At 72.6% G+C, this 56,012-nt stretch carries 53 protein-coding genes (1 of these 53 running past the window's edge); 20 read left to right on the top strand and 33 right to left on the bottom strand.

Going from position 1 to position 56,012, the window contains the following annotated elements:
- Together IE124_RS34890 and trpS are read left to right on the top strand one after the other, a co-directional pair.
- The coding region (locus IE124_RS34890; RefSeq protein WP_229832465.1) for a hypothetical protein at positions 1–274 on the top strand (274 nt) is incomplete at its 5' end.
- A 410-nt stretch (positions 275–684) separates the two neighbouring features.
- Positions 685–1,683, top strand: a complete 999-nt coding sequence (gene trpS / locus IE124_RS14535; RefSeq protein WP_189508173.1) for a tryptophan--tRNA ligase — start codon at positions 685–687, stop codon at positions 1,681–1,683.
- On the opposite strand, the gene IE124_RS14540 is transcribed toward trpS, so the two are convergent.
- On the bottom strand, positions 1,650–2,648 hold the full coding sequence (locus tag IE124_RS14540; protein WP_189508174.1) for a GlxA family transcriptional regulator: 999 nt from the start codon (positions 2,646–2,648) through the stop codon (positions 1,650–1,652). The two genes, trpS and IE124_RS14540, sit on opposite strands and share 34 nt — an antisense overlap.
- Before the next feature lie 75 nt (positions 2,649–2,723).
- On the opposite strand from IE124_RS14540, the gene IE124_RS14545 reads away from it, so the two are divergent.
- Positions 2,724–3,314, top strand: a complete 591-nt coding sequence (locus IE124_RS14545; RefSeq protein WP_189508175.1) for a cysteine hydrolase family protein — start codon at positions 2,724–2,726, stop codon at positions 3,312–3,314.
- Position 3,315: 1 nt separating this feature from the next.
- Here the strand turns inward: IE124_RS14545 and proC are convergent, their stop codons facing one another.
- From proC to IE124_RS14570, 5 genes are all read right to left on the bottom strand, one after another.
- Positions 3,316–4,125: a pyrroline-5-carboxylate reductase gene (gene proC / locus IE124_RS14550; protein WP_189508176.1), complete on the bottom strand. Its 810-nt coding sequence runs from the start codon at positions 4,123–4,125 to the stop codon at positions 3,316–3,318.
- Between the two features lie 84 nt (positions 4,126–4,209).
- Positions 4,210–4,947 (bottom strand): ABC transporter permease, encoded by a 738-nt coding sequence (locus IE124_RS14555; protein ID WP_189508177.1) that lies wholly within the window; start codon positions 4,945–4,947, stop codon positions 4,210–4,212.
- Complete coding sequence (locus IE124_RS14560) at positions 4,944–5,825, bottom strand: ABC transporter ATP-binding protein (RefSeq protein WP_229832466.1); 882 nt, start codon at positions 5,823–5,825, stop codon at positions 4,944–4,946. The genes IE124_RS14555 and IE124_RS14560 overlap by 4 nt, the downstream gene beginning before the upstream one ends.
- 70 nt (positions 5,826–5,895) lie before the next feature.
- Entirely contained in the window at positions 5,896–6,426 is a 531-nt protein-coding gene (locus IE124_RS14565) for a hypothetical protein (RefSeq protein WP_189508178.1), read from the bottom strand.
- Between the two features lie 35 nt (positions 6,427–6,461).
- Positions 6,462–6,767: an SH3 domain-containing protein gene (locus IE124_RS14570; protein ID WP_189508179.1), complete on the bottom strand. Its 306-nt coding sequence runs from the start codon at positions 6,765–6,767 to the stop codon at positions 6,462–6,464.
- A gap of 156 nt (positions 6,768–6,923) precedes the next feature.
- On the opposite strand from IE124_RS14570, the gene IE124_RS14575 reads away from it, so the two are divergent.
- Entirely contained in the window at positions 6,924–9,089 is a 2,166-nt protein-coding gene (locus IE124_RS14575; RefSeq protein ID WP_189508180.1) for a serine/threonine-protein kinase, read from the top strand.
- 174 nt (positions 9,090–9,263) lie between these two features.
- Here IE124_RS14575 and ilvD read toward each other — a convergent pair whose 3' ends face one another.
- From ilvD to IE124_RS14595, 4 genes are all read right to left on the bottom strand, one after another.
- Positions 9,264–11,117, bottom strand: a complete 1,854-nt coding sequence (gene ilvD, locus IE124_RS14580; RefSeq protein ID WP_189508181.1) for a dihydroxy-acid dehydratase — start codon at positions 11,115–11,117, stop codon at positions 9,264–9,266.
- A gap of 158 nt (positions 11,118–11,275) precedes the next feature.
- Positions 11,276–11,887, bottom strand: coding sequence for a TetR/AcrR family transcriptional regulator (locus IE124_RS14585; RefSeq protein ID WP_189508182.1), 612 nt, complete (start codon positions 11,885–11,887; stop codon positions 11,276–11,278).
- On the bottom strand, positions 11,884–12,732 hold the full coding sequence (locus IE124_RS14590) for a sugar phosphate isomerase/epimerase family protein (RefSeq protein WP_189508183.1): 849 nt from the start codon (positions 12,730–12,732) through the stop codon (positions 11,884–11,886). Before IE124_RS14590 ends, IE124_RS14585 begins: the two co-directional genes overlap by 4 nt.
- Positions 12,733–13,005: 273 nt before the next feature.
- Positions 13,006–13,938, bottom strand: coding sequence for a Ppx/GppA family phosphatase (locus IE124_RS14595; protein ID WP_189508184.1), 933 nt, complete (start codon positions 13,936–13,938; stop codon positions 13,006–13,008).
- Positions 13,939–14,123: 185 nt separating this feature from the next.
- Here IE124_RS14595 and IE124_RS14600 point away from each other — a divergent pair, with 185 nt between their 5' ends.
- On the top strand, positions 14,124–14,918 hold the full coding sequence (locus IE124_RS14600) for a DUF3109 family protein (RefSeq protein WP_229832505.1): 795 nt from the start codon (positions 14,124–14,126) through the stop codon (positions 14,916–14,918).
- Between the two features lie 120 nt (positions 14,919–15,038).
- On the opposite strand, the gene IE124_RS14605 is transcribed toward IE124_RS14600, so the two are convergent.
- Positions 15,039–16,886, bottom strand: a complete 1,848-nt coding sequence (locus IE124_RS14605) for a BACON domain-containing protein (protein WP_189508186.1) — start codon at positions 16,884–16,886, stop codon at positions 15,039–15,041.
- A gap of 183 nt (positions 16,887–17,069) precedes the next feature.
- On the opposite strand from IE124_RS14605, the gene radA reads away from it, so the two are divergent.
- Entirely contained in the window at positions 17,070–18,473 is a 1,404-nt protein-coding gene (gene radA, locus IE124_RS14610; protein WP_189508187.1) for a DNA repair protein RadA, read from the top strand.
- Between the two features lie 315 nt (positions 18,474–18,788).
- Positions 18,789–19,913, top strand: a complete 1,125-nt coding sequence (disA, locus tag IE124_RS14615) for a DNA integrity scanning diadenylate cyclase DisA (RefSeq protein WP_055642806.1) — start codon at positions 18,789–18,791, stop codon at positions 19,911–19,913.
- Between the two features lie 227 nt (positions 19,914–20,140).
- Here disA and IE124_RS14620 read toward each other — a convergent pair whose 3' ends face one another.
- The gene (locus IE124_RS14620) at positions 20,141–21,043 is read right to left on the bottom strand and encodes a hypothetical protein (protein WP_189508188.1); all 903 of its coding nucleotides are present in this window, start codon (positions 21,041–21,043) and stop codon (positions 20,141–20,143) included.
- A gap of 225 nt (positions 21,044–21,268) precedes the next feature.
- Between IE124_RS14620 and IE124_RS14625 the strand changes: the two genes are divergently transcribed.
- From IE124_RS14625 to cseC, 6 genes are all read left to right on the top strand, one after another.
- Positions 21,269–21,970: a phosphatase PAP2 family protein gene (locus tag IE124_RS14625; protein ID WP_189508189.1), complete on the top strand. Its 702-nt coding sequence runs from the start codon at positions 21,269–21,271 to the stop codon at positions 21,968–21,970.
- A 33-nt stretch (positions 21,971–22,003) separates the two neighbouring features.
- Positions 22,004–22,930: an iron-sulfur binding domain-containing protein gene (locus IE124_RS14630; protein ID WP_229832467.1), complete on the top strand. Its 927-nt coding sequence runs from the start codon at positions 22,004–22,006 to the stop codon at positions 22,928–22,930.
- A gap of 256 nt (positions 22,931–23,186) precedes the next feature.
- Positions 23,187–23,759, top strand: coding sequence for a SigE family RNA polymerase sigma factor (locus tag IE124_RS14635; protein WP_189508190.1), 573 nt, complete (start codon positions 23,187–23,189; stop codon positions 23,757–23,759).
- Complete coding sequence (locus IE124_RS14640; RefSeq protein WP_189508191.1) at positions 23,747–24,514, top strand: hypothetical protein; 768 nt, start codon at positions 23,747–23,749, stop codon at positions 24,512–24,514. Before IE124_RS14635 ends, IE124_RS14640 begins: the two co-directional genes overlap by 13 nt.
- Before the next feature lie 147 nt (positions 24,515–24,661).
- Positions 24,662–25,366 carry a two-component system response regulator CseB gene (cseB, locus tag IE124_RS14645; protein WP_189508192.1) on the top strand — a complete coding sequence of 235 codons (705 nt, stop codon included), beginning with the start codon at positions 24,662–24,664 and terminating at the stop codon, positions 25,364–25,366.
- Between the two features lie 26 nt (positions 25,367–25,392).
- Positions 25,393–26,715 carry a two-component system sensor histidine kinase CseC gene (gene cseC, locus IE124_RS14650; RefSeq protein WP_189508506.1) on the top strand — a complete coding sequence of 441 codons (1,323 nt, stop codon included), beginning with the start codon at positions 25,393–25,395 and terminating at the stop codon, positions 26,713–26,715.
- A gap of 109 nt (positions 26,716–26,824) precedes the next feature.
- Here cseC and IE124_RS14655 read toward each other — a convergent pair whose 3' ends face one another.
- The gene (locus IE124_RS14655; protein ID WP_189508193.1) at positions 26,825–28,408 is read right to left on the bottom strand and encodes an MDR family MFS transporter; all 1,584 of its coding nucleotides are present in this window, start codon (positions 28,406–28,408) and stop codon (positions 26,825–26,827) included.
- 101 nt (positions 28,409–28,509) lie between these two features.
- Between IE124_RS14655 and IE124_RS14660 the strand changes: the two genes are divergently transcribed.
- A complete protein-coding gene (locus IE124_RS14660) occupies positions 28,510–29,067 on the top strand; it encodes a TetR/AcrR family transcriptional regulator (RefSeq protein WP_189508194.1) in 558 nt (185 codons plus the stop codon).
- Between the two features lie 23 nt (positions 29,068–29,090).
- Here the strand turns inward: IE124_RS14660 and IE124_RS14665 are convergent, their stop codons facing one another.
- Entirely contained in the window at positions 29,091–29,804 is a 714-nt protein-coding gene (locus IE124_RS14665; RefSeq protein WP_189508195.1) for a M23 family metallopeptidase, read from the bottom strand.
- A 475-nt stretch (positions 29,805–30,279) separates the two neighbouring features.
- Between IE124_RS14665 and IE124_RS14670 the strand changes: the two genes are divergently transcribed.
- A complete protein-coding gene (locus IE124_RS14670) occupies positions 30,280–32,850 on the top strand; it encodes an NACHT domain-containing protein (RefSeq protein ID WP_189508196.1) in 2,571 nt (856 codons plus the stop codon).
- Positions 32,851–32,922: 72 nt separating this feature from the next.
- Here the strand turns inward: IE124_RS14670 and IE124_RS14675 are convergent, their stop codons facing one another.
- Positions 32,923–35,445 carry an ATP-dependent Clp protease ATP-binding subunit gene (locus IE124_RS14675; RefSeq protein WP_189508197.1) on the bottom strand — a complete coding sequence of 841 codons (2,523 nt, stop codon included), beginning with the start codon at positions 35,443–35,445 and terminating at the stop codon, positions 32,923–32,925.
- A 537-nt stretch (positions 35,446–35,982) separates the two neighbouring features.
- On the opposite strand from IE124_RS14675, the gene IE124_RS14680 reads away from it, so the two are divergent.
- Positions 35,983–36,579: an SCO3374 family protein gene (locus tag IE124_RS14680; RefSeq protein ID WP_189508198.1), complete on the top strand. Its 597-nt coding sequence runs from the start codon at positions 35,983–35,985 to the stop codon at positions 36,577–36,579.
- On the opposite strand, the gene IE124_RS14685 is transcribed toward IE124_RS14680, so the two are convergent.
- The 10 genes from IE124_RS14685 to IE124_RS14730 all read right to left on the bottom strand — a co-directional run bounded on the left by IE124_RS14685 (position 36,558) and on the right by IE124_RS14730 (position 44,693).
- Positions 36,558–36,890: a histone-like nucleoid-structuring protein Lsr2 gene (locus tag IE124_RS14685; protein WP_017240029.1), complete on the bottom strand. Its 333-nt coding sequence runs from the start codon at positions 36,888–36,890 to the stop codon at positions 36,558–36,560. The genes IE124_RS14680 and IE124_RS14685 overlap by 22 nt on opposite strands.
- A 156-nt stretch (positions 36,891–37,046) precedes the next feature.
- Entirely contained in the window at positions 37,047–37,592 is a 546-nt protein-coding gene (locus IE124_RS14690; RefSeq protein ID WP_150269000.1) for an amino-acid N-acetyltransferase, read from the bottom strand.
- Between the two features lie 9 nt (positions 37,593–37,601).
- Positions 37,602–38,036, bottom strand: coding sequence for a BlaI/MecI/CopY family transcriptional regulator (locus tag IE124_RS14695; RefSeq protein WP_189508507.1), 435 nt, complete (start codon positions 38,034–38,036; stop codon positions 37,602–37,604).
- Between the two features lie 139 nt (positions 38,037–38,175).
- Positions 38,176–38,355, bottom strand: a complete 180-nt coding sequence (locus IE124_RS14700) for a hypothetical protein (protein WP_189508199.1) — start codon at positions 38,353–38,355, stop codon at positions 38,176–38,178.
- Between the two features lie 14 nt (positions 38,356–38,369).
- A complete protein-coding gene (locus tag IE124_RS14705) occupies positions 38,370–38,969 on the bottom strand; it encodes a hypothetical protein (RefSeq protein ID WP_189508200.1) in 600 nt (199 codons plus the stop codon).
- Between the two features lie 139 nt (positions 38,970–39,108).
- Positions 39,109–39,915: a type III pantothenate kinase gene (locus tag IE124_RS14710; protein WP_189508201.1), complete on the bottom strand. Its 807-nt coding sequence runs from the start codon at positions 39,913–39,915 to the stop codon at positions 39,109–39,111.
- Positions 39,915–40,949 carry a carboxylating nicotinate-nucleotide diphosphorylase gene (nadC, locus tag IE124_RS14715; protein ID WP_229832468.1) on the bottom strand — a complete coding sequence of 345 codons (1,035 nt, stop codon included), beginning with the start codon at positions 40,947–40,949 and terminating at the stop codon, positions 39,915–39,917. Before nadC ends, IE124_RS14710 begins: the two co-directional genes overlap by 1 nt.
- Positions 40,946–42,643, bottom strand: coding sequence for an L-aspartate oxidase (locus IE124_RS14720; protein WP_189508202.1), 1,698 nt, complete (start codon positions 42,641–42,643; stop codon positions 40,946–40,948). The genes nadC and IE124_RS14720 overlap by 4 nt, the downstream gene beginning before the upstream one ends.
- Positions 42,640–43,737: a pantoate--beta-alanine ligase gene (panC, locus tag IE124_RS14725; protein ID WP_189508203.1), complete on the bottom strand. Its 1,098-nt coding sequence runs from the start codon at positions 43,735–43,737 to the stop codon at positions 42,640–42,642. Before panC ends, IE124_RS14720 begins: the two co-directional genes overlap by 4 nt.
- Positions 43,734–44,693, bottom strand: a complete 960-nt coding sequence (locus IE124_RS14730) for a Rossmann-like and DUF2520 domain-containing protein (protein ID WP_189508204.1) — start codon at positions 44,691–44,693, stop codon at positions 43,734–43,736. The genes panC and IE124_RS14730 overlap by 4 nt, the downstream gene beginning before the upstream one ends.
- Before the next feature lie 126 nt (positions 44,694–44,819).
- On the opposite strand from IE124_RS14730, the gene IE124_RS14735 reads away from it, so the two are divergent.
- Positions 44,820–46,007: a threonine aldolase family protein gene (locus IE124_RS14735; RefSeq protein ID WP_189508205.1), complete on the top strand. Its 1,188-nt coding sequence runs from the start codon at positions 44,820–44,822 to the stop codon at positions 46,005–46,007.
- A 121-nt stretch (positions 46,008–46,128) separates the two neighbouring features.
- On the opposite strand, the gene IE124_RS14740 is transcribed toward IE124_RS14735, so the two are convergent.
- On the bottom strand, positions 46,129–46,347 hold the full coding sequence (locus tag IE124_RS14740; RefSeq protein WP_189508206.1) for a hypothetical protein: 219 nt from the start codon (positions 46,345–46,347) through the stop codon (positions 46,129–46,131).
- A gap of 147 nt (positions 46,348–46,494) precedes the next feature.
- Between IE124_RS14740 and IE124_RS14745 the strand changes: the two genes are divergently transcribed.
- The gene (locus tag IE124_RS14745; RefSeq protein WP_229832469.1) at positions 46,495–47,583 is read left to right on the top strand and encodes a DUF5937 family protein; all 1,089 of its coding nucleotides are present in this window, start codon (positions 46,495–46,497) and stop codon (positions 47,581–47,583) included.
- Between the two features lie 278 nt (positions 47,584–47,861).
- On the opposite strand, the gene IE124_RS14750 is transcribed toward IE124_RS14745, so the two are convergent.
- Together IE124_RS14750 and IE124_RS14755 are read right to left on the bottom strand one after the other, a co-directional pair.
- The gene (locus IE124_RS14750) at positions 47,862–48,545 is read right to left on the bottom strand and encodes a response regulator (protein WP_189508207.1); all 684 of its coding nucleotides are present in this window, start codon (positions 48,543–48,545) and stop codon (positions 47,862–47,864) included.
- A gap of 17 nt (positions 48,546–48,562) precedes the next feature.
- The gene (locus IE124_RS14755; RefSeq protein WP_189508208.1) at positions 48,563–49,765 is read right to left on the bottom strand and encodes a sensor histidine kinase; all 1,203 of its coding nucleotides are present in this window, start codon (positions 49,763–49,765) and stop codon (positions 48,563–48,565) included.
- A 97-nt stretch (positions 49,766–49,862) separates the two neighbouring features.
- Here IE124_RS14755 and IE124_RS14760 point away from each other — a divergent pair, with 97 nt between their 5' ends.
- On the top strand, positions 49,863–50,867 hold the full coding sequence (locus IE124_RS14760) for an SAM-dependent methyltransferase (protein ID WP_229832470.1): 1,005 nt from the start codon (positions 49,863–49,865) through the stop codon (positions 50,865–50,867).
- A gap of 40 nt (positions 50,868–50,907) precedes the next feature.
- Positions 50,908–52,050 (top strand): NADH-quinone oxidoreductase subunit D, encoded by a 1,143-nt coding sequence (locus IE124_RS14765; protein WP_141300557.1) that lies wholly within the window; start codon positions 50,908–50,910, stop codon positions 52,048–52,050.
- 19 nt (positions 52,051–52,069) lie between these two features.
- On the opposite strand, the gene IE124_RS14770 is transcribed toward IE124_RS14765, so the two are convergent.
- From IE124_RS14770 to IE124_RS14790, 5 genes are all read right to left on the bottom strand, one after another.
- Positions 52,070–52,573, bottom strand: coding sequence for a GNAT family N-acetyltransferase (locus IE124_RS14770; protein ID WP_189508209.1), 504 nt, complete (start codon positions 52,571–52,573; stop codon positions 52,070–52,072).
- Entirely contained in the window at positions 52,570–53,811 is a 1,242-nt protein-coding gene (locus IE124_RS14775) for a hypothetical protein (protein ID WP_189508210.1), read from the bottom strand. The genes IE124_RS14770 and IE124_RS14775 overlap by 4 nt, the downstream gene beginning before the upstream one ends.
- Positions 53,812–53,941: 130 nt before the next feature.
- A complete protein-coding gene (locus IE124_RS14780) occupies positions 53,942–54,931 on the bottom strand; it encodes an ABC transporter substrate-binding protein (protein WP_189508211.1) in 990 nt (329 codons plus the stop codon).
- A 113-nt stretch (positions 54,932–55,044) separates the two neighbouring features.
- Entirely contained in the window at positions 55,045–55,713 is a 669-nt protein-coding gene (locus IE124_RS14785) for an ABC transporter permease (RefSeq protein WP_189508212.1), read from the bottom strand.
- 1 nt (position 55,714) lies between these two features.
- Positions 55,715–56,012: the 3' portion of an ABC transporter permease gene (locus IE124_RS14790; RefSeq protein WP_189508213.1), read on the bottom strand. The gene runs 389 nt beyond the window's last position; 298 of the gene's 687 nt are visible here — the last part of the coding sequence; the start codon falls outside the window, past its right edge — the gene reads right to left on this strand; it ends in the stop codon at positions 55,715–55,717.

The raw sequence follows: 56,012 nt of genomic DNA on the forward strand, positions 1-56,012 counted from the left end.
ATCAACTAATCTGGCGTTGATTTTTGGCACGCTGTTGAGTTCTCAAGGTGCGGACGCTTCCTTCGTACTCACCCTCGCGGGCTTTCCTCCGGGCTTTTCCTTCGTTCCGAAGCTTATCAGATGTTTTCCATCCGATTTCCTCGGCGCTTTCCGGTCCGTTTCGCTTTCGCTCCGCGGCCCTTCCGGCGGTTCCGACTCTATCAGATCCTTTCGGCGTCTGATTCCCAGTCAGCGGGGTTTGTCTTTCCGGCTGTTGGGCCGTTCCGACGAGTGAGACTTTAGCGAATTCCTGCCTCCGACGCTAATCGGGCGGCTTGCGTTCAGACCTTCGAACGCGGATTCCTCATTTCGCAAATACACACGGAAAGCCGGACGGCGCGGCAAAGCGTCGTCAGCTTCTGTGGGTCTTGCGGAATGGCTGTCCGGGGCCGATGGGGGTCGGTGCTCACGTCGGACAACTCGGAGAACACTACGGACCGGGTAATCCCGTGTCAACCCCGGTCCTCGGGCGTAGCCTCTCCGTATGACTACGCATGCGCACGCCACCCAGTGGTGGGCCGCCTGACCGGCGGCCCGCACTCGCGCATGTACCAAGCGGCCGCCGTTCCGGCGGCCGTTCGCGTATCCCCCTCCGGGAACCGGGCCGTCGGGCCGGCGGCCCGTAGCTGAGGGAGAAGGAACGCGATGACGAGGATCTTCAGCGGGATCAAGCCCACCGGGCATCTGACGCTGGGCAACTACCTCGGGGCCGTACGGCGGTGGGTCGAGGTGGATCAGCACAGGGCGGAGGCGCTGTTCAGCGTCGTGGACCTGCACGCGCTGACCGTGGAGCACGATCCGGGGCGGGTGCGGCGGCTCAGTCGGCAGGCGGCGACGTTGCTGCTGGCCGCGGGGCTGGATCCGGAGCTCTGCACGCTGTTCGTGCAGAGCCATGTGGACGAGCACGCGAGGCTCTCGTACCTGCTGGAGTGCACAGCCACGGACGGCGAGCTGCGGCGGATGATCCAGTACAAGGAGAAGAGCGTGCTGGCGCGGGCCGCCGGGGAGGGTGTGCGGCTGTCGCTGCTCACCTATCCGGTGCTGATGGCCGCGGACATCCTGGCGTACGGGGCGGACGAGGTGCCGGTGGGTGAGGACCAGACCCAGCACGTGGAGCTGACGCGGGACCTGGCGGTGCGGTTCAACCAGCGGTACGGGCACACCTTCACCGTGCCGCGGGCCACGGCGCCGAAGGTGGCCGCTCGGGTCATGGACCTGCAGGACCCCACGTCGAAGATGGGGAAGTCGCATGCGAACGGGGCCGGGATCGTCTATCTGCTGGACGATGCGGAGACCGTGCGGCGGAAGATCATGCGGGCCGTGACCGACAGCGGACGGGACGTGGAGTACGACCGGGAGGCCAGGCCGGGGGTCGCGAATCTCCTCGATCTGATGGCAGCCGCGACGGATGGGAACCCGGAGGAGCTGGCCGGTGTATATCAATCGTACGGAGCGTTGAAGAAGGACACGGCGGACGCGGTCGTCGAGCTGCTGAGGCCGCTGCGGGAGCGGCATGCCGAGCTCGCGGCGGATCAGGGCCATGTGGATCAGGTGCTACGGGACGGGGCCGAGCGGGCCCGGGGGGTGGCGCGGCCGTTGGTGGACCGGGCCTATCGGGCGATCGGGTTGTTGCCCGCGGGGTGACGGAAGGCGTTGCGGTAGTCGCGCGGGCTGGTGGCGAGGTGCGAGGCGAAGTGCTGGCGCATCGTGACCTCGCTGCCGAAGCCCGCGCGGCGGGCCACCTCGGGGAGGGGGTGGTCGGTGCGTTCGAGGAGTTTCTGGGCGGCGGCGACGCGCTGGGTGATGAGCCAGTGCAGGGGGGTGGTTCCGGTGGTGGCCTGGAAGTGGCGGGCGAAGGAGCGGGGTGACATTCCTGCGTGGGCCGCGAGGCTCGCGACGGTGTGGGGTTCGTCGAGGTGGGCGAGCGCGTGGGCTCGGACGGTGGCGAGGGCGTCGGCGTCGCGGTCGGCTCGTGGTGTGGGGTGCTCGATGAACTGGGCTTGGGTGCCCGTGCGGAAGGGGGCGGTGACCATGGAGCGGGCGACGGAGGCGGCGGCTTCGGCTCCGTGGGCGGTGCGGACGAGGTGGAGGCAGAGGTCGATCCCGGCGGCTGTGCCGGCGGAGGTCCAGATGCCGGTGTCCTCGACGAAGAGCGCGTCGGGTTCGACCTGGATCTCGGGGTGGCGGTCGGCGAGCGTCTGGGCCAGGTGCCAGTGGGTGACGGCCCTGCGGCCGTCGAGGAGTCCCGCGCGGGCGAGGACGAAGGCGCCCGCGCAGAGCGAGGCGACGGGGATGCCCGCGGTGTGGGCACGGCGGAGGGCTCCGAGGAGAGGGGCCGGGAGGTCGGCGTCGGGGTCCTCTATACCGGGGACGAGGATCAGGTCCGTGGTGCTGAGTTCGTCGAGCCAGGCCAGGGGGCGGTCGGGGGTGAGGGTGAGTCCGCCGCGGAGGGGGATCGGGGTGTGCGGGTCGGTGGCGACCCTGTGGAGTTCGAAGGGTGGGACGCCGCGCAGTGTGCGGTCGCTGCCCCAGACCTCCGTGATGACGGAGACGTCGAAGGCGCGGATGCCGGGGAAGGAGAGGAGGGCGATGCGCTGGGGGGCGGCCATGGCTGGCAGTAAAGCATCGATCGCCGGCTTTTCTCCCTCTGGGGCAGTCGGCTGCGCGGCGTCAGGATCGTGGGTATGGAGATCAACGAGAACGCAGCGCTGGTGGTCGTCGACGTGCAGAAGGGCTTCGAGCTGGACTTCTGGGGGCGGCGGAACAATCCGGAGGCCGAGGGGAACATCGCGGCTCTGATCGATGTGTGGCAGGAGACGGGGCGGCCGGTCGTCTTCGTGCGGCACGACTCGGTGCAGGAGGGTTCGCCTTTGGAGCCGGGGACGGAGGGGAACGCGTTCAAGGACTTCGTCGAGGAGCGGCGGGGGAAGGGGGCCGGGCCGGAACTGCTGGTCACGAAGAGCGTGAACTCGGCGTTCTACGGGGAGCCGGATCTGGACGCCTGGCTGAAGGGGGCGGGCGTCGGGCAGATCGTGATCGTCGGGATCCAGACGAACATGTGCAACGAGACGACGGCCCGTATGGGCGGGAACCTCGGGTACGAGGTGCTGTTCCCCTTGGACGCGATGCACACCTTCGACCTGGAGGGGCCGTTCGGCTGGGTGCAGACGGCGGAGGAGCTGACCCGGGCGACGGCGGTGTCGCTGCACGGTGGGCGGTTCGCCCGGGTCGTGGCCACGGAGGACGTGGTGCAGGGCGCGGTCTCGGCCGGTTAGGTCAGCCGTTGCCGGAGGCGAGTTCGCGGCTGCGGTCGCGGGCGGCTTCGAGGGCGGCGATGAGGGCGGCCCGTACGCCGTGGTTCTCCAGCTCGCGGATGGCGCTGATGGTGGTGCCGGCCGGGGAGGTGACGGCCTCGCGGAGCTTGACGGGGTGCTCGCCGCTGTCGCGGAGCATCACGGCGGCGCCGATGGCGGCCTGGACGATGAGGTCGTGGGCCTGGGCGCGGGGGAGGCCGAGGAGGATGCCTGCGTCGGTCATGGCCTCGACGAGGAAGTAGAAGTAGGCCGGGCCGGAGCCGGAGAGGGCGGTGGCGGCGTCCTGCTGGGACTCGGGGACGCGGAGGGTCTTGCCGACGCCGCCGAAGATCTCCTCGGTGTGGACGAGGTGCGCGGGGGTGGCGTGGCTGCCGCCGGAGATCACGGACATGCCTTCGTCGACGAGGACGGGGGTGTTGGGCATGACGCGGACGACGGGGGTGCCGGTGGTGAGGCGCTCCTCGATGAAGGAGGTGGGGATGCCGGCGGCGGCGCTGATGACGAGGCGGTCGGCGGCGACGTGGGGGGCGAGCTCGTCGAGGAGGCGGCCCATGTCCTGGGGCTTGACGGCCAGGATGAGGGTGTCGGCGCGCTTGGCGGCCTCGGCGTTGGTGACGGCTTCGACGCCGTAGCGGGCGTGGAGTTCGTCGGCGCGTTCGGTGCGGCGGGCGGTGACGAGGAGGTTCGCGGGGCGCCAGCCGGCGCGGATCATGCCGCTGAGGAGCGCTTCGCCGATCTTGCCGGTGCCGAGGACTGCGACGGTCTGGGTCATGGGTCTTTCACCTCGCCGAAGGGGGTATGTGTCGTCATCCTCGCACCGGCGGGACGGGGTGCGTGTTCGGTGTCCGAGGGGCGGTCACGCGGTACGGCGGCGGAGGGTGGCCGCGCCGAGGGCGAGGACGAGGACGGCGCAGCCTGCGACGACGAGGGCGTCGCGGACGAAGTCGGGGGTGATGTCGGGGTTGCGGAGGACTTCGTTCATGCCGTCGACGGCGTACGACATCGGGAGGACGTTCGAGAGGGCTTCGAGGGCGGGGGCCATCTGGTCGCGTGGGGTGAAGAGGCCGCAGAGGAGGAGCTGGGGGAAGATCACGGCCGGCATGAATTGGACGGCCTGGAACTCGGAGGCGGCGAAAGCGGAGACGAAGAGGCCGAGGGCGGTGCCGAGGAGGGCGTCGAGGAGGGCGACCAGGAGGAGGAGCCAGGGGGAGCCGACGACGTCGAGGCCGAGGAACCAGACGGCGAGCCCGGTGGCGAGGGTGGACTGGAGGACGGCGAGGAGGCCGAAGGCGAGGGCGTAGCCGGCGATCAGGTCGGCCTTGCCGAGGGGCATGGCGAGGAGGCGTTCCAGGGTGCCGGAGGTGCGTTCCCTGAGGGTGGCGATGGAGGTCACCAAGAACATCGTGATGAGCGGGAAGATGCCGAGGAGGGAGGCGCCGATGTTGTCGAAGGTGCCGGGGCTTCCGTCGAACACGTACCGGAGCAGGAAGAGCATCAGGCAGGGGACGAGGAGCATCAGGGCGATCGAGCGGGGGTCGTGGCGCAGCTGACGCAGGACGCGGGCGGCGGTGGCGAGGGTGCGGGCGCTGTTCATGAGCGGGGCTCCTCGTGGGTGGTGCGGGGGTGCCCGGCTGCGGGGTGTCCTGCTTCTGGGGGTGCTGTTTCCGGGTGGGTTGCGCGGGTCGCTGCGGCGTCGACGAGGTGGAGGAAGGCCTCTTCGACGGTGGCGGTGTCGTTGCGGCGGCGGAGGGCTTCGGGGGTGTCGTCGGCGAGGATCTCGCCCTCGCGCATGAGGAGGAGGCGGTGGCAGCGCTCGGCCTCGTCCATGACGTGGGAGGAGACGAGGAGTGTCGTCCCGCGGTCGGCGGCGATCTGGTGGAAGAGGTTCCACAGGTCGCGGCGGAGGACGGGGTCGAGGCCGACGGTGGGTTCGTCGAGGACGAGCAGTTCGGGGGTGCCGAGGAGGGCGACGGCGAGGGAGACGCGGCTGCGCTGGCCGCCGGAGAGCCGGCCGGCGAGGGAGTCGGCGTGCGAGGTGAGGTCGACGTCGGTGATGGCCCGGGCGACGGCGGTGCGGCGGTCGTGGCGGCGGGCTCGGCCGGGGAAGAGGACGGCGGCGAAGTAGTCGAGGTTCTGGCGGACGGTGAGGTCGTCGTAGACCGAGGGGTCCTGCGTGACGTAGCCGATGCGGGAGCGGAGGGTGGGGTCGCCCGCGGGGCGGCCGAGGACCTGGAGGGTGCCGCCGACCTGGGCCTGGGTGCCGACGATCGCGCGCATGAGGGTGGTCTTGCCGCAGCCGGAGGGGCCGAGGAGGCCGGTGATGCGGCCGGACGGGATGGTGAAGTCGAGGCCGCGGAGGACGGTGCGCCCACCTCGTACGGCGGTGAGGCCTTGGGCGGTGACGGCGGCGGTGTCGTCGGCTGCCCGGGCCGGTTCCGTCGAGGCTGTCGCGCCCGTCGGGGAATTCATCATGTGATGAATAGTGCTCCTGGGGGTGCCGGCCGTCAAGGACGCGGACAGGCTGGGTGGAATGCCGGGCGGGCTACTTGCGCTTGGGCTTGGGCTTCCTGCGGGCGGCCGGGTTGCCCGTGCGGGCGTTGCGGCGCTTCTCGTACTGGGCGCTGGACGTCTCGTACTCCGTGCGACGCAGCTGCTCGCCGGGCGCCTCGGTGAAGCAGCGGAAGAAGTAGGCCAGGAGCGAGCCGATGAAGCCGATGGCCTTCAGGCTGCGCAGGGACTCCTCGCGGCGCGGGTCGGTGGGCCTGCGCGTGAAGCCTTCCCAGGTCTTGCGGAAGGCGATGGCGCTGCAGACCGCGAACATGACGACGACCAGCATGTTGACGAAACCGCCGATGTCCGCGATCTCCAGGCCTTCGTAGGCGAAGCGCAGCACGAAGCAGGCCGCGACGGCGGCGGCCAGCGAGCCGACGGCCACGCCGACGCGGCGCAGCACGTAGTGACCGGTGTGGTCGACCCAGGTCGTACCGAAGAAACGGATCTCCTCGGGCTGCGGCCCGCCGGCCGTCGCGCTGGGGGTCTGCTCCGTGCCGGGGGTCTGCTCTTCGTCGCTCACAGAGTCGATTATCCCCGGAGCGGCGGAGGAGGACCTCAGGCGCAGCGCGGTGCGACGTAGCCGTCGCTGCCCGTCTTCACGTAGGCGTCGGAGACGTACTCGCCCGGGGCGATGCTGTCCCAGAGGTTGGTGGTGCCGTACGGGCCGTTGATCCATTCGCCGGGCTTCTGGCAGTAGACCGGGACCGTGGAGCCGGCGGCCAGCGACCGGACGATCGAGTACTGGGTGCTGGGGCCCGAGCGCACGTTGACCCGGTACCCCGGGGCTATCGCGTAGCGCTTCACCGCGCTCGTCGCCGTCGTCGCCACGTCCGCCGTGGGCTGCTTCTCGTCGGTTCCCATGGTGTCCTCCCCCTGTGGCGCAAAAGCGCTACGCCGAGTTTCACTCTCTGCGACGCGCAGGCTAGCAAGCTCCTCCGACTTCGCGGGCACCATGGACTAGGCTCCGTCGGGTCGCGCAGGCGCGTGATGTGACGGGGAATCACACGGGGGTGGGCGATGCCACCGTTGCGCAGTACCGGCGCCGACCGGGATGCGGAGGGGCCCGAGTACGCGGGCGGCTACCGCCTCCAGGCATGTCTCGGGTCCGGCGGCATGGGGGTCGTCCATCTCGCCGCCTCGGCCTCCGGCCTGCGGCTCGCGGTCAAGGTCGTGCACGCTCGGTATGCGGAGGACCCGGAGTTCCGGGCCCGTTTCCGCCAGGAGGTCGCGGCCGCCCGACGGGTGAGCGGAGCCTTCACCGCGCCGGTCGTCGACGCCGACCCCGAGGCCGTACGCCCCTGGATGGCCACGCTCTACGTGCCCGGGCCGACCCTCGCCGACCAGGTGAAGCGGAACGGCCCCCTGTCCCCCGCCGAACTGCGGCGGCTCACCGCCGGGCTCGCCGAGGCGCTGCGGGACATCCACCGTGCCGGGGTCGTCCACCGGGACCTCAAGCCGAGCAACGTCCTGCTCACCGACACCGGACCGAAGGTCATCGACTTCGGCATCTCCCGGCCCGTGGACAGCGACCTGCACACGGAGACGGGGAAGCTGATCGGCTCGCCGCCCTTCATGGCGCCCGAGCAGTTCCAGCGGCCCCGGGAGGTCGGGCCCGCGGCGGACGTCTTCGCGCTGGGCTCGGTCCTCGTGCACGCGGCGACCGGGCACGGCCCGTTCGACTCCGACAGCCCGTACATCGTGGCCTACCAGGTCGTCCACGACGAGCCGGATCTGAGCGACGTGCCGGCGGAGCTGGCGCCGCTCCTGGCGCGCTGCCTCGCCAAGGATCCCGCCGAGCGGCCGACCCCCGCCGAGATCATGTCGGCGCTGCTGCCGCCCTCGTACGAGGCGGAGGCGTTCATACCGGCCCAGCGGCGGCGCCCCACCCTGCCGGAGAGCGAGCCCGGCAGCTGCCCCGCCTGGGACGCGGACACCCGCGTCCGGGCGACCACCGTCGCTCCCCCGGCCCGTCGGCGCCTCCGGATCCGTCCGAGGGTGACCGCCGCCCTCATCGCCGTGCTCGCGCTGACCGGCGCCGGGCTGTACGGCGCGCTCAGCGCTCCCGCGGAGGGCGGGCACGAGGCTCCCGCCCGCCCGGACGAGGTCGCCACGGCCTTCGCGGGCTGGCGGACGCCGCTCCAGGAACGGGGCCCGACGGCCGCTCCCGCCTGTGTGCACGGCGGCGGCGCGCTGTACTGCGTCGCCCGGGGCGTCGGCATCGCCCGGCTCGACCCGGTCACGGGGCAGGTCCTCTGGTCGCGGACCACCCCCATCGACTCGGAGACCCCGACGGCTCCCGCCCTCCTGGCCGAGGGCACCGTCGGCGCCGCCGCCCCCACGGGCCCGCTCCGGGCCTACGACGCCGCGGGCGGCACGCCCGGGTGGGGTGCCGGCCAGACGGGGACCGCGCCCGAGCTGTACCGGCCCGCCGGCACCGCCGTCGTCCTGGCCGACGGGCGGGGCGGGCTCCGGGCTCTCGACAGCCGCAGCGGCAAGGAGCTCTGGCGGCACGGCCTGGCCGGTTTCTCGGTCCCGCGGCTCGGCGCCTACGACGCGCCGTCCGGGCTGCTGGCCGTCTCCGAGACCTCGGCCGACGGGTCGAGCACGCGGGTCGGCACGGTCCGGCCCCGGACCGGCGAGGTGGTCTGGCAGCGGACCCTGGAGGGGGACCTCGCCCCGCTGGGCCGCACCGGCGACGGAGCGTTCGTCCTCGGCGACCACTACCAGGACCCGCTGATCGACGGACTGGTGCTGCTGGGCCCCGACGGCTCGGCGGACTCCGTGCGGCGGCTGGCGCTGCCCCACCGGATCGACGTCCGGGGGGTCGCGGTGCGCGGCGCGGTCGTCCACATCCTCGACGCGAACGGCCACCTCACCGCCTTCGACACCGCCGCGCCGAAGGGGCGGGTGCTCTGGGAGCTGGAGACGGGCGCCGGAAACGTCTCCGAACCGGTGCTCGGTGGCGACGACCGCCTGTACTTCTCCGTCCAGGACGGCCGGCTGCTGGCCGTCAACACCGCGCGCGGGGCGCTGATCGGCCAGACCAGGCCGCGGCTGCGGAACGGGCGGCTCGGTTACGCGCCCATGGTCCCCGAGCCTCAGGTCGCCGGGGACCGGGTGTTCGGGACGGCGCCCGACGGCTCGGTCTTCGCGGTCGACGCGCGCGAACCCGAGTCCTGGTGAGCGCGTCGCGGGCATCGTGATCCTCGCGAGCCCCGGGGGCCTCGTGAGCCCCGTAAGCCACATGAGGTCTGTGTGAGCCCCGTGAGCTGAAGACAGGCGGTGGCGTACGACGGCGGGGAGCAGGCTGTGTGCCCGCTCCCCGCCGTCGTACGTCCGCCCGTTCGACCGCCGGGCTCAGCCCAGCTTCGTCACGTCCCGGACCGCGCCCTTGTCCGCGCTCGTCGCCATCGCCGCGTACGCCTTCAGCGCCGCCGACACCTTGCGCTCACGGTTCTTCGGCGCGTACACGCCGCCCAGCGCCTCGCGGCGGGCCGCCAGGGTGGCCTCGTCGACGAGGAGCTCGATCGAGCGGTTCGGGATCTCGATGCGGATCCGGTCGCCGTCCTCGACGAGCGCGATCGTGCCGCCCGAGGCCGCCTCCGGGGAGGCGTGGCCGATGGACAGGCCCGACGTGCCACCGGAGAAGCGGCCGTCGGTGACCAGCGCGCAGGTCTTGCCCAGGCCCCGGCCCTTGAGGAAGGAGGTCGGGTAGAGCATCTCCTGCATGCCCGGGCCGCCGCGCGGGCCCTCGTAACGGATGACGACCACGTCGCCGTCCTTGACCTGCTTGTTGAGGATCTTCTCGACGGCCTCGTCCTGCGACTCGCAGACGACGGCCGGGCCCTCGAAGGTCCAGATCGACTCGTCGACGCCGGCCGTCTTCACGACACAGCCGTCCACGGCGATGTTGCCACGCAGGACCGCGAGGCCGCCGTCCTTCGAGTACGCGTGGGCCGCGTCGCGGATGCAGCCGCCGGCCGCGTCCACGTCCAGCGCCTCCCAGCGCTCGGACTGCGAGAAGGCGGTGGCGGAGCGGACGCAGCCGGGGGCCGCGTGGAACAGCTCGACGGCCTCGTCGGAGGCGGAGCCACCACGGACGTCCCAGGTGTCCAGCCACTCCTTGATGGACGCGGAGTGGACGGAGTTGACGTCCTCGTTGAGCAGGCCCGCGCGGTAGAGCTCGCCCAGGATCGCGGGGATGCCGCCGGCCCGGTGCACGTCCTCCATGTAGTACGTGCGGTCCTTGGCGACGTTCGGCGCGACCTTGGCCAGGCAGGGCACCCGGCGCGAGACCTCGTCCATGTCGCTGAGGCCGTAGTCGAGCTCGGCCTCCTGGGCGGCGGCCAGCAGGTGCAGGATCGTGTTCGTCGAGCCGCCCATGGCGATGTCGAGGGCCATGGCGTTCTCGAAGGCCCCGCGGGTCGCGATCGAGCGGGGCAGGACGGAGGCGTCGTCCTCGTCGTAGTACCGGCGGGTGATGTCGACGACCGTGCGGGCGGCGTCCTCGTACAGCCCCTTGCGAGCGGTGTGGGTGGCGAGCAGCGAGCCGTTGCCGGGGAGGGAGAGGCCGATGGCCTCGGTCAGGCAGTTCATCGAGTTGGCGGTGAACATGCCGGAACAGGACCCGCAGGTCGGACAGGCGTTCTCCTCGATCCGGAGCATGTCCTCGTCCGAGATCTTCGGGTTCACCGCGTCGACCATCGCGTCGACCAGGTCGAGCGTGCGGACCGTGCCGTCGACGAGCGTGGCACGGCCGGCCTCCATGGGGCCGCCGGAGACGAAGACCGTCGGGATGTTGAGGCGCAGGGCGGCCATCAGCATGCCGGGGGTGATCTTGTCGCAGTTGGAGATGCAGATCAGGGCGTCGGCGCAGTGCGCCTCCACCATGTATTCCACGCTGTCCGCGATCAGGTCGCGGGACGGGAGGCTGTAGAGCATGCCGCCGTGGCCCATCGCGATGCCGTCGTCGACGGCGATCGTGTTGAACTCGCGGGCGATGCCGCCGGCGGCCGTGATGGCCTCGGAGACGATCCGGCCGACCGGCTGGAGGTGGGTGTGGCCGGGGACGAACTCCGTGAAGGAGTTGGCGACCGCGATGATCGGCTTGCGGCCGATGTCCGCGCCCGGTACACCGGAGGCGCGCATAAGGGCGCGTGCGCCCGCCATGTTGCGTCCGTGGGTGACTGTGCGGGACCTCAGCTCGGGCATCGTCGCTCGCTCCTCGTGAAGGGTGTGCTTGCATTCGAGCGTACGCCGACGCTCCAAGATCTGGACAGCCTGTCCGTATGACGGACTGCGTGTTCAGGTTCCGGTCAGGTGAGGCGGTGGGGCCCGTCCGGCTGCCGGTACCCGGTCCGGCGAGGCTTTCAGCTCTCGGTCAGGTACCGCTGGAGCGTCGGTGCCACCTGGGCCACGATCTCCTCCGGGTCGGCCGAGGCCAGCGGCTCGACCTGGATCACGTACCGCAGGATCACGATCCCGATCATGTGGGAGGCGGCCAGCTCCGCGCGGAAGCTCGGCTCCGGTACGTCGAGCTCGGCCGCGATCCGCTCCAGGAGCCGGCGCAGCACGAAGGTCCGCAGCACCTTGGCCGCGGCCTCGTGGGTCAGCGCGGAGCGGACGATGGCGAGGAGCGGGGCGCGGCTGACCGGGTTCTCCCAGACGCCGATGAAGAAGCGTGCGAGCCGCTCGCCGATGGCCTCGCGCGGGCCGCCGAGGATCGCCGGGACGACCAGCGCCGGCTCGAAGGAGACCTCGATCGCGGCGGCGAAGACCTCGTCCTTCGTACCGAAGTAGTGGTGCACGAGCGCCGGGTCCACGCCTGCGGCCTTGGCGATGCCGCGGACGGAGGCCTTGTCGTACCCGCGCTCCGCGAACTGCGCGCGGGCCGCCTCCAGGATCCGTTCGCGCGCGCCCGGTCCGCTGTCCTCCTCGGTACGGGACGGGCGGCCGCGCCGGCGGGGGGCCGGGTCGGTCATGGGCGGGGGGCCCGCTCGGCCGGACGGGAGGGGCGGCCCGCGGCGGACGCGAGGTGGAGCCGGGTGAAGGCGAGTGCCTCGGCGAGGTCGGCCTCGCGTTCGGCGGCTGACATCGCGCGCCGGGTGTTGACCTCGATGACGACGTGGCCGTCGAAGCCGGTGAGCGCGAGCCGCTCCAGGAGCTCGGCGCAGGGCTGCGTGCCGCGGCCCGGGACCAGGTGCTCGTCCTTGGCGGAGCCCTTGCCGTCGGCGAGGTGGACGTGGCCCAGGCGGTCGCCCATGCGGTCGATCATCGCGAGGGCGTCGGTGCGGGCGGTCGCGGTGTGCGAGAGGTCGACGGTGAAGTGCCGGTAGTCGTCCTTCGTGACGTCCCACTCGGGGGCGTACGCGAGCATCTCGCGGTCCTTGTACCGCCACGGGTACATGTTCTCGACGGCGAACCGGACGTCGGTCTCGTCCGCCATCCGCCAGATGCCGGAGACGAAGTCCTTCGCGTACTGGCGCTGCCAGCGGAAGGGCGGGTGCACGACGACCGTCGACGCGCCGAGCCGCTCGGCGGCGGCCTGCGCGCGCTGGAGCTTGACCCACGGGTCGGTGGACCAGACGCGCTGGGTGATGAGGAGGCAGGGGGCGTGGACGGCCAGGATCGGGACCTGGTGGTAGTCGGAGAGGCGGCGCAGCGCCTCGACGTCCTGGCTGACGGGATCGGTCCACACCATGACCTCGACGCCGTCGTAGCCGAGGCGCGCGGCGATCTCGAAGGCCGTCGCCGTCGACTCCGGATAGACCGAGGCCGTCGACAGGGCGACCTTCGCATCCGGGATGCGCACCACTGGTTCTGCCACCCAGACAGGGTACGGGGCGGGCCGGGGGCCCGGGAGGTGGTTCGGGTCACGCCGGGCGGGGTGCACGCGCGCGTGAAGGGACGGGACCGGAGTGCACGCGCGCGTGAAGGGACGGGACCGGAGTGCACGCGCGCGTGCAGGGACGGGACCGGAGTGCACGCGCGCGTGAAGGGACGGGACCGGAGTGCACGCGCGCGTGAAGGGACGGGGCCGGAGTGCACGCGCGCGTGAAGGGACGGGGCCGGAGTGCACGCGCGCGTGAACCTGTCGTGGCTACTCCTCCGGCAGGTGGTCCAGGCGGCGCAGGATGACGCCCTCGCGCAGCGCCCACGGGCAGATCTCCAGCTCCTCCACGCCGAGCAGGTCCATCGCACCCTCCGCGACGAGCGCGCCCGCGAGGAGCTGCGGGGCGCGGCCCTCCGAGACGCCCGGCAGGGCCGCGCGCTCGGGGACGGTCATCGCGGCGAGCCGCGGGACCCACTCCTCCAGGGACTTGCGGGACAGCACCCGCTGGACGTACAGGCCGTCCCCCGAACCGGGCGCGCCGGCGATCCTGGCGAGCTGCTTGAAGGTCTTGGACGTCGCCACGACATGGTCGGGGCGGCCGAAGCGGCTGAACTCTCCGACCGTACGGGCGATCTGCGCCCGGACGTGCCGGCGCAGCGCCTTCACGCTCTCGGTGTCCGCCGGGTCGCCGGGCAGCCAGCCCGAGGTGAGGCGGCCGGCGCCGAGCGGCAGGGAGACCGCGGTGTCCGGGTCCTCGTCGATGCCGTACGCGACTTCGAGGGAACCGCCCCCGATGTCGAGGAGGAGGAGCTTGCCCGCGGACCAGCCGAACCAGCGGCGGGCCGCGAGGAAGGTGAGCCGGGCCTCCTCCTCGCCGGTGAGGACCTGGAGGTCGACCCCGGTCTCGTCCTTGACCCGGGCGAGGACGGCGTCCGCGTTGGTGGCCTCGCGCACGGCCGAGGTCGCGAACGGCAGCACCTCCTCGCAGCCCTTGTCCTCGGCCGCATGGAGGGCTTCCCGTACGGTCCCGATCAGCCGCTCGACGCCGTCGGGCGCGATGGCGCCCCGCTCGTCGAGGAGCTCGGCGAGCCGCAGCTCCGCCTTGTGGGAGTGCGCGGGCAGCGGGCGGGCGCCGGGGTGGGCGTCCACCACCAGCAGGTGCACTGTGTTCGAACCGACGTCGAGGACTCCGAGTCTCATGGGCGGAACGCTACTGCGCCGACCCGCATACGCTTGGTGTTGTGCCAAAGACGAAGCAGGCGAAGCCGGACAAGGACAGCAGCGGCGAGGCCGGTGCGAAGGCCGGCAAGGCGGGCAAGGCGGGCAAGGCCGGTAGGTCCGGCAAGGTCGCCAAGGCCGTGAAGGCCGATCGAGCGGAGAAGGCCGTGAAGGCCGAGAAGGTCACCAAGAAGCGGGGCAAGGGCGTGGAGCCGGACGAGAAGACGCTGGACTTCGCTCGGGCGTGGGTCGAGTTTCCCGATCCGGCCGACGCCGAGCAGGTGTTCCGCTGCGATCTGACCTGGCTGACCTCGCGCTGGACCTGCATCTTCGGCAGCGGCTGCCAGGGCATCCAGGCGGGCCGGGCCGACGACGGCTGCTGCACGCTGGGCGCGCACTTCTCGGACGACGACGACGAGAAGCGGGTCGCGTCGCACGTGGCCCGGCTCACGCCGGAGCTGTGGCAGTTCCACGACGTCGGCACGGAGTCGGGCTGGGTGCAGCTCGACGAGGACGGCGACCGGCAGACCCGCCGCTGGGAGGGCTCCTGCATCTTCCAGAACCGTCCCGGTTTCGCGGGCGGCGCGGGCTGCTCGCTGCACATCCTGGCCCTGAAGGAGGGCAAGGAGCCGCTGGAGACGAAGCCGGACGTGTGCTGGCAGCTGCCCGTGCGCCGGACGTACGACTGGATCGAGCGGCCCGACGACACCAAGGTCCTCCAGGTGTCGATCGGCGAGTACGACCGCCGTGGCTGGGGTCCGGGCGGCCACGACCTGCACTGGTGGTGCACCTCGGCCACCTCGGCGCACGGCGCCGGGGAGCCCGTCTACGTCACGTACCGGCCGGAACTGACGGAGATGATGGGCAAGGAGGCCTACGAGGTCCTCGTCGGGCTGTGCGAGGCCCGGCTGGCCTCGCAGCTGCCGCTGGTGGCCCCGCACCCGGCCGACCCGATCTCCTGAGGTCGGCCGGCCCTCCAGGCGGTCGCGGCCCTTCCCAGCGGCCCTTCCTGTCGGTCGCAGCTCTTCCTGACGGCCCTTCCCAGCGGTCGCGGCCCCCAGCCGTCGCATCCTTCCCTGAGGTCAGGGGCCGGACGGCGCCGGGTCGTCCGTCGTCGGTGGGGGCGTGCCCGGGTCCGTCGTGCCCGGGTCGGTCGTCGGCGGGGGCGTCGTCGGCTCCGTCGTCGGGTCGGTCGTCGGGTCCGTCGTCGGCGGAGGTGTCGTCGGGTCCGTCGTCGGCGGCGGCGTGCTCGGCTCCGTCGTCGGCGGGGGCGTCGTCGGCTCCGTGGTCGGGGGTGTCGTCGGCTCGCTGGTCGGCGGGCTCGTCGGCGGCGATGTGGGCGGGCTCGTCGGAGGGCTCGTCGGCGGTGTGGTCGGGTCGGTCGTCGTCGGCGGGGTGACCGGGCGGGCGACCTGCGGCGGGGCGGTCTGCCCCTGGCCGTTGATCCTGACGACCGCGCCCGAGGGGTGCACGCCGACGCGGGCGCTCCACGCGCCCGCGGGCTCGCGCCCGTGGTCGACGCGTACGACGACCGTGACCGTCTCGCCGGGGCGGAGCGTGCCGGACGCCCGGCTCACGTACAGCCAAGGGGCGTCCGTCCACAGCGCCCAGGCGACGGACGAGCCGCCGTCGGCGGTCAGCGTGAGCATCGTGAGCTCGCCGGAGCAGTGCGCGCCGACCGTGAGGTGGCCGGGGGCGGGATCGCCGGGCGCGGCGGGGCCCGCGGGGCCTGTGGGGCCGCCGGGGGTGAGGATCTCGACCGAGACGTCGGGGGAGCGGCTGCCGCGGGTGAAGCGGGGCTCGGGGGTCGTGCGGGCGTTGCCCGCGTTCTCGTAGCGGCCGCCGCCGTCGGGGCCCACCGGTTCGTCCGCCTCGCGCGCGCTGATCCTCGTGCCTCCCGGGACCCCCTCGTCGGCGACCGGGGTGCCGCGGTACGAGGTCCACAGCGCGAGGATCGGGGCGGCCACGACGGCCGCGACGACGGTGGTCGTCACCGCGCGGGCCCGGAGCCGGTCGCGGCGGGCCGTGTGGTCCTTGGGGTCCATCGGGAAACCGGTCGGGGCGAAGCGCGGGGCACCGGCACGCGCGCGCGGGACGTGCAGCATCGCCATGTAGGCGGCGGCCCGGGGCGCGTCGACGAGCGGCAGCCGGTCCGGTGGGAGGGGAGCGGCGCCGGGCCAGGGGCCGGTGGCGCCCACCCGCTCGGCGGCCTTGCGGCAGCGGGGGCAGTCGTCGACGTGGCGGACGAGCTCGGCGCGCAGGGCGGCGGAGAGCAGCACCTGGTGGTCGCCGGTGAGCCGGGCGACGGTGGAACAGCTGCCCGTCTCGACGACGGCGAGGGCGGCGCGGGTCCGCTCGACCTCGCAGGCGGCGGTGGCGAGGAGCTCGCGGGCGGCGAGCGGATCGAGGGAGAGCACGGCCGCGACCTGCCGGTGGCTCAGGCCGTGGCGGACGGCGAGCTCCAGGGCCTCACGCTGCTCGGGGGTGGTGCCGGCGGCCTCGGGCCAGGCGAGTTTCGCGAGTTCGGCGCGGCGGCGCTCGGCGATCCCCTCGGAGACCGGGGGCGGCTCGGGCGCGGTGACGGCGGGGCGGCCGGTGTGGGCGCCCTGGCGCTTGCGGCGCTGCTCGGCGAGGGTGCGCAGGCAGGCCCAGCGGGCGAGCGCGTACAGCCAGGCCGTCCGGCCCTCCTCGTCGGAGGGGCAGCGGCCGAAGTGGCGCTCGGCGACGGCGAGGACGTCGCCGAGGACGGCGGTGGCCGTGTCGTGCTCGCAGAGCACGGAGAGGCAGTACGTGTAGAGGCCGTCGAGGGCGGCCTCGTACCGGGCGGGGGGCCGCTGACCGAGCGTGCGCGGTCCCTGCTCCGCGGCGCCGTGGTGCGCCCGGTGTGCGCCGGTGGTGCGTGTGGGGGAATCCAGCCTGCTGCTCGTCACGGGGCGACGGTAGGCAGGGCGGGGGGCCCACTTCGTATCGGTCGACCACTTCTCATTCGTACGGGTGAAGGTATCGCTCGAAAGGGGACAGGAACCTCACATTCCGTCACCCGATCGAGGACGGACCCCGGCCCGGGCGGGCGCCGGCCCTCGCTGTCAGTGGGGGCCGCTACGGTGTGGACCATGGCTGCCCGTACGAAAACCGCCAAGGATCGGCCGTCCTACCGCTGCACCGAGTGCGGCTGGCAGACGGCCAAGTGGCTCGGCCGCTGCCCCGAATGCCAGGCCTGGGGGACGGTCGAGGAGTACGGCGCGCCCGCCGTCCGGACCACCGCGGCCGGCCGGGTCTCCACCGCCGCCCTCCCCATCGGACAGGTCGACGGCCGACAGGCGACCGCCCGCTCGACCGGCGTCGACGAGCTGGACCGGGTCCTCGGCGGGGGCCTGGTGCCCGGCGCCGTCGTGCTGCTCGCGGGCGAGCCCGGCGTCGGCAAGTCCACGCTCCTGCTCGACGTGGCGGCCAAGGCGGCGAGCGACGAGCACCGCACGCTGTACGTCACGGGCGAGGAGTCCGCGAGCCAGGTCCGGCTGCGCGCCGACCGGATCGGCGCGCTCAGCGACCATCTGTATCTGGCGGCCGAAACCGATCTGTCGGCTGTCCTGGGCCACCTCGACGCCGTGAAGCCCTCCCTGCTGATCATGGACTCGGTGCAGACCGTCGCCTCCCCCGAGATCGACGGCGCCCCCGGCGGCATGGCGCAGGTCCGCGAGGTCGCCGGAGCCCTCATCCGGGCCTCCAAGGAGCGGGGCATGTCCACGCTCCTCGTCGGCCACGTCACCAAGGACGGCGCCATCGCCGGGCCCCGGCTCCTGGAGCACCTGGTCGACGTCGTCCTGAGCTTCGAGGGCGACCGGCACGCGCGCCTGCGTCTGGTCCGGGGCGTGAAGAACCGGTACGGGGCGACGGACGAGGTCGGCTGCTTCGAGCTGCACGACGAGGGCATCACGGGCCTGGCCGACCCGTCCGGGCTCTTCCTGACCCGGCGTGACGTGGCCGTGCCGGGCACCTGTCTGACAGTGACCCTGGAGGGCCGCCGCCCGCTCGTCGCCGAGGTCCAGTCGCTGACGGTGGACTCCCAGATCCCCTCCCCGCGCCGGACCGTCTCCGGTCTGGAGACCTCCCGCGTCTCGATGATGCTGGCGGTCCTGGAGCAGCGGGGCCGGATCAGCGCGCTGGGCAAGCGCGACATCTACAGCGCGACCGTGGGCGGCGTGAAGCTCTCCGAGCCCGCCGCCGACCTGGCCATCGCGCTCGCCCTCGCCTCCGCCGCGAGCGACACCCCGCTGCCGAAGAACCTGGTCGCGATCGGCGAGGTCGGGCTCGCGGGCGAGGTCCGCCGGGTGACGGGCGTCCAGCGCCGCCTGGCCGAGGCACACCGGCTGGGCTTCACGCACGCGCTGGTCCCGCCGGACCCGGGCAAGGTGCCGGCCGGCATGAAGGTGACAGAGGTCGCGGACATGGGCGACGCCCTGCGCGTCCTCCCCCGCACCCGCCGCGCGCCGCGCTCGGAGACCGCGGAGGGGTAGCCGGGCCGCAGGGAGCGCATGGCCGGCCGCACACGGAGGGCATCGCGGCCGTACGGAGGGAGAGCCCCGGCCGTACGGAGCGTGTGGCCCGGCCGCGCGAAGGGCGTGCGCGGGGCGCGTGGAAAGGTTCCGGAGGGCGTATGGAAGCGTCGGGGGTTGGTAGACGAGGCGGCTTCGAGGGTAGGCGAGGGGGCACGAGCGGGCGCCCTCGCGCCCTCCCGCCGCACCCTTGAGCGGCGCGAGGCGGAGGGCGGCGGGGTGGTGTCGCTAGACTTTGCCCTGGTCTCGCCCATCCGTACGAGCCGGAGGAGTGCAGTGGCAGCGAAGGACGGGGCAGCAGCTCCCGGGAAGTCCGGCGCGAGCTCCGGCAACGAAGCGCTGATGCGCGCCGCCCTGAGCGCCGTCGCGCCGGGTACCGCGCTGCGTGACGGCCTGGAGCGGATCCTCCGGGGCAACACGGGCGGTCTCATCGTGCTGGGCCTGGACAAGACGGTCGACGCGATGGCCACCGGCGGCTTCGTGCTGGACGTCGAGTTCGCCGCGACGCGCCTGCGCGAGCTGTGCAAGCTCGACGGCGCGCTCGTCCTCGACAAGGACATCACCAAGATCCACCGCGCCGGTGTGCAGCTGGTCCCGGACGCCTCCATCCCCACCGAGGAGACCGGCACCCGCCACCGCACCGCGGACCGGGTCTCCAAGCAGTGCAACTTCCCGGTCGTCTCCGTCTCGCAGTCGATGCGTCTGATCGCGCTGTACGTGAACGGTGAGCGCCGGGTCCTGGAGGAGTCGGCCGCGATCCTCTCCCGCGCCAACCAGGCTCTCGCGACCCTGGAGCGGTACAAGCTCCGGCTCGACGAGGTGGCCGGCACGCTCTCCGCGCTGGAGATCGAGGACCTGGTCACGGTCCGGGACGTCACGGCCGTCGCCCAGCGCCTGGAGATGGTGCGCCGGATCGCCACCGAGATCGCCGAGTACGTGGTCGAGCTCGGCACCGACGGACGGCTCCTGTCGCTCCAGCTCGACGAGCTGATCGCGGGCGTGGAGCCGGAGCGCGAGCTGGTCGTCCGGGACTACGTGCCCGAGCCCACGGCCAAGCGCTCGCGGACGGTCGCCGAGGCGCTCACCGAGCTGGACGCCCTCAGCCACACCGAGCTGCTCGAACTTCCCGTCGTGGCGAGGGCCCTGGGCTACAGCGGTTCACCCGAGACCCTCGACTCGGCCGTCTCCCCGCGCGGCTACCGGCTCCTCGCGAAGGTGCCGCGGCTGCCGGGCGCGATCATCGAGCGGCTCGTGGAGCACTTCGGCGGGCTGCAGAAGCTCCTCGCGGCGAGCGTCGACGACCTCCAGACCGTGGACGGCGTCGGCGAGGCCCGCGCCCGCAGCGTCCGCGAGGGCCTCTCGCGGCTGGCGGAGTCCTCGATCCTGGAGCGGTACGTCTAGCAGGCAGGAACGGATCGCCCGCGCCGGGCCCAGTGGCGGCCCCCGTGGCGGCCGACGACGTGGTTCCTTTGCGACCCGCGCCCTGGTCCCTTGGCGGCCCGCGCCCTGGTCCCTTGGCGGCCCGCGCCGTGGACCCGTGGCAGCCCGCGCCCTGGTCCCTTGGCGGTCCGCGCTCTGGACCCGAGTGGTGGCCCGGCCCATGAGGCCGGGCCGTCGCCGTCTTCGGCTCAGTCCTTGGCCAGGGTGAACGAGGCCGGGGCCACCTTCGCGCCCGCCAGCGTCGCCTCCACCAGGTAGGTCCCGGGGCCGGCCTGGCCCGCCGGGGCCGTGGCGCACTTCGGCGCGCTGCGCCCGCGGTCCCACTCCACGGTGTGGGTGACCGTCGTCTGCGCCGGGACGCTCAGCAGGAGCGGATTGCCCGGGCGCGGGCAGTCGTCGGAGGCCCAGACCGCGTCGGCCTGCTTGTCGCTGATGGTCAGGACCGCGCTGCGCGGCCCGAAGTCGGCCTTGCAGGCGGTGTCCGAGGTGTTCCTGACGACCAGGTGGAAGCGGGGCTTCTCGCCCGCCTCGTAGGAGACCTTGGCGCTGCGCAGGCTCAACTGCAGCGCTCCGGAGGGGCAGTTCGGGAGCGGAGAATCGGCCGGAACCTGCTGTCCCGCGCCGGTGCCCGCGCCTCCGTCGCCGCCCGCGCCGTCGGTGTCGCCGTTCTTCCCGGTGCCGCCGGCGCCGGAGTCCGTACCGGCGCCGGCGCCCTCGCCGGAGCCCGAGCCCGCGTCCGTACCGGATCCGGCGGAGCCGCCGTCACCGCTGCCGCCGTCACCGCTGCCGCCATCACCGCTGCCGCCATCACCCGACGTGTCGCCGGAGCCGCCGGAGTCGCCCGACTCGTCGCGGCCGCCGGGCTGTTGGCTGATCGCCGGGCCGGTGCCGGAAGGGCCGGGAGTGATCGAAGGGGGTGTGGGCGACGAGCCGTTGGCGGCGTCGTTCGTCTTCTTCCCACCGCCGTCACCCGAGGTGAGGGCCCACACGGCGAGCAGGGCGAGAACCGCCACCAGGCACACGGCCACCGCCCTCCGTCGCCAGTAGATGGTGGAGGGAAGCGGCCCGACCGGATTGCGCAAAGATCCCACGACCCGAACCTTACGAGAGATCCGGCCCAACTCCCGCCCCACCCGCCGCCCGAGACATCAAGTTTTGCCGATGATCACATCCTTCGGCGTCGGGAACTTTTCCCGAACGGGCTTGCAGCAGCCCGGAATCACGGGGATCCGGCTCGCCCCCCCACTTTCGTCGGGGGTCTCTCTGGCCGTTGGCCCGGGGCGGCGAGCTCCGAATTCCGGTTAGCGTCATCCACCATGGACTCCCTCCTCGACCTCTCCGATCGGCTCTACCTCGACGTCGCCGACTTCGCCCACTCCACCCCGCACTGGTTCCAGTGGCTCGCGGAGGTGTGGACCGAGGCGGGACTGCTGCTCTTCGGCGTGCTGTTCCTGGCCGGCTGGTGGCGCTCCCGTGACGGATCGAGCCGGCTGATGGCGCTCGCGCTGCTCGCCCCGCTCGCCACCGCCTTCGGATACGTGGTGAGCGAGGGGCTGAAGTCGCTGATCGACGAGGAGCGGCCCTGCCGGGCGGTGCTCGGGGCGCCCGCCGCTCTCGTGGAGTGCCCGCCCTACGGCGACTGGTCCTTCCCGAGCAACCACTCGGCCATCGCGGGCGCCGCGGCGATCGCGCTCGCGCTGTCCTGGCGCGGGATGGTCTGGCTGACCGTGCCGATGGCGCTGCTCATGGCCTTCTCCCGGGTCTTCGTCGGCGTGCACTACCCGCACGACGTGACCGCCGGCGTACTGCTCGGAGCCCTGGTCGCCTTCCTCGTCATGCGGGCGGCGGAGCGACCGGTGCGGTCGCTGGTGGAGACGGCCAGGTCGAGCCGGAGCTCGGCCGTCGTGTGGTGCGCGGGGCGCGGACCCCGGGCGCACGCCGCTCCGCACGCCTCTTCGCACGCGCACGCCTCCCCTCACGCCGACCGGCCCGAGCGCGCGCGCCACGGCTCGCGCTGATCCCGTCGCGGACGTGCCAGGATCGGAGGTGCCATGACTTCCATCGACACTCCCCCCGGCCCCTCGGCCCCCGTGGCCCCCTCCCTCCCCCCGGAGCTGCACGGGCCCGTCCTCGCCTGGTTCGACCGGCACGCCCGCGACCTGCCCTGGCGCCGCCCCGAGGCCGGCGCCTGGGGGGTGATGGTCAGCGAGTTCATGCTCCAGCAGACCCCCGTCGTCCGGGTCCTTCCGGTGTACGAGCAGTGGCTCGCGCGCTGGCCCCGCCCGGCCGACCTCGCCGCCGAGGCCCCCGGCGAGGCCGTCCGCGCCTGGGGCAGGCTCGGCTATCCGCGCCGGGCCCTGCGCCTGCACGCGGCCGCCACGGCGATAACGGAACGGCACCGCGGCGACGTCCCCCGCGACCACGGGCAGCTGCTCGCGCTGCCCGGGATCGGTGAGTACACGGCGGCCGCGGTGGCCTCCTTCGCGTACGGGCAGCGGCACGCGGTCCTGGACACGAATGTGCGCCGGGTCTTCGCGCGGGCGGCGACCGGCGTCCAGTACCCGCCGAACGCGACCACGGCAGCCGAGCGCCGGCTCGCCCGGGCCCTGCTCCCGGACGACGAGGCGACGGCCTCCCGCTGGGCCGCGGCCTCGATGGAGCTCGGCGCGCTGGTCTGCACGGCGCGGAACGAGGACTGCGGGCGCTGCCCGATCGCCGAGCGCTGCGCGTGGCAGCTCGCGGGTAAGCCGGCGCACGACGGACCGCCGCGGCGCGGCCAGACGTACGCGGGCACGGACCGGCAGGTGCGGGGCCGGCTCCTCGCGGTACTGCGGGAGTCGACGGACCCGGTGGAGCAGGCGGCCCTGGACGCGGTCTGGGACGAGCCGATGCAGCGGACCAGGGCCCTGGACGGCCTGGTCTCGGACGGTCTCGTCGAGCCACTGGAGGGCGGGCTGTACCGGCTGCCGCTGTCCTGAGGCGGCCCCTCCCGAGGCGGCCATTGCCGAGGCGATCGCTCGCCCCACGCTGCCGCTCTCGCGAGACGGCCGCTCTCCCAGGGCGGCCACTCTCCCGGGGCGGCCGCCGCGAAACCCCCTCCGTATCCGCTGTTACACAACCGATGGGTAGCCGTGCGTCCACCGACGGCTGCCCCGCACAGCCCCGTGACACAGCCTCCGTAGCGTCGTCCACGACACGAGGAAATGGCTGGTCACGGGGATGGAGGCGGTTCGGATGAGGCACGGAGAGGTGCTCGACTTCGAGGAGTACGTACGCACGCGGCAGGACGCGCTGCTGCGCAGCGCCCGTCGTCTCGTCCCCGACCCGGTCGACGCCCAGGACCTCCTCCAGACCGCGCTGGCCCGGACGTACGGCCGCTGGGACGGCATCGCCGACAAGTCCCTCGCCGACGCCTACCTGCGCCGGGTCATGATCAACACCCGGACCGAGTGGTGGCGCTCCCGCAAGCTCGAAGAGGTCCCCACCGAGCAGCTGCCGGACGCGAGCGTCGACGACCCGACCGAGCAGCACGCCGACCGGGCCCTCCTCATGGACATCCTGAAGGTGCTCGCGCCGAAGCAGCGCAGCGTCGTCGTCCTCCGTCACTGGGAGCAGATGAGCACCGAGGAGACGGCCTCCGCGCTCGGGATGTCGACGGGTACGGTGAAGTCCACGCTCCACCGCGCGCTGGCCCGGCTCCGCCAGGAGCTGGAGAGCCGCGACCTCGACGCCCACGCTCTGGGCCGGACCGGGGAGCGGGCGGACGTACGAGGTCATGAAGGGGGGCGGGGGCGGTGCGCGGCCTAGACGCCGAAACCGACGACGGCAGAGCGGACGCCGGCGAAGAGCCCGGCGGCAGAGCACACGGCGGCGACGACCGGTACCGCACCGGGCGGCGCCGCCCTCGGCGTACCGTCAAGGCGGCGAGCGTCACGGCGGTGGCCGGGCTCGTCGCCGTCGGGCTGTCCGTCGCCGCCTGCTCCACCGGCGGCACGGGCTCCCGCGACGAGGGCGCGGCCCGCGTCGACGAGACCGCCGCGGCGGCTCCCAGCCCCTCCTCCCCCTCCGCGACCAGCGGGCCGCAGTCGGCCGAGCGGGTGGATCCGATCGCGCTGCTCAAGGACGACCCGAAGATCGGGGAGCGGCTCAAGGACGATCTGAAGCCCTGTGTCGCGGACGCCTACCCGGTCGACGCCTCCTACGGAAACCTCACGGGCAGCGCCGCCCCCGACGTCGTCGTCAACGTGATGACCTGCGGTGATGCCGTCGGCATCGGCACGTACGTCTACCGGAAGCAGAGCGACCGGTACGAGAACGTCTTCATGGCGGAGGACGCGGCGGTCTACGGGACGATCGACCGGGGCGATCTGGTCGTCACCAAGCAGGTGTACGCGAAGGGCGATCCGGTCGCGTATCCCTCGGGCGAGGACGTGATCACGTACCGCTGGTCGGGGAACAAGTTCACCCAGCACGACTGGGTGCACAACGACTACAGCCGGGCCGTCGGGGACGGCGAGGCCGCGGCGGAGCCGGCGCCGAGCGAACCCTCCGACGCGAGCTGACCGTCCTGGCCACCATGGCACCACCCCCCGGTGGCACCACCCCCCGGTGGCACCACCCCCCCGGTGGCACCATCCCTGTCCCCCGTGGCACCACCTCCCGCCCCACCCGCACCACGCAGCAGCACAGACCCCCGAAGGGCACGCACGATGGCCGAAACCCATGTCCTGTTCGTCGAGGACGACGACGTCATCCGTGAGGCCACCCAGCTCGCCCTGGAGCGGGACGGCTTCCGGGTCACCGCGATGCCCGACGGGCTCTCCGGTCTGGACGCCTTCCGGGCGCAGCGGCCGGACATCGCCCTGCTCGACGTCATGCTGCCGGGCATGGACGGCGTCAGCCTCTGCCGCCGCATCCGCGACGAGTCGACCGTGCCGGTGATCATGCTGTCGGCGCGCGCCGACTCGATCGACGTCGTCCTCGGCCTGGAGGCCGGCGCCGACGACTACGTCACGAAGCCCTTCGACGGCTCCGTCCTCATGGCCCGCATCCGGGCCGTCCTGCGGCGCTTCGGACACGCGGGCGGCACCGGCCCCGGCGAGCACGGCGACGGGTCGGCGGACGGCGGCGGGCTGCTCGCCTTCGGCGACCTGGAGGTCGACACCGAGGGGATGGAGGTCCGCAAGGACGGGGCACCGGTGGCGCTGACCCCGACCGAGATGCGGCTGCTCCTGGAGTTCTCGTCCGCCCCGGGCACCGTGCTGTCCCGGGACAAGCTCCTGGAGCGGGTCTGGGACTACGGCTGGGGCGGCGACACCCGGGTCGTGGACGTCCATGTGCAGCGACTGCGCGCCAAGATCGGCCAGGACCGGATCGAGACGGTCCGGGGCTTCGGCTACAAGCTCAAGGGCTAGAGGGCCAGAGGGTGTCATTCCGACCCGTGAAGCCGCTGGCCCTCCGTACCGGGGTCCGCTGGAAGATCGCCGTCGCCATCGCGGCGGTCGGCGCGCTCATCGCGATCACGCTGAGCGTCGTCGTGCACAACGCCGCCCGCATCTCGATGCTCGACAACGCGCGCGAGGTGCAGATGGAGCGGCTGCTCTTCGCCCAGCGGATGTACGAGACGTCGAAGCCGAAGGAGCCCCGCTTCGGCACGAAGATCAACGACCCGGCGCTGCCGGGCCAGCTCGACGAGCTGATGCGGGACCGGCGGCGCGGCACGTTCGTCCAGGAGCACCGGAACGGCGGGCCGCCCGACGTGTGGGCCGCCGTGCCGCTCGCCAACGGCGACGTCCTGTCGCTGCACATCCCCTTCGCCGACCGCAGCACGGCGATCATGAACGATCTGGACCGGGCGCTCGTCATCGGCTCGGTCTCGGTGGTGTTCGGCGGCTGCGCCCTCGGCGTGCTCATCGGCGGCCAGCTCTCGCGGCGACTGCGGAAGGCTGCCGCCGCGGCCGGGCGGGTCGCCCAGGGCAACACGGACGTACGGGTACGGGACGCGGTCGGCGGGGTCGTCCGGGACGAGACCGACGAGCTGGCCCGGGCGATCGACGCCCTGACCGACGCCCTGCACGAGCGGATCGAGGCCGAGCGCCGGGTCACCGCGGACATCGCCCACGAGCTGCGCACCCCGGTGACCGGACTGCTCACGGCGGCCGAGCTGCTGCCGCCTGGGCGGCCGACCGAGCTCGTACGGGACCGGGCGCAGGCGATGCGGACGCTGGTCGAGGACGTCCTGGAGGTGGCCCGGCTCGACAGCGCGTCGGAGCGGGCCGAGCTCCAGGAGCTCGCGCTCGGCGAGTTCGTGGAGCGACGGGTGCGGGCGCTCGACCCGGACGTGGTCGTCCGGGTCGTCCACGACTCCTGGGTGAACACCGACCCGCGCCGCCTGGAGCGCATCCTGGGCAATCTCCTCGCGAACGCCGCCAAGCACGGCAAGCCGCCGGTGGAGGTCACCGTCGAGGGCCGGGTCGTCCGGGTCCGCGACCACGGTCCGGGCTTCCCCGAGGCGCTCCTCAAGGAGGGCCCGAGCCGCTTCCGTACGGGGACGAGCGACCGCGCGGGCCAGGGCCACGGCCTGGGTCTGACCATCGCGGCCGGCCAGGCGCGGGTGCTCGGGGCCCGGCTGACCTTCCGGAACGTGGCGTCGGCGGCGGCCCCGGAGGGGGTGGGCGGCGCGATCGCGGTGCTGTGGCTGCCCGACCACGCGCCGACGAACACGGGCAGCTTCCCCATGCTGAGGCTGTCGGACACTCCCTAGCGTGTGCCTTGCCCGGGATCAGGGGCCGGGTACGACGGTGGGGCCGGATCCCTTTCGGGACCGGCCCCACCGTCGTATCGGCCCCCGAGGTCGTACAGGGAGCTCCGGCTCAGACCGTCTCGGTGACCTTCGGGGCGTCGTCGCCCTCGCCCGCGCTCGCCTTCGGCTCCGCGGGTCCCGCGCCGCGCAGCGCCACCTCCTTGACGAAGAAGGCGAGGGCGAAGCCGAGGACGGAGACCGCCGCGGCGACCAGGAAGGCGGAGTGGGTGCCGACGGAGACCGCGTACTGGTACGCCTCACGTAGCGATTCCGGCAGCTTGGCCAGGCTCGCCGCGTCGAGCTGCGCGGTCCGCTCGGTGAGCCCGGACCCGCCGCGCGCCGCCATCTCGTCCTGGACCCGGCTCGTGAAGAGCGCGCCCATGATCGCGACGCCGAAGGAGGAGCCGAGCGTCCGGAAGAGCGTGGTGGACGAGGAGGCGACGCCCATGTCCTTCATCTCGACGCTGTTCTGCGCGACCAGCATGGTGATCTGCATCAGGAAGCCCATGCCGGCGCCGAGGACCGCCATCCAGACCCCGGAGACCAGCCGGGAGGTGCCGGTGTCCATCGTGGAGAGCAGGAAGAGGCCGGCCATCATCAGGGCGCCGCCGACGATCGGGAAGATCTTGTACTTGCCCGTGCTGGTGGTGAACCGGCCCACGAGCAGCGAGACGACCATCATCGCCAACAGCATCGGCAGGAGCAGGAGACCGGAGTTGGTCGCCGAGGCGCCCTGGACGGACTGCTGGAAGATCGGCAGGTAGAGGACCGCACCGAACATCACGAAGCCGGTGATGAAGCCGATCAGGGACATCAGGGTGAAGTTGCGGCTGCGGAAGATGTGCAGCGGCATGATCGGGTCCTCGGCCCTGGTCTCCACCCACAGGAAGGCGGCGAGGGCGGCGGCTCCGCCGACCGCGAGGCCGACGATGGTGGCCGAGCTCCAGGCGTACTCCGTGCCGCCCCAGGTGGTGACGAGGACGATCGCGGTGATGCCGACGGTCAGGAGCGCGGCGCCGAGGAAGTCGATCCGGATGCCCGTGGCGCGCTGCTTCTTCGGCAGGTGCAGGACGGTCGTGACCATGGCGAGGGCGACGGCGCCGAGGGGGAGGTTGATGTAGAAGGACCAGCGCCAGCCCCAGTGGTCGGTGATGGTGCCGCCGACGAGCGGTCCGCCGATCATGGCGAGTGCCATGACGCCGGCCATCATGCCCTGGTACTTGCCCCGCTCGCGGGGCGGGATCAGATCGCCGATGATCGCCATGACGCCGACCATGAGGCCGCCGGCGCCGAGGCCCTGGATCGTGCGGAAGCCGATGAGCTGGCCCATGTCCTGGGCCATGCCGCTGAGTGCCGAGCCGATCAGGAAGATCACGATCGAGGTGAGGAAGACACCCTTGCGGCCGAACATGTCGCCGAGCTTGCCCCAGAGGGGCGTGGAGGCGGCGGTGGCCAGGGTGTAGGCGGTGACGACCCAGGAGAGGTGCTCCAGGCCGCCGAGCTCGCCGACGATCGTCGGCATCGCGGTGCCGATGATCATGTTGTCCAGCATCGCGAGCAGCATCGCGATCATCAGGGCGAGGAGGACGACGCGGACGCTGCGCGTCGGCGGTGCCTTCTCCTCTGCTGCTTGCACGGTCACGCTCGTCGCCATCCCAGTCCCTTACTTGCCGCCCGGCTAGTTACTACACTGGGGACGGTAGGCCCGTAACTTGCCGGTCGTCAAGTAAGTTTTGTGGAAAGTGGAGAGCAGCCATGGCCCGAGGCAACACCCGCCAGCGCATCCAGGACGTGGCGCTGGCGCTCTTCGCCGAGCAGGGATACGAGAAGACCTCGTTGCGTGAGATCGCCGAGCACCTCGACGTCACCAAGGCCGCGCTGTACTACCACTTCAAGACCAAGGAAGACATCATCATCGGCATCTTCCAGGACCTCACCCGGCCCGTGGACGAGCTGATCACCTGGGCGCGGGAGCAGCCGCGCACGCTGGAGGTCAGGGAGGAGATCCTGCGCCGCTACCAGGAGTCCCTGATCAGCGCGTACCCGCTGTTCCGCTTCATGCAGGAGAACCAGGCGGCCGTCCGCGAGCTGAGCATCGGACTGACGTTCAAGGAGCGGATGCTCGAACTGAGCGGACTGATCCAGGAGCCGGACTTCACGGTGCGCGACCGGGTCCGCTGCGTGAGCGCGATCTTCACGCTGCACGCGGGGATGTTCTTCATGGACAACGTCGAGGGCGACCCCGAGGAGAAGCGCGAAGCCGTCCTCGAGGTCGCCCTCGATCTGCTGAACCAGGCCCACGGGGCCGGTTAGCGGGAGTTTTTGCAGGGGGGAGCTCAGATGCTCACGCCGTGGGTCCGCAGGAAGGCGGCCGGGTTCACGGCGGAGCCGTAGTTCGGGGTCGTGCGGATCTCGAAGTGCAGGTGGGGGCCGGAGGAGTTGCCGGTGTTGCCCGAGAGGGCGATCTGCTGGCCGGCGGCGACCTTCTGGCCGACGTTCACCTTGATCTTCGACAGGTGGGCGTACTGCGAGTACGTGCCGTTGGCGTGCTTGACGACGATCGCGTTGCCGTACGCGGGGCCGTCGCCGCCGCCATTCGGGCCTGCCTTCACGACGGTGCCTGTGCCCGCGGCCTTGACCGGGGTGCCGACCGGGACGGCGAAGTCCTGGCCGGAGTGCTTGTGGGCCCACATGGCGCCGCCCTGGTTGTAGCTGGCGGTCAGCGTGTACGAGGCGACCGGCTTGACCCAGGAGGGGGTCGCCTTCTTGGCGGCCTTCACGGGCGTGGCCTTCACGGCGACGGCCTTCACGGTCGCGGCCTTCTGGGCTGCGGCCTTCGCGGCGGCGACCTTCACCTGGGCGGCGACGTGCGCCTGGGTCTCGGCCTGGGCGGCGACGGCGGCGGACGCGGTGACGGCGACCGGGGCGACGGCCTTGCCCTCGGCGGCGAAGGCGGACCCTGCTCCGGCCACCAGCGACGCTCCCAGACCCGCGGCGGCGAGGGCGACGGCGGCGGTACGGGTGGCGGGGTTCATGACGCGCTTCGACATACGGGGGAAAACCTCCGGGAAGTACGGGACCCGACGCGATCGGTGCTCCGCATCGGGCTTGCTCATCCTTGGTAACCCGGACCCCCGCCCATCCCAAAACACCCCATCTACGACATTGCGTCGTAGCGATCTCCAGGGGAGATCGACCCTTGACGGCCTTGGCTTCAACTCCTGAAACCGGACATACCGCCACAAGGGAAGCGGTTTATCCGCACGTCACGGGCGGCCGGAACTGCCCGAAAGGCCGCGCACCGCCCGGTTCGGGACCCCGTGGGACCAAAGTCCCGGCGGTTGATCACTAAACGTCCCGAATCACCACCAAAGGTCGCCACTATTCCAGTTAGTACCCCTCGAAACGCCTGTGCGCCTTGTCACCCGGCGCCGCCCGCGAAAGCGACCTGGGTCACGCAACCGGCCCGCCGGAAAGGCCGTCCCGCACTACGCTGACGAATTCGGCGATCTTCGGGGGGCAGACATGGAACCGGCACTCATCGGCACCCGGCTCGGCTCGGCGGCGATCGGCCCACTCCTGAAGAAACTGCTGGTCAGCGACGGTCCGGGGGCCGGTCTCACGGGCAACGCGGCCAAGGTGCGGCTCTCCGGCCTCGTCTCCTTCCGTGGCGAGAAGCGCACGCTGACCGAGAAGGACGTCCGCAAGCTGGCGGCGACGCTGGTCGATCGGTCCCGGGGCGGGCACCGGGAGGCCCCGTTCCCCGCGGACGAGAGCGAGGCGGTCGCCCACACCCTGGGGACGACCCTCCTCGCCCTCGGCGACCTCGACATGGACGACGTCCAGGCCGTCCGCCTGGGCCACCGCACCCTCGCCCACCGCCTGCGGACCGCCGCCCCCGCCCCCGACGGCCTCTCCACCGACTCGGTCCTCTACCTGGAGTCGATGACCGAATGGGCCTGCCTCCACATCCTGGAGTTCTTCACCCAGCGGTCCACCTTCATCGCCCGCAGCCTGGTGGAGCAGACCCGGGGGCAGACGGAGCTGATCGCGAAGATCGACGAGCTCATCCGCCGGACACCCCGGGCGGACGGCCACGACGCCGAGTTCGAGCGCCGGTACCTCGCCCACCTGGCGAAGAAGCACGGCCGCCTCACCATCTACGGGATCGACCTCCACGACTCACCGGACCGGTGGCCGCTGGACGTGGCGTACCTGTCCCTGGAGGCGACGGGGGCGGGGCCCGCGGCCCCCTCGGCAGACCTGGCGGACCCTGGGGCGAGCCAGTCGGACCACGGGGCAGGCCCGGCGGACCACGGGGCAGGCACCGCGGACCATGGGGCAGGCACCGCGGACCCCCTCCACCCTCAGGAGCGGGACCGGTCCGTCACCCGCGCCGACATCGCGCTCGCCCGCCACGAGAAGGTCCTCCTGCGGGGACCGGCCGGGGCGGGCAAGACGACGCTCGTCCAGTGGCTGACGACCGCCGCGGCGGCGGAGAAGCCGGCGGACGGCATGGGCTACCTCCACGGCCGCGTCCCCTTCGTCCTCCCCCTCCGAGCCTTGACCCGCCACGGCGAGCGGCTCCCCTCCCCCACCGGCTTCCTCTCCGCCGCCGGCTGCCCGCTCACCCCGCCCGAGGGCTGGGCCGACCGGGTCCTGGCGGCCGGGCGGGGTCTGGTCCTCGTGGACGGCATCGACGAGATCCCCGAGGACGAGCGCGGCCGGGCCCGCGACTGGCTCCGCGGCCTCCTCGACACGTACGAGGGCAACCGCTGGCTGGTGACCTCGCGCCCCACGGCCGTACGGGACGACTGGCTGGCCCCCGAGGGCTTCACCGAGCTGACGCTCTCCCCCATGAACGGCGCGGAGGTCACCACCTTCGTACGCCGCTGGCACCGGGCGGCGGGACCGGAGGCCGAGCCGTACGAGCAGGCGCTGCTCGACGCCCTCCGCTCCGCCGAGCACGTCGCCCAGCTCGCCACCAACCCCCTCATGTGCGGTCTCATCTGCGCCCTGCACCGCGACCGGCGCGGCTTCCTGCCCCGGGGCCGCAAGGCGCTCTACGAGGCCGCCCTGTCGATGCTCCTCTCCCGCCGCGACCGCGAGCGCGACATGGGCGCCCCGTCCGGCCTCGTTCTCGACGAGGCCCCCCAGATCCAGCTGATCCAGCGGCTCGCGTACTGGCTGACGCTCAACGGCCGGACGACGCTGGACCGGGCCCATGCGGAGTCGATCGTCACGGAGGCCGTCCCGGCGGTCCAGGAGGCCTCGGCCCACCCCCCGGGCCTGGTCTTCACCCACCTCCTGCACCGCAGCGGGCTCCTGCGCGAGCCCACGGCCGACACGGTCGAATTCGTCCACCGCACCTTCCAGGACTACCTCGCGGCCAAGGCCCTGGTAGACCACTGGGACATCGGCGTCCTGGTCCGCCACGCGACCGACGACCAGTGGGAGGACGTCATCCGCATGGCGGTGGGCCACGCGCGCCCGCGCGAGTGCGCGGAGATCCTGCGGGAACTGCTGGCCGCGGCGGACGCGACCGACCACCGTCGGACCAGGCTGCGGCTCGTGGTCCTGGCGGCAACGGCCCTGGAGCACGCGACGGAGGTGGCCCCGGAGGTACGCCAGGAGCTGCTGTCCCGCACGGTCGCGATCGTCCCGCCCCGCACCGTGAGCGAAGCACGTGCGCTAGCCGCCGTGGGGCGTCTGGTCCTCGACCTCCTCCCTGGCCCGGAGGGGCTGCCCGAAGAGGACGCGTGGCTGGTCGTGACGACGGCGACCATCATCGGCTCCGACGCGGCGATCCCCTATCTGGCCCGGTTCACCGGCCACCCCGCCATCCCGGTCCGGTCCCAGCTCGTGTGGGCGTGGTTCCGCTTCGACACGGACCGGTACGCCGAGGAGGTCATCGCGCGACTCGACCCGACCGACCTGGAGTACACCGTCCAGACCGACGAGCAGGCCGCCGCACTCGTACGGCTCGGCGTACGGCCGTCCTACCTGGACATCCGGTCAGGACTCACCGAGCGCGGCCTCGCCCTCCTCGCACCGCTGCTCCCCCACGCGAGACTCCGGGCGCCGAACGAGACGTGACCGGAGACGCGAAAAGGGGCGGCCCCGGAACCATCTGGTTCCGGGGCCGCCCCTCTGCTCAGGCGCTACGCCTTACGCGTCCTTCGAGAGGTTCGGGCCGGTGCCGCCCGTGGCCTCGATCGGCGGGGCGTCCGGCAGGGCCGACTTCTCCTCGCCGCGGAAGGTGAAGGTGCGCTCCTCGCCCTCGCCCTCCGTGTCCACGACCACGATGTGACCGGGGCGCAGCTCGCCGAAGAGGATCTTCTCCGACAGCGTGTCCTCGATCTCGCGCTGGATCGTCCGGCGCAGCGGCCGGGCGCCCATCACGGGGTCGTAGCCCTTCTTGGAGAGGAGCTCCTTCGCGGACTGGGAGAGCTCGATGCCCATGTCCCGGTCCTTCAGGCGCTCGTCCACGCGGCCGATCATCAGGTCGACGATCTGGAGGATGTCCTCCTGCGTCAGCTGCGGGAAGACGATGATGTCGTCCACACGGTTGAGGAACTCGGGGCGGAAGTGCTGCTTCAGCTCGTCGCTGACCTTCGCCTTCATCCGCTCGTAGTTGGACTTCGTGTCTCCCTGGGCCGCGAAGCCGAGGTTGAAGCCCTTCGAGATGTCCCTGGTCCCGAGGTTGGTCGTCATGATGATGACCGTGTTCTTGAAGTCCACGACCCGGCCCTGGGAGTCGGTCAGGCGACCGTCCTCCAGGATCTGGAGAAGGGAATTGAAGATATCGGGGTGGGCCTTCTCGACCTCGTCGAAGAGGACGACGGAGAACGGCTTGCGGCGCACCTTCTCGGTGAGCTGGCCGCCCTCTTCGTAGCCGACGTATCCGGGCGGCGAACCGAAGAGACGGGAAACCGTGTGCTTCTCGCTGAACTCCGACATGTCGAGGGAGATCATCGCGTCCTCGTCGCCGAAGAGGAATTCGGCGAGAGCCTTCGAAAGCTCGGTCTTACCGACACCGGACGGACCGGCGAAGATGAACGAGCCACCGGGGCGCTTCGGGTCCTTCAGACCGGCACGCGTACGACGGATCGCCCGCGAGAGGCCGATGACGGCGTCCTTCTGCCCGATGACGCGCTTGTGGAGCTCGTCCTCCATGCGGAGCAGGCGGCTGGACTCCTCCTCGGTCAGCTTGAAGACCGGGATGCCGGTGGCGGTCGCGAGGACCTCGGCGATGAGCTCGCCGTCGACCTCGGCGACGACGTCCATGTCGCCGGCCTTCCACTCCTTCTCCCGCTTGGCCTTCGCGGCGAGGAGCTGCTTCTCCTTGTCACGGAGGGAGGCGGCCTTCTCGAAGTCCTGCGAGTCGATCGCGGACTCCTTGTCCCGGCGGACGCCGGCGATCTTCTCGTCGAACTCGCGGAGGTCCGGCGGCGCGGTCATCCGGCGGATGCGCATCCGGGAGCCGGCCTCGTCGATCAGGTCGATCGCCTTGTCCGGGAGGAAGCGGTCCGAGATGTACCGGTCGGCCAGGGTCGCGGCCTGGACGAGGGCCTCGTCGGTGATGGAGACCCGGTGGTGGGCCTCGTACCGGTCGCGCAGACCCTTGAGGATCTCGATGGTGTGCGGCAGCGACGGCTCGGCGACCTGGATGGGCTGGAAGCGGCGCTCGAGGGCCGCGTCCTTCTCCAGGTACTTGCGGTACTCGTCGAGCGTGGTGGCACCGATGGTCTGGAGCTCACCGCGGGCCAGCATCGGCTTGAGGATGCTGGCGGCGTCGATCGCGCCCTCGGCGGCACCCGCACCCACGAGGGTGTGGAGCTCGTCGATGAACAGGATGATGTCGCCGCGGGTGCGGATCTCCTTGAGGACCTTCTTCAGGCGCTCCTCGAAGTCACCGCGGTAGCGGGAGCCGGCGACCAGCGCGCCGAGGTCCAGGGTGTAGAGGTGCTTGTCCTTGAGGGTCTCGGGCACCTCGCCCTTGACGATGGCCTGCGCCAGGCCTTCGACGACGGCGGTCTTGCCGACGCCGGGCTCGCCGATGAGAACCGGGTTGTTCTTGGTGCGGCGGGACAGCACCTGCATGACCCGCTCGATCTCCTTCTCGCGCCCGATGACCGGGTCGAGCTTGGATTCGCGGGCCGCCTGGGTGAGGTTCCGGCCGAACTGGTCGAGGACCAGGGACGTCGAGGGGGTGCCCTCGGCAGGGCCGCCGGCCGTGGCGGCTTCCTTGCCCTGGTAGCCGGAGAGCAGCTGGATGACCTGCTGCCGCACCCGGTTGAGGTCGGCGCCCAGCTTCACGAGGACCTGGGCGGCGACGCCCTCGCCCTCGCGGATCAGGCCGAGCAGGATGTGCTCGGTGCCGATGTAGTTGTGGCCGAGCTGGAGGGCCTCGCGGAGCGAGAGCTCCAGGACCTTCTTGGCACGAGGAGTGAAGGGGATGTGCCCGGACGGGGCCTGCTGGCCCTGACCGATGATCTCCTCCACCTGCTGGCGGACCGCCTCGAGCGAAATCCCGAGGCTCTCCAGGGCCTTAGCGGCGACACCCTCACCCTCGTGGATAAGGCCCAGAAGGATGTGCTCGGTGCCGATGTAGTTGTGGTTGAGCATCCGGGCTTCTTCCTGAGCCAGGACGACAACCCGCCGCGCGCGGTCGGTGAACCTCTCGAACATCGTTAATCGCTCCTCAGAGCGGTCAGTCAGTTAGGGGTCGATCCCCTCCCTGTCCTTCCGCAGCTTAGTCCCGCAAGCGGGGACCGCTCATTCCAACTGCCGACATCCGTCCGGATCACCCCTCTTCCGCGGGGAGACCTGCCGCCGAACAACCGACAAATGCTCCAACCCGATGGTGCGAGACGATGTTCCCGCAGGCCAAGTAGTTAGCCGCGCCTTGAGTACGCCGATGGCGAACGTGAGACGCCGAAGCCCGCGAGTCGCCCCTCTCCACTAGGAATGTCTTACCCGTAAGCACTGACACTCCATGCGGCACACCCCGGTTCCCTCCGCTACCAGCGAACAACCTTGCGCTGCCGAATGCCCCCGTACGCCTCATCACGGACACCTTGCGCATCCGGAGAGGGACCGTCCGTCACCACGGACGAGGCGCGGTCGAGCCCCGGACGGGCCGAGGTCGGGGGACGGTCGGGTCCTGGCAGGCCGGGGACGCGCCACGGGCGTAACCAAGAGGGCTTCGCGGGAGTTGCGCCGGGCATGGCCCTCACCGTCCCGTCCCCCCGCTCCCCGCTCGACAGCGACGGCGGTCTGGCGCGGTGGTACGAGCACGAGCTCGGCTGGGCCGCGGTGCCGGGCCCTCCGGTGCAGCTGGTCACGGGGCTGCGCTTCGACGTCCTGGAGCTGCCCGCCACGGCCGGTCGTGGCGTCCTGCGCCGGATGGGCGCGGGGACGGGCCCGGTGGCCCTGCTGGGGCGCCGGATGCGGCTGCTCGTGGCCGCGGGGAGCGCCGAGGAGCTCCCGGGACTGCTCGACTGGCTCGAGTGGGGCGGGATCTCGCTGGACCTGGCGATCCTGGGCGCCGACGGCCGGATGACCGCGCCCCTTCCCCCGGGGCGGGGCGGCTCCGGCACGCCGGGTGCCGCGGTCTGGCTGCGGGCGCCCTTGCCGGGGCGCGAGGTGGAGTCCTCGCTGCCGGCCCTGCGGTCCGCACCCTGGGGCGGTGCGGACGGCCCCTGCCTGGTGCGTCTCGTGACCGCCGCGGCCGCGGAGTGCCACCGGGTGCGGCTGCTGAGTGCCCGGACCGGTGGCCCGGCGCCTCAGCAGCTGTCGCCTCAGCGGTTCGCGTCCTCGTAGGCCGCCTTGACGGTGGCGGGGACACGGCCGCGGTCGTTCACGTCGTAGCCGTTCTCCTTGGCCCACGCGCGGATCTTGGCCGTGTCGGGGCTGCCGGCCGCGACACGGCCCTTGCCACGCCCACCGGTGGTGCGGCCACCGGTACGACGACCACCCGCGGTGTACGGCTCGAGCAGGCCGCGGAGCTTTTCCGCGTTTGCGGTGGTGAGGTCGATCTCGTAGGTCTTGCCGTCCAGCGCGAACGTCACCGTCTCGTCCGCCTCGACGCCGTCGAGGTCGTCGACAAGAAGGACCTGAACCTTCTGTGCCACCGGATTTCCTTTCATCGAAAATGCAGTACGCGGAAAGGAAACCGCTTTTCCCGGAAAAACACAAACCCCTGGGAGAGGTTCAGAACCCCGACGACGCGGGAAACATGCGCGATTCGGACATAGGGATCCGGTTCGGGTTCGCCGCGGGGTTCCGGGTCACAGGTGCAGAAGCATGCGGCTGTTGCCCAAGGTGTTCGGCTTCACTCGTTCGAGACCGAGGAACTCGGCGACGCCCTCGTCATAGGAACGCAGGAGCTCGCTGTAGACATCTCCGTCGACCGGGGTCTCACCGATCTCGACGAAGCCGTGCTTCGCGAAGAAGTCGACTTCGAAGGTCAGGCAGAATACCCGCCGCACCCCGAGCCATCGGGCGGTGTGCAACAACTTGTCGAGCACCTGATGTCCGACGCCGGCGCCCTTGAACTCGGGATCGACGGCGAGAGTGCGGACTTCCGCGAGGTCTTCCCACATGACGTGCAGAGCGCCGCAACCGACGACCGTGGCGTCCTCGTCGCGTTCCGCGACCCAGAACTCCTGGATGGCCTCGTAAAGGGTCACGGTCGCCTTGTCGAGAAGGATGCCGCGCTGGACGAAAGGATCGACGAGACGGCGGACCGCAGCGACATCACTGGTGCGGGCCCTGCGTACGGTGACGGCTTTGGCGGAGGCCGCGGAAGCGGCCGGAGAAGCAGACGGCGACATGGGGGGACGCTATCGCTCCCGGGCCTCGGATCCGTCGGCACCCTTGTCGGCCACGGCCTCTTCGGGCGGGGCGGGGATCGGGTTGTCGCGCTGGACGATACGGATGGCGTCGTTCAGCGCCTCGCGCTGGTCCGGCGACATCATGCCGAAGAAGGCGACGAGGGCGGCTGCGGGGTTGTCGCTCTGGGCCCAGGCCTCGTTCATCAGCGCGGCCGAGTAAGCGGCCCGGGTGGAGACCGCCGTATATCGATAGGCGCGGCCGTCGACTTCCCGGCGCACCCAGCCCTTCTGATGGAGATTGTCCATGACGGTCATGACGGTGGTGTAGGCGATGGACCGTTCCTGCTGGAGGTCTTCCAGAACTTCCCGGACGGTCACCGGGCGGTTCCATTGCCAGACGCGCGTCATGACGGCGTCCTCAAGCTCTCCCAATGGACGGGGCACAGTGCCACCATAGTTCGCAAAGAGTTGATAAGCGGCCATTTACGTGAGGAAACGCAACAACTCAAACAAAAAGGACGCACGACCTCGGAAGGTCGCACGTCCCGGTGGTGCGGGGTGCCTGGGGCGGGGAGAGGGGGCCTCAGGCGGAGGGCGAGCCGTCCGCCTGGCGGGTGGACTCGGCGCGGGCGAGGGCGGCGTCCACGACCGCGTCCTCCTTGGCCTTGTTCGGGCCGCCCTGGCTCTTGACGATCACGACGACGAGGGCGGTGAAGAACGCGGCCATCACGACGGGGGGCAGGAGCGCGGATACGTAGTCCATGCCGTCCAGAGTAGCTATCCGGCGGCCCGCTCCTCGGGCGGGGGCGGGGGTACGGGGCGTCGGCGCGGCGGGAAGACCTCGGAGGGCTTGGGCACCGGGCGGTCGCCGGGGGCGGGGCCGGACGGCGGGTTCGGCTTCGGCTCGCCGGCCGCCGCGCGTCCGCCGGGGAGGGCGAGCAGCCGCGCCCGGGGCGCGAGCGCCGCACCGGCGGGGGCGGGGGCGGTGGAGCCCGTCGCCTGGGAGACCCTGGCGAGCCGGGCGCGGACGGAGCGCTCGGCGAGGAGCCGGCAGCGGGCGAGCAGCTCGTCCGCGGCGGGGTTGGCGCGCAGGGCCCGCAGAGCGGCGAGGTCGTCGACCCCGGGGTCGTACCCGGCGGCGAGGGCGTCCCGGAGGAGGCCCAGATAGCCGGTCATCGACCCGGGGAGGGCGTCCCGGTAGCGGGCCAGGTCGTCGAGGAGGAAGGCACGCAGCCGGCCGGCCTCGCGTACCGCCTCGTCCACGGATTCGGCCAGGCGCAGGCAGTCCTGGACGTCCTCGTCCTGGAGGGGGGCAGGGTGGAGGGCGATGGCAAGGGCGCCTCGGAGCACACGCAGCTCGTCCGCGCTGAATGCCATGCCGCCGCGAGATCCGTATGGCGTGGGCATGGGCCGACGATACGCGCTAATCGGACAATTTTCTCTTAGCGATCATTCCGGCGCGCCGGAATGATCGCCGGTGCGAGGGCCGTCGCCGGGCGTCGGTGCGACCCGGCCCTCACATCCGCGAGACGTTCCGCTCGTACACCAGTCGCAGGCCGATCAGGGTCAGCCAGGGCTCGTGCTCGTCGATCTCCGTCGACTCGCCGAGGACCATCGGGGCGAGGCCGCCCGTGGCGATGACGGTGACGTCGGAGGGGTTGCCGTTCGGGCCGACGAGCTCGCGCTTCATGCGGGCGACGACGCCGTCGACCTGGCCCGCGTAGCCGAAGATGATGCCCGACTGCATCGCCTCGACCGTGTTCTTGCCGATCACGTTCCGCGGGCGGGCCAGCTCGATCTTGCGGAGCATGGCGCCCTTCACGCCCAGCGCCTCGACCGAGATCTCGATGCCCGGCGCGATGGCCCCGCCCGCGTACTCCCCGCGCGCGGTGACCGCGTCGTACGTCGTCGCCGTACCGAAGTCGACGACGATCGCCGGACCGCCGTACAGCTCGACCGCCGCGGCCGCGTTGATGACGCGGTCCGCGCCGACCTCCTTGGGGTTGTCGGTGATGACCGGAACGCCCGTCTTGACGCCCGGCTCCACCAGGACCGCCGGCACGTCCCCGTAGTACCGGCGGGTCACCTCGCGCAGCTCGTGCAGCACCGAGGGGACCGTCGCGCAGATGGCGATCCCCTCGATGCCGTCGCTCAGCTCGACGCCGAGCAGCGGGTGCATGCCCATGAGGCCCTGGAGCAGGACCGCCCACTCGTCGGCGGTCCGGCGCGGGTCCGTGGAAATGCGCCAGTGCTCGATGACCTCCTCGCCGTCGAAGAGGCCGAGCACCGTCTGGGTGTTGCCGACGTCGATGGTGAGCAGCATCAGACGGCCGCCTCGCGCAGGTCGAGGCCGATGTCGAGGATCGGGGAGGAGTGGGTGAGCCCGCCGACCGCCAGGTAGTCGACGCCGGTCGCCGCGTACGCCGCCGCGTTCTCCAGCGTCAGGCGGCCCGAGGACTCCAGGACGGCGCGGCCCGCGACGATCGCGACGGCCTCCTCGGTCTCGATCGGGGTGAAGTTGTCGAGCAGGATCAGGTCGGCGCCCGCGTCCAGGACCTCGCGGACCTGGTGCATCGTGTCGACCTCGACCTCGATCGGCACCTCCGGGAACAGCTCCCGCACGGCCTTGAAGGCCTGCGCGACGCCACCGGCCGCCACCACGTGGTTGTCCTTCACGAGGGCCGCGTCGGAGAGCGACATGCGGTGGTTGACGCCGCCGCCGCAGCGCACCGCGTACTTCTCCAGGGCGCGCAGGCCCGGGGTCGTCTTGCGGGTGTCGCGGACCTTGGCCTTCGTGCCCTCCAGGGCGTCCGCCCACGCGCGCGTGGCGGTGGCGATGCCGGAGAGGCGGCAGAGGATGTTGAGCGCGCTGCGCTCGCCGGTGAGCAGGTCGCGGGTGCGGGCGGTGACGCTGAGGAGTTTCTGCCCGGCCTCGACGCGCTCGCCGTCCTCGACGTGCCGCTCGACCTCGAACTCGTCCGCGCACACGATCGACAGGACGGCCTCGGCGACCCGCAGACCGGCGACGACACCGGCCTCACGGGCGGTGAAGTCGGCGGTGGCGACGGCGTCCTCGGGGACGGTCGCCACGGTCGTCACGTCCACCCCGCCGTCGAGGTCCTCGGCGATCGCGAGGTGGGCGATGTCCTCGACCTGTACGGGGTCGAGGCCGGCGGCCGCGAGCAGCTCGGCGAGCGCGGGGTCGAGGCCGCACTCGAACTCCTCCGCGCCGCCGCAGCCGCAGCCGTCACCACAGCCGCCGGCCTCGGCGTCCGCGGCGGGGGCGGCGCTGATCTGGATCAGAGGGACGTCCACGGGCTCGGGACGGCTCTCCTCGGGCGTGCTCGGCGTGGTCACTTACGGCTCCCTGGGGCGTCGACGGTCGGGGGGAAGTCAGCGGTGTCGGTGGTGCGGACGTCGAGGGTCCGCTCCGGGGTGAGGCGGACGACGAGGTGCCGCCGCCACGCCGTGTCGTCCCGGTCGGGGTGGTCCTCGCGCCAGTGGCAGCCTCGGGTCTCCTCGCGGCGGCGGGCGGCGGCGACCAGGACGCGGGCGACGCACAGCAGGTTGGTGGTCTCCCAGGACTCCACGCCGGGCTCGGCGGACTTGGTGTCGTCGCTGCCGCCCGCCAGGGCGTCCCTGTGCAGGTCGTCGAGGGCCACGGCGGCCTCCCGCAGGCTGCTCGCGGAGCGGAGCACGCCCGCGCCGGCCGTCATGACCCGCTGGATACGGGTACGGGCTCCGGCCACCGGCAGGGGCAGGGTCACCGGAACCGGGTGCGGCACGGCGGCGCCGGGCACGCGCGGCGCGGCGGCCGTGATCTCCTCGACGATCCGCTCGGCGAAGACCAGGCCCTCCAGGAGCGAGTTCGACGCGAGCCGGTTGGCGCCGTGGACGCCCGTGCAGGCGACCTCGCCGCACGCGTACAGACCCGGGACCGTGGTCCGGCCGCGCAGGTCCGTGCGGATGCCGCCGGAGGCGTAGTGCGCCGCCGGGGCGACCGGGATCGGCTCGGTCACCGGGTCGATGCCGTGGAGCCGGCAGGCGGCCAGGATCGTGGGGAAGCGCTCCGCCCACATCTCGGCGCCGAAGTGACGGGCGTCGAGGTACATGTGCTCGGTGCCCTGCTCCTGCATCCGCCGCATGATCGCCTTGGCGACGATGTCGCGGGGCGCGAGCTCGGCCAGCTCGTGCTGCCCGAGCATGAAGCGGACCCCGTCGGCGTCGACCAGGTGGGCGCCCTCGCCCCGGACCGCCTCGGAGACCAGCGGCTGCTGGCCCTCCGAGTCGGCGCCCAGGAAGAGCACCGTCGGGTGGAACTGGACGAACTCCAGGTCGGAGACCTCGGCCCCGGCGCGCAGCGCGAGCGCGACGCCGTCGCCGGTGGAGACCGCGGGGTTGGTGGTGGCGGAGAAGACCTGCCCCATGCCGCCGGTGGCGAGGACCACGGCGGGGGCGTGGACGGCTCCGACGCCGTCGTGCTGGCCCTCGCCCATGACGTGCAGGGTCACGCCCGCCGTCCGGCCCTCGGCGTCCGTCAGGAGGTCCAGGACGAGGGCGTGCTCGATGGTGCGGACGCCCCGGTCCCGTATCGCCTCGACGAGGGCGCGGGAGATCTCCGCGCCGGTCGCGTCGCCGCCGGCGTGCGCGATCCGGCGGCGGTGGTGGCCGCCCTCGCGGGTCAGCGCGATCTCGCCGTCGGCGGTCTTGTCGAAGTCGGCGCCGGTCGCGATGAGGCGGCGCACGGCCTCGGGGCCCTCCGTGACGAGCAGCCGTACGGCCTCCTCGTCGCAGAGCCCGGCGCCGGCGACGAGGGTGTCGTCGAGGTGCTGCTCGGGGGTGTCGCCCTCGCCGAGCGCGGCGGCGATGCCGCCCTGGGCCCAGCGGGTGGAGCCGTCGTCGAGCCGGGCCTTGGTGACGACGACGGTACGGAGCCCGGCGGCGGTGCAGCGCAGGGCGGTGGTGAGGCCCGCGACGCCCGAGCCGACCACGACGACGTCGGCGTCGATGGCCCAGCCCGGCGCGGGCGCGTGCAGCCGTATTCCGGTCACTTGGTGGCTCCGAAGGTCAGGGGGATGTTGTCGATGAGCCGCGTGGTCCCCACCCGCGCGGCGACCGCGAGGACCGCCTCGCCGTCGTGGTCGTCGGCGACCTCGGTGAAGTCGGCCGGGTCGACCAGGGCCAGGTAGTCGAGGGTGAGTGGCGGCTCGGCCTTCGCCGCGCCGTCGAGGACGGCCAGGGCCGCGGCCCGGACGGCCCCGGCGCCGCCGCGCTCGGCCGCCTGCGCGACCGCGTGGGCGTCGGCGGCGGCCCGGGCCTCGCCGAGCCGCGAGAGCGCCTCGGCGCGGGTCTCGCCCCGGCCCTGGGCGCCCGGCAGGGAGACGGCACGCGCGCGCAGCGCCTCCTGGGCGGCGAGCCGGTCACGGGCGGCGAAGAGCGCGCCGGACAGCGCGAGGGCCGTACGGCGCTCCTCGGCCGACAGATAGCGGTTGCGGCTGGAGAGGGCGAGGCCGTCGGTCTCGCGGACGGTCTCTACGCCGACGATCTCGACCGGGAAGTTCAGGTCGCGGGCCATCCGGCGGATCAGGGCCAGCTGCTGGGCGTCCTTCTGGCCGAAGAAGGCCAGGTCGGGCGAGGTGAGGTGGAGGAGTTTGGCGACGACGGTCAGCATGCCGTCGAAGTGGCCGGGCCGGGAGGCGCCTTCGAGGCGCTCCCCCATGGGGCCGGCGGTGATCCGGACCTGCGGCTCGCCGCCCGGGTAGACCTCGTCGGCGGAGGGCGCGAAGACGACGCTCGCCCCGGCGTCGAAGGCCAGCTCCAGGTCGGCGTCGAGCGTGCGGGGGTAGCGGTCGAGGTCCTCGCCGGCGCCGAACTGGAGCGGATTGACGAAGACGGTGACGACGACGAAGCCCTCGGCGCCGACGCGCTCGCGGGCAGCGCGGATCAGGGTGGCGTGGCCGTCGTGGAGGGCGCCCATGGTCATGACGACGGCGTTGCGCCCGGGGGCGCCGTGGTGCGCGCGGGCGTGCGCGAGGGCGTCGGCCGTGGGGACCAGCTCGGCGGGCCGGTGGCGGGCGGGCCGGCCGTCGGCGGGGGCGGCCCCTTCGGGGGTGCCGCCGGTGCTCTGCGGGGCGGACAGGGTCATCGGTCGTCTCCTCGCGGCCCGTCGGCTGCGGTGGTGCTGTCGGCGGCGAGCACGCCCAGCAGGTCCTCGGCGAGCTCGGGCTTGAGCAGGCCGTGCGCGAGCGCCCGGTCGGCGGTCGTGCGGGCCATCGCCAGATAGCCGGCGACGGTGCCGGGCGCGTGCTTGCGCAGCTCGGCGACGTGGGCCGCGACCGTCCCGGCGTCGCCGCGCGCGACGGGTCCCGTGAGGGCCGCGTCCCCGGACCGCAGGGCATTGTCCAGAGCGGCGCCGAGGAGGGGGCCGAGCATGCGGTCGGGCGCGGCGACGCCCGCCTTGCGGAGCAGCTCCATCGACTGGGCCACCAGGGTGACCAGGTGGTTCGCGCCGAGGGCCAGGGCCGCGTGGTAGAGCGGGCGGGCGTCCTCGGCGATCCACTCGGGTTCGCCGCCCATCTCGATGACCAGGGCCTCTGCCGCGAGCCGCAGCTCGTCGGGCGCGGTCACACCGAAGGAGCAGCCGGCCAGCCGCTGGACGTCCACGGCGGTGCCGGTGAAGGTCATGGCGGGGTGCAGGGCGAGCGGGAGGGCGCCGGCCCGGCGGGCGGGGTCGAGGACCTGTACGCCGTACCGCCCGGAGGTGTGGACGAGCAGCTGTCCCGGCCGTACGGCTCCGGTGTCGGCGAGGCCCTCGACCAGACCCGGCAGGGCGTCGTCGGGGACCGTCAGGAGGACGAGGTCGGCGAGCGCGAGGACGCGGGCGGGCTCGACGACCGGGACGTCGGGCAGGAGCTCGGCGGCGCGGCGCCGGGAGCGGTCGGAGACCGCCGAGACGGCGACGGGGCGGTGGCCCGCGAGCTGGAGCGAGGCGGCGAGGGCGGGGCCCACACGGCCCGCGCCGACGACTCCGACGGTGAGCCGTGCGGGACGGTCCTCGGGGCGGGGCTCTGGTCGCGGCTCTGGCGCTGCTGGTGCGTTCACGATGGGGACGGCCTTCCGTTCCAGTCCTCGGCGGGTACCGGACGATTTCTGGTCATGCTACGCCAGCGTTTCGCGCTCCTCCCGTGGCTGTCCACAGGCTGTGGGCAGCGGTGTGATGATCACCCCATGGACATCAACGCAGATGTGGATCCCGTGGATTCCGAGGACTCGGCGGACGAGCAGGAGCTCCGGCTGTACCGGGCGAAGCTCTGGGCCGGCGCCGAGCGGAGGCTGTGGCACACCTCCGTCGAGGGGACGGTCGGGGAGCGGCTGCGCGAGCTCGTCGACTGGGCGGAGCGCGAAGGCCACGCGGACGGCCCCGTCGACATGTACGGCGACGGGCTCGTGGAGGAGGTCGAGCGGCGCGTGGCCGAGGAGCTCGGTCTGCCCGCCGCCGTGTTCTTCCCGACCGGCACGATGGCCCAGCAGGTCGCGCTGCGCTGCTGGGCCGGGCGCACCGGCAACCCCGTCGTCGCCCTCCACCCGCTCGCCCACCCCGAGGTCCACGAGGGCGGGGCCTTCGGGGCCGTCTCCGGGCTCCGCACGGTCCACCCGACCGACGCGCCGCGGCTGCCGACGGCCGAGGAGGTGCGCGACCACCCGGAGCCCTTCGGGGCGCTGATGCTGGAGCTGCCGCTGCGCGAGGCCGGCTTCGTCCTGCCGTCGTGGGAGGAGCTGACGGAGGTGGTCGAGGCGGCCCGGGAGCGGGACGCGGTCGTCCACTTCGACGGGGCCCGCCTGTGGGAGTCCACGACGGCTTTCGGCCGTGGGCTGCCCGAGATCGCGGGGCTCGCCGACAGCGTGTACGTCTCGTTCTACAAGTCCCTCGGCGGCCTGTCCGGGGCCGCGCTCGCGGGCCCGGAGGACGTCATGGAGGAGGCGCGGGTCTGGCGGCACCGTTACGGAGGGCTGGTCGCCCAGCAGTACCCGGCGGCGCTCTCCGCGCTCCGCGGCCTCGCCGTCGAGCTGCCGCTGCTGCCCTCGTACGTGCGGCACGCGCGCGTGGTGGCCGAGGCGGTGCGGGAGGAGTTCGCGGCGGCGGGCGTGGGCTGGTCCCGGGTCCACCCGGAGGTCCCGCACACCCACCAGTTCCAGGTCTGGCTCCCGTACGACCCCGACGTCCTGTCGACCGCGGCCGCGGAGCAGACCGAGGCCACCGGAACCGCCCTCTTCCGCCGCTGGTTCGGCCCGGGCGCGGCGGGGCCGCCGGGGGTCGCCGTGACCGAGCTGACGGTGACGCGGCCCGGGCTGGAGTGGACGGCGGCGGACGTACGGGCGGCGGTGCGGGACTTCCTGTCCCGGATCGAGGGTTGAGCGGCCCCGGGTCGAGGGCTGAGCGATTCCGGGATCGAGGGCTGAGCGATTCCTGGGTCGAGGGCTGAGCGATTCCGGGATCGAGGGCTGAGCCGGATCGCCCCCTGAACCGGCGGTCCGGTCAGCGGTCGACGCGGGGGCGCAGCCACCGGTGCAGGGCCTGCAGGGCCGTACGGACGGTACCGTGCGCCGGACGGCCCGCGAGGACCCGCTCGAAGCGGCGGCGGTCGCGGACCGCCCGCAGGACGGCGACGTCGTGGGTGCCGGGTGCCGGGGGCATCGGTTCGCCGAGCCGGGCGGCGCGGTAGGTGTCGAAGAGGTACTGATGCAGCGCGTTCATGACCTCACCGTGCGCCGCGCTCCGGCGCCCTGGCGCGGCGTTTGACGGCTCCCGTCAAACGGCGCTCCCGGGCCGCCCCGCCCGCCGATTGACGGCACTCGTCAAACGGCGCGACACCACCCCCGCCGCACCCCGCACCATAGGGGCGTGAGCGTGACGATCGACATCACCGGACTGCCCCAGGAGCGCCTCGTCTTCTGCCCCTCGCCCCTGGGCGAACTGGGCGCCGCCCTGCACGCCCTGGCCGAGCCGGCGCACCACCCCCGGCTGCACGCCTGGACGACCACGACCGCCGCCGCCCTCAAGCCCGAGCTCGCCGACCGGCTCCACGAGGCCGACTTCATGTGGCGCTCCACGCGCTCGGACATCCTGCTGCCGTCGCGGCCGCGGGGGACCCTCGCCGAGGAGCTGGACGACCTCGACCGCATGGACGACGAGAAGTACGTGGGCTCGGCCCTGGAGATCTCCTGCGCCAGCCACTACACGCACGGCGCGCCGTCCCCGCTCGTCGACGAGCGGATGCGCCGCCGCGCCCTCGACCTGGCCTCCGCGCGCGGCCCCCGGCAGGTCGCCTTCGTGGAGCGGATGCTGGCCGACCCGCCCGGCACGCGCGCGTGGATCCGGCGGCTCCTGGAGGACTGCGACGAGGCCTTCTTCGCCGACACCTGGCGCCGCGTCGGCGTGCAGCTCGCCGCCGACGCCCGCCACAAGACCGAGCTGATGCGCCGCAAGGGGCTCGCCGAGGCCGTTTCCGCCGCCTCGGCCGCGATGGTCCTGGAGGAGGACGAGCGGGGCTCCCGGATCGTCGTCGACAAGCTGGTCCAGGGGCGCACGAGCGCCGAGGGAACGGGCGTGACGTTCCTGCCGACCGCCTTCGGCTGGCCGCACCTCTTCGCCCTGCACACACCAGGCTGGCAGCCGGTCGTCCAGTACCCCGTACCCACCCGCGACCTCGGCGGCGCCACCGCGACCGAGTCCGTCAAGCTGCGCCTGGAGGCGGTCGCCCACCCCATGCGGATGCGGCTGTGCCGCAGTCTCGCCCGGGGCGCGTACTCGACGGGCGAGCTGGCCGACGCGTACGGCATCACCGCCCCCGAGGTCTCCCGGCACCTCGCGGTCATGAAGAAGGCCGGACTGGTCACCACCCAGCGGCGCGGCCGGTACGTCCTGCACCAGCTCGACGTGACCGTCGTCGCCCGGCTCGGCAGCGACTTCCTGGAGTCGGTCCTCCGCTAGGTCCTGTCGTCAAACTCCCGCCTGCCCCGCAACGCCATGCACGCACTCTCACCGCACCGGGCACAGACCCGCGTACATCCAGTACGCGGGCCCGCGCCCGGCACGCCGAGAGCACGCACCTGACGCCGCAGGGCCCGCCCTTCGGGCGGACGACTGGAGTTTGACGACAGGACCTAGGCCCTGTCGTCACATACCCGTCTGCCCCGCAACGCTCCCCCAGCTACCGCTGGGAGGTGCCCCCAGGCACGCACTCCCTAGGACGGGCCCCAGGACAGGCCCTACGAGGCCGCGCCGCCGCCCGCGCGGACCAGGCCCGACTCGTACGCGAGGACCACGACCTGGACCCGGTCACGCAGGCCCAGCTTGGTCAGGATCCGGCCCACGTGCGTCTTCACCGTCGCCTCCGAGAGGACGAGCCGCGCCGCGATCTCGCCGTTCGACAGGCCCTGCGCGACCAGCATCATCACCTCGCGCTCCCGGTCCGTGAGCCGCGCGAGCGCGGTGTCGACGGCCCGCGTCTCCGTCCCCGTCGACGGCAGCATCGGCGAGAAGCGGTCGAGCAGCCGCCGGGTCGTCGAGGGCGCCACCACCGCGTCGCCGCTGTGCACCGACCGGATCGCGCCGAGCAGGTCCGCCGGCGGCACGTCCTTCAGCATGAAGCCGCTCGCGCCCGCCTTCAGCCCCGAGAAGGCGTACTCGTCGAGGTCGAAGGTGGTCAGGATCAGCACCTTCGGCGCGCCCGGCTGCGAGCAGATCCGCCGGGTGGTCTCCACCCCGTCCAGCTTCGGCATGCGCACGTCCATCAGGACGACGTCGACCGCCGTGGAGCGGAGCACCTCGAGGGCTTCGACCCCGTCCCCCGCCTCCGCCACGACCTCCATGTCCGGCTGGGCGGCGAGCACCATGCGGAAACCGGTGCGCAGCAGCACCTGGTCGTCGACGAGCATCACGCGGATGGACATGTCAGGAAGATCCTCTTCTAGTGAGCGGGCTTGAGGGGGAGCAGGGCGCTGATCCGGAAACCACCGCCGGGGCGCGGCCCCGCGTCCAGCGTGCCGCCGACCATGCCGACCCGCTCGCGCATCCCGATCAGACCATGACCGCGCCCGTCGGCGCCGCCGTCCTCGTACATCTCCTGCGGTGCGCCGCGACCGTCGTCCTCGACGAGCAGCCCGAGGCCGTCGTCGAAGTAGACCAGCCGGACGCTGGCGCCGACGTCGGGACCGCCGTGCTTGCGCGTGTTGGTGAGCGCCTCCTGCACGATCCGGTACGCGGTGAGCTCGACGCCGCTGGGCAGCGGACGCGGGCTCCCCTCGATCGCGAAGTCGACGGTGAGGCCGGCGCTCCGGACCTGCTCGACGAGGTCCTCGATCTGCTGCACGTCGGGCTGGGGCACGTACTCACCGGCCTCCTGGTGCTCGCCGGTGCGCAGGATGCCGAGGAGGCGGCGCATCTCGGCGAGGGCCTGCCGGCCCGTGGTGGAGATCGTCTCCAGGGCCTGCTTGGCGGTCTCGGGGGACGAGTCCATGACGTAGGCGGCGCCGTCGGCCTGGACGACCATCACCGACACGTTGTGCGCGACGACGTCGTGCAGCTCGCGGGCGATCCGGGCGCGCTCGGCGGCGACCGCGACCTTGGCCTGGGCCTCGCGCTCCTGCTCCAGGCGGGAGGCCCGCTCCTCCAGCTGCGCGAAGTAGGCGCGGCGGGTGCGGAGCGAGTCGCCGAGAACCCAGGCGAGCGCGAAGGGGACGGTCATGATGACCGTGAAGAAGACCGTGGCGGCGGCGGATTCGATGCCGTCCATGGGCCATCTCAGCGCCGAGAGCGTGGCCGCGCTCAGTCCGCCGACGAGCGCGAGGCGGGACGCCCAGCGGGCTCCGTCGTGCGCCGCGACCGTGAAGACGATCACGAGCATGGCGAAGTCGGCGACGAACGGTTCCAGGCCGAGGGCGAGCTGGACGAGGCCGAGGGCGACCGTCAGCAGCAGCATCTTCTCCGGGGCGCGTCGGCGCAGGGCCACGACCAGGGAGAGGAGCACGGCGACCACCCCGTACGCGAGGGGGTTGCCGACGGCCGGGGAGGTCGTCCCCACCCACAGCAGGGAGAACCCGAGGAGGACGACGGCCCAGAAGGTGTCGACGCCCGTCGGGTGTCTGCGGAGGAAGTCGTAGAGGCGCTGCACGTCACCCAGAGTAGGGAAGGCCGATAGGTGCAGGGATCAACCGTTGGGCCGATCCTTGACGACGGGGCCGTACTCCCCGAGGTGGAGACTGGGGTCCGTGACGGATGACGTGACGGGTGAGACGTGTCAGTGGCGGGGGTGGCGCGAGGCCACGGAGCAGGCGCTGTACGGCCCGGGGGGCTTCTATCTGCGCCCCGAGGGACCCGCGGGCCATTTCCGTACGTCGGTGCACGCCTCCGCGCTCTTCGCGGGGGCGGTGGCCCGGCTGCTCGGCGAGGTCGCGGAGGAGCTGGGGACGGCCGGGGTCGATCTGGTGGACGTGGGCGCGGGGCGCGGTGAGCTGCTGACGGCGGTGCTCGCGGCGACCGCGGGGACGGGTCTGGACGTCCGGGCGTCCGCGGTCGAGCGCGCCGCCCGCCCGGCGGGGCTCGACGAGCGGATCGTCTGGACGGACCGGCTGCCGGGGCCGGGGAGCGTGCGCGGGCTCCTCTTCGCGAACGAGTGGCTCGACAACGTGCCGGTGGACGTGGCCGAGGCCGACGCGACGGGCGTCGCCCGGTACGTGGAGGTCCGCGCGGACGGTACGGAGCGGCTCGCCGCGCCCGTCGCGGGCCCCGACGCGGAGTGGCTGGCCCGCTGGTGGCCGCTGCGGGAGCCCGGCGCGCGGGCCGAGATCGGGCGGCCCAGGGACGCGGCGTGGGCGGCGGCGGTGCGCTCGCTCGCGGCGGGGCGCGCGGTGGCCGTCGACTACGGGCACGTACGGGACGCCCGGCCGCCCTTCGGCACCCTGACCGGCTTCCGGGACGGCCGCGAGGTCCCGCCGGCACCGGACGGCGGCTGCGACGTGACGGCCCACGTGGCGGTGGACGCGTGCGCGGCGGCCGGGGGCGGGGACGGAGGAGCGGAGCTGCTCACCCAGCGGGAGGCCCTGCACCGGCTCGGGGTGTCCGGGGGGCGTCCGCCGCTCTCCATGGCCTCGGCCGATCCCGCCGGCTACGTCCGCGCGCTCGCCTCCGCCGGCGAGGCCGCCGAGCTGACCGCCCGCGGCGGTCTGGGCGATTTCCACTGGCTGGTCCAGCGGGTCGGGCCCGCCGCAGGGTGACCCGTGGGCCGGGGACGCGGGGCAGGGGATACTGTCCCGCATGACGGAGACGACGGTCGGAATCGGCGGCGCGGCGGAGAGCACCGACATGGTGCTGAACATCGGCCCGCAGCACCCCTCGACCCATGGCGTGCTCCGCCTCCGGCTCGTGCTCGACGGCGAGGTCGTCCAGCAGGCCGAGCCGGTGATCGGCTACATGCACCGCGGCGCCGAGAAGCTCTTCGAGGCGCGTGACTACCGGCAGATCATCATGCTGGCCAACCGTCACGACTGGCTTTCCGCCTTCTCCAACGAGCTCGGGGTCGTCATGGCCGTCGAGCGGATGCTGGGCATGGAGGTCCCCGAGCGCGCCGTGTGGACCCGCACGCTCCTCGCCGAGCTGAACCGGGTCCTCAACCACCTCATGTTCCTCGGCTCGTACCCCCTCGAACTGGGCGGGATCACCCCGGTCTTCCACGCCTTCCGGGAGCGCGAGGAGCTCCAGGCCGTGATGGAGGAGGTCTCCGGCGGCCGGATGCACTACATGTTCAACCGGGTCGGCGGCCTCAAGGAGGACCTGCCCGCCGGCTGGCTGGGGCGGGCGCGCCAGGCCGTCGCGGACGTCCGCTCGCGGATGGACGTGTACGACCGGCTGGTCCTCGGCAACGAGATCTTCCGAGGCCGTACGCGCGGCGTCGGCGTCCTGTCGCAGGCCGCGGTCCACGCGTACGGGGTGTCCGGGCCGATCGCACGCGCCTCGGGTGTCGACTTCGACCTGCGCCGCGACGAGCCGTACCTCGCCTACGGGGAGCTCCAGGACACGCTGCGGGTCGCCGTGCGCGAGGAGGGCGACTGCCTGGCCCGCTTCGAGTGCCTGCTCGACCAGACCCACAACGCCCTGGACCTGGCGGACGCCTGCCTGGACCGGATCGCCGACCTGCCGCAGGGGCCGATCAACCAGCGGCTGCCGAAGGTGCTGAAGGCGCCGGAGGGGCACACGTACGCCTGGACCGAGAACCCGCTCGGCGTCAACGGCTACTACCTGGTCTCCAAGGGCGAGAAGACGCCGTACCGGCTGAAGCTCCGCTCCGCGTCGTTCAACAACATCCAGGCGCTGGTCGAGCTGCTGCCGGGGACGCTCGTCGCCGACATGGTCGCGATCCTCGGCTCGCTGTTCTTCGTCGTCGGCGACATCGACAAGTAGGCACGGCCCGTCCGCCGGGTCAGGCGTGGCGCATGACGACGTACTCGCGCTGCTCCTCGCCCGGGCGCCGGCGGTCCACGACCGTCCAGCCCCAGCGCGCGTACCGCTCCGTCAGTTCCGGGACGTCGAGAGTCATGAGCATGGCCGGGCCCGGCGAGCCGACCACGAGCAGCCCGTCGTGGAGGGACCGGCCGATGCCCTGGCCCTGCCGGCCGGGGGCGACGACCAGCTCGGCCAGCTCGAACAGGGGCGCGTCGCCGGACAGGGCGGTGTCGGTCCATCCGGCCGCGAAGCCGAGCAGGGCGGCGTCGGCAAAGTCGGTGCCGTCGTCGGCATACGCGGCAGCCGCGCAGAAGCCGTCCTTCCGCGCGGCGCTGTCGAGCAGCCGGTCCACGGTCCGTACGGCGCCGAGCGGGGGCTCGTGCCAGGGCGATCCGGCGAAGGCCTGGGCGCACAGGGCGATCAGTTCCTCACGGCGACGGGTCGCCTCGGCCGCCGTGAGGACGGAGAGCCGGAACGTCACGAGTTGACGGCGCCGCGCAGCTCGGCCACGTCGAGCTGCTCCGTCTCGTCGTGCGCGGTCAGGTCGATGACCTCGCCGATCGTCCGGGGCGGCACCGGCGCCGGCGGCGCGAGGGGGGCGAGCGGGACGAGGAACGGGGTCTCGGCGGCCAGGGCCCCTTCGAGGACCTCCTCGCCCACGACGTCGGCGAGGTCGGTGTTCTGCACGGCCTCGATGGCCGCCGCCTCCTTCTGCGTACCGAAGAAGTCGAACCCGCCCTCGGGGCGCGGGGTCTGCCTGCGGGCCGGGACGATCGCCGCAGCCACCTGGACGGCGGGCACGCGCGTGATCCCGGTGGGCGGGACGGGCCTGGGCGCGGGGGCCGGGGTCCCGTCTGCCTTCACGGCCTCGGCGGCGTTCGCGCCCTGGGAGTCCGTCTCGGAGCCCGTCCCGGATTCCGGTGCCTGGTCCGGCGCCTGGTCCGGCGCCTGGTCCGGCGCCGAGGGCGCGGCAGGCAGTGCCGCCTGCGCGGGGGCGGGTCCGAGGGCGGGGGCGGCCGTACGGCTGTGCTGCTCGGTCCCGGCGGCCGCCGCGTGCTTCCCCTGCGGCTCCTCCGTCTCGCGGGCCCGCTCGGCGAGGTCCCGGGCGCGGGCCGCCTCGGCGGTGCGCCGGGCGTGCTGGGCCGCTGCGTTGCGCGGGAGGTCCTTCAGGGCCTGCGCGGCGCGGCGGTAAGCCTCCGGGGTGGGCGTGGACCCGGCGGCGGGCAGGGCCTTCGCGCCGGTGCCGGCCGCCTCGGCCGTGGTGGTCGCCTCCAGGGCGAGGACGCGGCGGCCCTCCAGCGCGCTCGCGCGCTCGGTCTCCGCGGTGGCGTACCGGCGGAGGAGGTCGGCGTGCTCGCCGCGCAGCCCGGCGAGCTCGACGCGCTTGGCGCGGAGCTTGGCGTCGAGCCGGGTCCGCAGACCGCGGGACTCCTCCAGGTCGGACTCCAGCTCGGCGACCCGCTCCTCGGCCTTCCACTGGTCGGCGGTGCGGGCCCGGTTCAGCTCGGCGACGCGGGCGCCGGCGCTCCGGTCCCAACTCCGCATGAGGACGGCGCCGGTGACGGCGGCCGCGGCGGCGGCGACCGCGAGCAGCCGCACGACCAGGAGGTCTCCGGGCAGCCAGACGACCGCGGCGCACACGACCGCGGCGCCTGCGACCGCGGAGGGCGGCAGCAGCTTGTGCAGAGGCGGGGAATGGCGGTGGCGTCCACGTGGCATGGCCTGAAATTTACCGTGCGTAGGGACCATGTGGGGTGTCGGCCCGGGAATCTCTTGGCCACTTCTCGCCAGAAGAAGTGGTGATCAACCCTTCCGGTTCCGTTTCGGGCCGACTTCCCCCGCCCTGGACCTACTTGTTGAGCAGCCCCTTCGCCGTCAGATAGTCCTTGGCGACGTCTTCCGGCTTCGCCCGCTCGGCATCCACCTTGCGGTTGAGTTCGGCGAGATCCGCCGTCGTCAGGACCTTGGTGATCTTGTCGAGGGCGGCCGCAATCCCGGGTGCACCCGCGTCCTTGGCGTTGACCACGGGCAGGACGTTGTCCGCGTTCTGCAGCTTCTTGTCGTCCTCCAGGAAGACGAGCCCGAAGTTCTCGATCGTGGCGTCCGTGGTGGTCGTCAGGACCAGCTGGTCCACCCCGTCCTTGACGGCCTGCTTGGCCTGCGGGGTCCCGACCCCCTTGGGGTCGATGCCGGCCACGTCGATCCCGTACGTCTTCTTCAGGCCGGGCGCGCAGAACGGCCGCACCGCGCATTCGTCACCGGCCGCGATCTTCACCTTCAGCTTCGCGCGGCCCAGATCGGAAAGGGTCGTCAGCTTGTTCTTCTCGGCGAATTCCTTGGTCACCGCGAAGGCGTTCTGATCGACGGCCCCGCCGACCGCGAGCACCTTCAGACCACGCGGTTCGGCGAGCTTCCGCAGCGCCTCGACCGTCGCGTCCGCGTCACCCGAAGCGACCGGCTTGTCCTCGGGCGCCTTCGGGCCGTTCACCTTCGCGTTGAGGAATTCCGCGATGGTCGCCGCGTATTCCGGTACGACGTCGATCTCGCCGCTCTCCAGGGAGGGCTCGTACAACTCGCGATTCTTCACGGTGGTGACGGATACGGAGTATCCGGCGTCCCGCAGCGACTGGGCGTACAGCTCGGCCAGCACCTTCGACTCGGTGAAGGCCGCAGCGCCCACGACCAGCGAGCCCTTCCCCTCTCCCGTGGACGCGCCGCCGGAGTTCTTCCTGCCCCCCTCCAGGCTGTCACCACCGCACGCGGCGAGTGCGACGGCAAGCGCCGTCGTCCCCAGCACCGCACCCGCGACACGCGAGACCCTGTTCACAAGACCACCCATCTCCGTCATCAACTTCAGCAGGCCGTTCGGCCGTTCGTCGTTCCGTTACCCAGCTGCTCAGTCGCTCGGTTACTCGGTCGCTCGGTTACTCGGTCGCTCAGCCGCTCGTTCGCTCAGCCGCTCGTTCGCCTGGCCGTCAGGAGCCGGTCCACTCCCACGAGCACCGCCTCCACCAGGAGGGCGAGCAGGGCCACCAGCACCGCGCCCGCGACCACCTGCGCCGTGTCGTAGAGGGCGAAGCCGGCCGTGATGATCCGGCCGAGACCGCCCTGACCGACCATCGCCGCGACCGTCGCCGTGGCGACGACCTGCACCGCCGCCGAGCGCACCCCGGTCATCACCACCGGCCCCGCCAGGGGCAGTTCGACGCGCCGGAAGACCTGGCCGCCCGTCATCCCCATGCCCCGAGCGGCCCGCACCGCGGACCGGTCCACCTCCCGCATCCCCACGTATGCGTTGGTGAGGAGCGGCGGTATCGCGAACAGGACGAGGGCGACGACGGTCGGCACATAGCCGGCGTTTCTCAGGGGCGAGACCATGAACAGCGCGAGGACCGCGAAGACGGGGACCGCCCGGCCCACGTTGGACACGTTCACCGCGAGCGCCCCGCCCCGGCCGAGATGGCCGAGCCACAGGCCGAGCGGCAGCGCGAGGGCCGAGGCGATCAGCAGTGCCGCCCCGCTGACGTACACGTGCTCCGCGAGCCGCTGCCCGATGCCCTCCTCGCCGGTCCAGTGCGCGCCGGTGGTGAGCCAGGCCCAGGCGCCCGTCACGATCTCCACCTCACACACCCCCCGGCGCGGTCCGTATCCGGGTCCACGGCGTGAGGAGCCGCTGGAGTCCCAGGAGCAGCAGGTCGGCGGTGACGGCGAGCAGCACGCACAGCACGGAGGCGGCGAGCACCTGCGCCTTGAAGAAGGTCGGCAGCGCGTCCTCGATGAGATTGCCGAGCCCGCCTCGGCCGACGACCGAGCCGACCGTCGTCAGCGCGATCGTGGAGACCGTCGCCATCCGTATGCCGGCCATCAGCACCGGCAGGGCCAGCGGGAGTTCGACCTGCCAGAGCAGCCGCCACGAGCCG

The sequence above is a fragment of the Streptomyces narbonensis genome (assembly GCF_014649015.1).
Classification (GTDB): Bacteria; Actinomycetota; Actinomycetes; order Streptomycetales; family Streptomycetaceae; genus Streptomyces; species Streptomyces narbonensis.

Excerpts from the sequence above, each read along its gene's own strand:
- radA (WP_189508187.1), top strand. The coding sequence starts at position 17,070 with ATGGCTGCCCGTACGAAAACCGCCAAGGATCGGCCGTCCTACCGCTGC.
- IE124_RS14780 (WP_189508211.1), bottom strand. The coding sequence starts at position 54,931 with ATGGGTGGTCTTGTGAACAGGGTCTCGCGTGTCGCGGGTGCGGTGCTG.
- IE124_RS14540 (WP_189508174.1), bottom strand. The coding sequence starts at position 2,648 with ATGGCCGCCCCCCAGCGCATCGCCCTCCTCTCCTTCCCCGGCATCCGC.
- IE124_RS14665 (WP_189508195.1), bottom strand. The coding sequence starts at position 29,804 with ATGTCGAAGCGCGTCATGAACCCCGCCACCCGTACCGCCGCCGTCGCC.
- IE124_RS14740 (WP_189508206.1), bottom strand. The coding sequence starts at position 46,347 with ATGAACGCGCTGCATCAGTACCTCTTCGACACCTACCGCGCCGCCCGG.
- trpS (WP_189508173.1), top strand. The coding sequence starts at position 685 with ATGACGAGGATCTTCAGCGGGATCAAGCCCACCGGGCATCTGACGCTG.
- IE124_RS14575 (WP_189508180.1), top strand. The coding sequence starts at position 6,924 with ATGCCACCGTTGCGCAGTACCGGCGCCGACCGGGATGCGGAGGGGCCC.
- IE124_RS14735 (WP_189508205.1), top strand. The coding sequence starts at position 44,820 with ATGGACATCAACGCAGATGTGGATCCCGTGGATTCCGAGGACTCGGCG.
- ilvD (WP_189508181.1), bottom strand. The coding sequence starts at position 11,117 with ATGCCCGAGCTGAGGTCCCGCACAGTCACCCACGGACGCAACATGGCG.
- IE124_RS14710 (WP_189508201.1), bottom strand. The coding sequence starts at position 39,915 with ATGCTGCTCACCATCGACGTCGGCAACACCCAGACGGTGCTCGGCCTC.
- IE124_RS14570 (WP_189508179.1), bottom strand. The coding sequence starts at position 6,767 with ATGGGAACCGACGAGAAGCAGCCCACGGCGGACGTGGCGACGACGGCG.
- cseB (WP_189508192.1), top strand. The coding sequence starts at position 24,662 with ATGGCCGAAACCCATGTCCTGTTCGTCGAGGACGACGACGTCATCCGT.
- IE124_RS14670 (WP_189508196.1), top strand. The coding sequence starts at position 30,280 with ATGGAACCGGCACTCATCGGCACCCGGCTCGGCTCGGCGGCGATCGGC.
- proC (WP_189508176.1), bottom strand. The coding sequence starts at position 4,125 with ATGACCCAGACCGTCGCAGTCCTCGGCACCGGCAAGATCGGCGAAGCG.
- IE124_RS14560 (WP_229832466.1), bottom strand. The coding sequence starts at position 5,825 with ATGATGAATTCCCCGACGGGCGCGACAGCCTCGACGGAACCGGCCCGG.
- IE124_RS14700 (WP_189508199.1), bottom strand. The coding sequence starts at position 38,355 with ATGGACTACGTATCCGCGCTCCTGCCCCCCGTCGTGATGGCCGCGTTC.
- IE124_RS14635 (WP_189508190.1), top strand. The coding sequence starts at position 23,187 with ATGAGGCACGGAGAGGTGCTCGACTTCGAGGAGTACGTACGCACGCGG.
- IE124_RS14625 (WP_189508189.1), top strand. The coding sequence starts at position 21,269 with ATGGACTCCCTCCTCGACCTCTCCGATCGGCTCTACCTCGACGTCGCC.
- IE124_RS14680 (WP_189508198.1), top strand. The coding sequence starts at position 35,983 with ATGGCCCTCACCGTCCCGTCCCCCCGCTCCCCGCTCGACAGCGACGGC.
- panC (WP_189508203.1), bottom strand. The coding sequence starts at position 43,737 with ATGACCCTGTCCGCCCCGCAGAGCACCGGCGGCACCCCCGAAGGGGCC.
- IE124_RS14655 (WP_189508193.1), bottom strand. The coding sequence starts at position 28,408 with ATGGCGACGAGCGTGACCGTGCAAGCAGCAGAGGAGAAGGCACCGCCG.
- IE124_RS14690 (WP_150269000.1), bottom strand. The coding sequence starts at position 37,592 with ATGTCGCCGTCTGCTTCTCCGGCCGCTTCCGCGGCCTCCGCCAAAGCC.
- IE124_RS14555 (WP_189508177.1), bottom strand. The coding sequence starts at position 4,947 with ATGAACAGCGCCCGCACCCTCGCCACCGCCGCCCGCGTCCTGCGTCAG.
- IE124_RS14585 (WP_189508182.1), bottom strand. The coding sequence starts at position 11,887 with ATGACCGACCCGGCCCCCCGCCGGCGCGGCCGCCCGTCCCGTACCGAG.
- IE124_RS14765 (WP_141300557.1), top strand. The coding sequence starts at position 50,908 with ATGACGGAGACGACGGTCGGAATCGGCGGCGCGGCGGAGAGCACCGAC.
- IE124_RS14705 (WP_189508200.1), bottom strand. The coding sequence starts at position 38,969 with ATGGCATTCAGCGCGGACGAGCTGCGTGTGCTCCGAGGCGCCCTTGCC.
- IE124_RS14595 (WP_189508184.1), bottom strand. The coding sequence starts at position 13,938 with ATGAGACTCGGAGTCCTCGACGTCGGTTCGAACACAGTGCACCTGCTG.
- IE124_RS14545 (WP_189508175.1), top strand. The coding sequence starts at position 2,724 with ATGGAGATCAACGAGAACGCAGCGCTGGTGGTCGTCGACGTGCAGAAG.
- IE124_RS14775 (WP_189508210.1), bottom strand. The coding sequence starts at position 53,811 with ATGCCACGTGGACGCCACCGCCATTCCCCGCCTCTGCACAAGCTGCTG.
- IE124_RS14675 (WP_189508197.1), bottom strand. The coding sequence starts at position 35,445 with ATGTTCGAGAGGTTCACCGACCGCGCGCGGCGGGTTGTCGTCCTGGCT.
- IE124_RS14750 (WP_189508207.1), bottom strand. The coding sequence starts at position 48,545 with ATGTCCATCCGCGTGATGCTCGTCGACGACCAGGTGCTGCTGCGCACC.
- IE124_RS14660 (WP_189508194.1), top strand. The coding sequence starts at position 28,510 with ATGGCCCGAGGCAACACCCGCCAGCGCATCCAGGACGTGGCGCTGGCG.
- IE124_RS14630 (WP_229832467.1), top strand. The coding sequence starts at position 22,004 with ATGACTTCCATCGACACTCCCCCCGGCCCCTCGGCCCCCGTGGCCCCC.